The 54,942-nt window shown below is 69.4% G+C and carries 61 protein-coding genes and 1 pseudogene (2 of these 62 only partly in view); 12 read left to right on the plus strand and 50 right to left on the minus strand.

All coding sequences use genetic code 11. The features are described from left to right. The 31 genes from mscL to rfbB form a co-directional block, all read right to left on the minus strand. Positions 1-337: the 5' portion of a large conductance mechanosensitive channel protein MscL gene (gene mscL / locus ACZ3UD_RS03155; protein ID WP_465581646.1), read on the minus strand. It extends 89 nt beyond the left edge of the window; only the first 337 of its 426 coding nucleotides appear in the window; its start codon is at positions 335-337; its stop codon lies off the left edge, out of view. 142 nt (positions 338-479) lie between these two features. Next, the gene (gene map / locus ACZ3UD_RS03160; protein WP_465581648.1) at positions 480-1,319 is read right to left on the minus strand and encodes a type I methionyl aminopeptidase; all 840 of its coding nucleotides are present in this window, start codon (positions 1,317-1,319) and stop codon (positions 480-482) included. A gap of 116 nt (positions 1,320-1,435) precedes the next feature. Continuing rightward, on the minus strand, positions 1,436-2,089 hold the full coding sequence (locus ACZ3UD_RS03165; RefSeq protein WP_387616915.1) for an adenylate kinase: 654 nt from the start codon (positions 2,087-2,089) through the stop codon (positions 1,436-1,438). Next, positions 2,089-3,399, minus strand: a complete 1,311-nt coding sequence (secY, locus tag ACZ3UD_RS03170) for a preprotein translocase subunit SecY (protein ID WP_465581651.1) — start codon at positions 3,397-3,399, stop codon at positions 2,089-2,091. The genes ACZ3UD_RS03165 and secY overlap by 1 nt, the downstream gene beginning before the upstream one ends. Positions 3,400-3,723: 324 nt before the next feature. Beyond that, positions 3,724-4,176, minus strand: coding sequence for a 50S ribosomal protein L15 (gene rplO / locus ACZ3UD_RS03175; protein WP_255752515.1), 453 nt, complete (start codon positions 4,174-4,176; stop codon positions 3,724-3,726). 2 nt (positions 4,177-4,178) lie between these two features. After that, complete coding sequence (gene rpmD, locus ACZ3UD_RS03180; RefSeq protein ID WP_030055835.1) at positions 4,179-4,361, minus strand: 50S ribosomal protein L30; 183 nt, start codon at positions 4,359-4,361, stop codon at positions 4,179-4,181. Continuing rightward, complete coding sequence (gene rpsE / locus ACZ3UD_RS03185; RefSeq protein WP_207810342.1) at positions 4,361-4,981, minus strand: 30S ribosomal protein S5; 621 nt, start codon at positions 4,979-4,981, stop codon at positions 4,361-4,363. Before rpsE ends, rpmD begins: the two co-directional genes overlap by 1 nt. A gap of 48 nt (positions 4,982-5,029) precedes the next feature. Next, complete coding sequence (gene rplR / locus ACZ3UD_RS03190; protein WP_030280785.1) at positions 5,030-5,413, minus strand: 50S ribosomal protein L18; 384 nt, start codon at positions 5,411-5,413, stop codon at positions 5,030-5,032. A gap of 3 nt (positions 5,414-5,416) precedes the next feature. After that, positions 5,417-5,956: a 50S ribosomal protein L6 gene (gene rplF, locus ACZ3UD_RS03195; RefSeq protein WP_380418013.1), complete on the minus strand. Its 540-nt coding sequence runs from the start codon at positions 5,954-5,956 to the stop codon at positions 5,417-5,419. 22 nt (positions 5,957-5,978) lie between these two features. Then, complete coding sequence (gene rpsH / locus ACZ3UD_RS03200; RefSeq protein WP_207810340.1) at positions 5,979-6,386, minus strand: 30S ribosomal protein S8; 408 nt, start codon at positions 6,384-6,386, stop codon at positions 5,979-5,981. A 270-nt stretch (positions 6,387-6,656) separates the two neighbouring features. Further along, on the minus strand, positions 6,657-6,842 hold the full coding sequence (locus ACZ3UD_RS03205) for a type Z 30S ribosomal protein S14 (protein ID WP_030055830.1): 186 nt from the start codon (positions 6,840-6,842) through the stop codon (positions 6,657-6,659). A gap of 4 nt (positions 6,843-6,846) precedes the next feature. Next, on the minus strand, positions 6,847-7,416 hold the full coding sequence (gene rplE, locus ACZ3UD_RS03210) for a 50S ribosomal protein L5 (protein ID WP_030280779.1): 570 nt from the start codon (positions 7,414-7,416) through the stop codon (positions 6,847-6,849). After that, the gene (gene rplX / locus ACZ3UD_RS03215) at positions 7,416-7,727 is read right to left on the minus strand and encodes a 50S ribosomal protein L24 (RefSeq protein WP_270151185.1); all 312 of its coding nucleotides are present in this window, start codon (positions 7,725-7,727) and stop codon (positions 7,416-7,418) included. Before rplX ends, rplE begins: the two co-directional genes overlap by 1 nt. A 15-nt stretch (positions 7,728-7,742) precedes the next feature. Beyond that, positions 7,743-8,114, minus strand: a complete 372-nt coding sequence (gene rplN, locus ACZ3UD_RS03220; RefSeq protein WP_030232481.1) for a 50S ribosomal protein L14 — start codon at positions 8,112-8,114, stop codon at positions 7,743-7,745. A gap of 102 nt (positions 8,115-8,216) precedes the next feature. Then, a complete protein-coding gene (gene rpsQ / locus ACZ3UD_RS03225) occupies positions 8,217-8,489 on the minus strand; it encodes a 30S ribosomal protein S17 (protein ID WP_030280777.1) in 273 nt (90 codons plus the stop codon). Next, positions 8,489-8,713 (minus strand): 50S ribosomal protein L29, encoded by a 225-nt coding sequence (rpmC, locus tag ACZ3UD_RS03230; protein ID WP_030232478.1) that lies wholly within the window; start codon positions 8,711-8,713, stop codon positions 8,489-8,491. The genes rpsQ and rpmC overlap by 1 nt, the downstream gene beginning before the upstream one ends. Then, positions 8,713-9,132 (minus strand): 50S ribosomal protein L16, encoded by a 420-nt coding sequence (gene rplP / locus ACZ3UD_RS03235; protein WP_030232476.1) that lies wholly within the window; start codon positions 9,130-9,132, stop codon positions 8,713-8,715. Before rplP ends, rpmC begins: the two co-directional genes overlap by 1 nt. 5 nt (positions 9,133-9,137) lie before the next feature. Then, the gene (gene rpsC / locus ACZ3UD_RS03240) at positions 9,138-9,962 is read right to left on the minus strand and encodes a 30S ribosomal protein S3 (protein ID WP_030055823.1); all 825 of its coding nucleotides are present in this window, start codon (positions 9,960-9,962) and stop codon (positions 9,138-9,140) included. After that, positions 9,962-10,309: a 50S ribosomal protein L22 gene (gene rplV, locus ACZ3UD_RS03245; protein WP_030280773.1), complete on the minus strand. Its 348-nt coding sequence runs from the start codon at positions 10,307-10,309 to the stop codon at positions 9,962-9,964. The genes rpsC and rplV overlap by 1 nt, the downstream gene beginning before the upstream one ends. A 58-nt stretch (positions 10,310-10,367) precedes the next feature. After that, positions 10,368-10,649, minus strand: a complete 282-nt coding sequence (rpsS, locus tag ACZ3UD_RS03250; RefSeq protein WP_030280772.1) for a 30S ribosomal protein S19 — start codon at positions 10,647-10,649, stop codon at positions 10,368-10,370. An 11-nt stretch (positions 10,650-10,660) separates the two neighbouring features. Continuing rightward, positions 10,661-11,497, minus strand: a complete 837-nt coding sequence (rplB, locus tag ACZ3UD_RS03255) for a 50S ribosomal protein L2 (protein WP_207810337.1) — start codon at positions 11,495-11,497, stop codon at positions 10,661-10,663. Between the two features lie 46 nt (positions 11,498-11,543). Next, entirely contained in the window at positions 11,544-11,861 is a 318-nt protein-coding gene (gene rplW, locus ACZ3UD_RS03260) for a 50S ribosomal protein L23 (RefSeq protein WP_030280768.1), read from the minus strand. Then, complete coding sequence (gene rplD / locus ACZ3UD_RS03265) at positions 11,861-12,538, minus strand: 50S ribosomal protein L4 (protein ID WP_270146474.1); 678 nt, start codon at positions 12,536-12,538, stop codon at positions 11,861-11,863. The genes rplW and rplD overlap by 1 nt, the downstream gene beginning before the upstream one ends. A gap of 4 nt (positions 12,539-12,542) precedes the next feature. Further along, positions 12,543-13,190: a 50S ribosomal protein L3 gene (rplC, locus tag ACZ3UD_RS03270; RefSeq protein WP_153460994.1), complete on the minus strand. Its 648-nt coding sequence runs from the start codon at positions 13,188-13,190 to the stop codon at positions 12,543-12,545. A 14-nt stretch (positions 13,191-13,204) separates the two neighbouring features. Further along, the gene (gene rpsJ, locus ACZ3UD_RS03275) at positions 13,205-13,513 is read right to left on the minus strand and encodes a 30S ribosomal protein S10 (protein WP_012785157.1); all 309 of its coding nucleotides are present in this window, start codon (positions 13,511-13,513) and stop codon (positions 13,205-13,207) included. Positions 13,514-13,903: 390 nt separating this feature from the next. Further along, complete coding sequence (locus ACZ3UD_RS03280; protein ID WP_465581660.1) at positions 13,904-15,712, minus strand: hypothetical protein; 1,809 nt, start codon at positions 15,710-15,712, stop codon at positions 13,904-13,906. Between the two features lie 204 nt (positions 15,713-15,916). Continuing rightward, positions 15,917-17,407, minus strand: coding sequence for a hypothetical protein (locus tag ACZ3UD_RS03285; protein WP_465581662.1), 1,491 nt, complete (start codon positions 17,405-17,407; stop codon positions 15,917-15,919). A 168-nt stretch (positions 17,408-17,575) separates the two neighbouring features. Then, a complete protein-coding gene (locus ACZ3UD_RS03290; RefSeq protein ID WP_465581664.1) occupies positions 17,576-17,983 on the minus strand; it encodes a DUF2304 family protein in 408 nt (135 codons plus the stop codon). Beyond that, positions 17,980-18,669 (minus strand): glycosyltransferase family 2 protein, encoded by a 690-nt coding sequence (locus ACZ3UD_RS03295; protein WP_465581666.1) that lies wholly within the window; start codon positions 18,667-18,669, stop codon positions 17,980-17,982. Before ACZ3UD_RS03295 ends, ACZ3UD_RS03290 begins: the two co-directional genes overlap by 4 nt. Positions 18,670-18,745: 76 nt before the next feature. Then, positions 18,746-20,095, minus strand: a complete 1,350-nt coding sequence (locus ACZ3UD_RS03300; protein ID WP_465581668.1) for a lipopolysaccharide biosynthesis protein — start codon at positions 20,093-20,095, stop codon at positions 18,746-18,748. Further along, positions 20,092-21,069, minus strand: coding sequence for a dTDP-glucose 4,6-dehydratase (gene rfbB / locus ACZ3UD_RS03305; RefSeq protein WP_465581670.1), 978 nt, complete (start codon positions 21,067-21,069; stop codon positions 20,092-20,094). The genes ACZ3UD_RS03300 and rfbB overlap by 4 nt, the downstream gene beginning before the upstream one ends. Before the next feature lie 117 nt (positions 21,070-21,186). On the opposite strand from rfbB, the gene rfbA reads away from it, so the two are divergent. The 5 genes from rfbA to ACZ3UD_RS03330 all read left to right on the plus strand — a co-directional run bounded on the left by rfbA (position 21,187) and on the right by ACZ3UD_RS03330 (position 26,080). Then, on the plus strand, positions 21,187-22,062 hold the full coding sequence (gene rfbA / locus ACZ3UD_RS03310) for a glucose-1-phosphate thymidylyltransferase RfbA (RefSeq protein ID WP_465581672.1): 876 nt from the start codon (positions 21,187-21,189) through the stop codon (positions 22,060-22,062). Continuing rightward, positions 22,059-22,658 carry a dTDP-4-dehydrorhamnose 3,5-epimerase family protein gene (locus ACZ3UD_RS03315; protein WP_218198372.1) on the plus strand — a complete coding sequence of 200 codons (600 nt, stop codon included), beginning with the start codon at positions 22,059-22,061 and terminating at the stop codon, positions 22,656-22,658. Before rfbA ends, ACZ3UD_RS03315 begins: the two co-directional genes overlap by 4 nt. Positions 22,659-22,703: 45 nt before the next feature. Then, a complete protein-coding gene (locus ACZ3UD_RS03320) occupies positions 22,704-23,600 on the plus strand; it encodes a glycosyltransferase family 2 protein (RefSeq protein WP_465581675.1) in 897 nt (298 codons plus the stop codon). 72 nt (positions 23,601-23,672) lie between these two features. Beyond that, positions 23,673-24,626, plus strand: coding sequence for an NAD-dependent epimerase/dehydratase family protein (locus ACZ3UD_RS03325; RefSeq protein ID WP_465581677.1), 954 nt, complete (start codon positions 23,673-23,675; stop codon positions 24,624-24,626). 122 nt (positions 24,627-24,748) lie between these two features. After that, positions 24,749-26,080, plus strand: coding sequence for an acyltransferase family protein (locus ACZ3UD_RS03330; protein WP_465581679.1), 1,332 nt, complete (start codon positions 24,749-24,751; stop codon positions 26,078-26,080). A 65-nt stretch (positions 26,081-26,145) separates the two neighbouring features. Here the strand turns inward: ACZ3UD_RS03330 and ACZ3UD_RS03335 are convergent, their stop codons facing one another. From ACZ3UD_RS03335 to ACZ3UD_RS03345, 3 genes are all read right to left on the minus strand, one after another. After that, positions 26,146-26,583 carry a GtrA family protein gene (locus ACZ3UD_RS03335; RefSeq protein WP_465581681.1) on the minus strand — a complete coding sequence of 146 codons (438 nt, stop codon included), beginning with the start codon at positions 26,581-26,583 and terminating at the stop codon, positions 26,146-26,148. A gap of 29 nt (positions 26,584-26,612) precedes the next feature. Then, positions 26,613-26,831, minus strand: a complete 219-nt coding sequence (locus ACZ3UD_RS03340; protein ID WP_465581683.1) for a hypothetical protein — start codon at positions 26,829-26,831, stop codon at positions 26,613-26,615. 752 nt (positions 26,832-27,583) lie between these two features. After that, a complete protein-coding gene (locus tag ACZ3UD_RS03345) occupies positions 27,584-30,811 on the minus strand; it encodes a discoidin domain-containing protein (protein WP_465581685.1) in 3,228 nt (1,075 codons plus the stop codon). A gap of 653 nt (positions 30,812-31,464) precedes the next feature. Between ACZ3UD_RS03345 and ACZ3UD_RS03350 the strand changes: the two are divergent. After that, positions 31,465-32,089: pseudogene (locus tag ACZ3UD_RS03350) on the plus strand (IS5 family transposase); the annotation flags it as partial. 291 nt (positions 32,090-32,380) lie between these two features. Here ACZ3UD_RS03350 and ACZ3UD_RS03355 read toward each other — a convergent pair. The 7 genes from ACZ3UD_RS03355 to ACZ3UD_RS03385 form a co-directional block, all read right to left on the minus strand. Further along, on the minus strand, positions 32,381-32,518 hold the full coding sequence (locus ACZ3UD_RS03355; protein WP_465582080.1) for a hypothetical protein: 138 nt from the start codon (positions 32,516-32,518) through the stop codon (positions 32,381-32,383). Between the two features lie 179 nt (positions 32,519-32,697). Beyond that, entirely contained in the window at positions 32,698-33,678 is a 981-nt protein-coding gene (locus tag ACZ3UD_RS03360; RefSeq protein WP_465581687.1) for a glycosyltransferase family 2 protein, read from the minus strand. Positions 33,679-33,866: 188 nt separating this feature from the next. Continuing rightward, positions 33,867-35,060 carry an elongation factor Tu gene (gene tuf, locus ACZ3UD_RS03365; protein ID WP_030280743.1) on the minus strand — a complete coding sequence of 398 codons (1,194 nt, stop codon included), beginning with the start codon at positions 35,058-35,060 and terminating at the stop codon, positions 33,867-33,869. 220 nt (positions 35,061-35,280) lie between these two features. Next, positions 35,281-37,386 carry an elongation factor G gene (gene fusA, locus ACZ3UD_RS03370; protein WP_465581690.1) on the minus strand — a complete coding sequence of 702 codons (2,106 nt, stop codon included), beginning with the start codon at positions 37,384-37,386 and terminating at the stop codon, positions 35,281-35,283. Between the two features lie 39 nt (positions 37,387-37,425). Beyond that, positions 37,426-37,896: a 30S ribosomal protein S7 gene (gene rpsG / locus ACZ3UD_RS03375; RefSeq protein ID WP_030055803.1), complete on the minus strand. Its 471-nt coding sequence runs from the start codon at positions 37,894-37,896 to the stop codon at positions 37,426-37,428. 2 nt (positions 37,897-37,898) lie between these two features. After that, the gene (gene rpsL / locus ACZ3UD_RS03380) at positions 37,899-38,270 is read right to left on the minus strand and encodes a 30S ribosomal protein S12 (RefSeq protein ID WP_014144289.1); all 372 of its coding nucleotides are present in this window, start codon (positions 38,268-38,270) and stop codon (positions 37,899-37,901) included. A 431-nt stretch (positions 38,271-38,701) separates the two neighbouring features. Next, positions 38,702-39,256: a DUF1707 and DUF4190 domain-containing protein gene (locus tag ACZ3UD_RS03385; RefSeq protein ID WP_465581692.1), complete on the minus strand. Its 555-nt coding sequence runs from the start codon at positions 39,254-39,256 to the stop codon at positions 38,702-38,704. A 255-nt stretch (positions 39,257-39,511) separates the two neighbouring features. Between ACZ3UD_RS03385 and ACZ3UD_RS03390 the strand changes: the two genes are divergently transcribed. The 3 genes from ACZ3UD_RS03390 (at position 39,512) to ACZ3UD_RS03400 (ending at position 43,339) form a co-directional block, all read left to right on the plus strand. After that, a complete protein-coding gene (locus tag ACZ3UD_RS03390) occupies positions 39,512-40,363 on the plus strand; it encodes an ABC transporter ATP-binding protein (RefSeq protein ID WP_465581694.1) in 852 nt (283 codons plus the stop codon). Continuing rightward, positions 40,360-41,973: a transporter gene (locus ACZ3UD_RS03395; RefSeq protein ID WP_465581696.1), complete on the plus strand. Its 1,614-nt coding sequence runs from the start codon at positions 40,360-40,362 to the stop codon at positions 41,971-41,973. Before ACZ3UD_RS03390 ends, ACZ3UD_RS03395 begins: the two co-directional genes overlap by 4 nt. A gap of 94 nt (positions 41,974-42,067) precedes the next feature. Beyond that, entirely contained in the window at positions 42,068-43,339 is a 1,272-nt protein-coding gene (locus tag ACZ3UD_RS03400) for a DUF2786 domain-containing protein (RefSeq protein WP_465581698.1), read from the plus strand. Positions 43,340-43,430: 91 nt separating this feature from the next. On the opposite strand, the gene ACZ3UD_RS03405 is transcribed toward ACZ3UD_RS03400, so the two are convergent. Then, a complete protein-coding gene (locus tag ACZ3UD_RS03405; RefSeq protein WP_465581700.1) occupies positions 43,431-44,450 on the minus strand; it encodes an RNA-guided endonuclease InsQ/TnpB family protein in 1,020 nt (339 codons plus the stop codon). Between the two features lie 137 nt (positions 44,451-44,587). Between ACZ3UD_RS03405 and ACZ3UD_RS03410 the strand changes: the two genes are divergently transcribed. Continuing rightward, positions 44,588-45,700, plus strand: a complete 1,113-nt coding sequence (locus ACZ3UD_RS03410) for an ADP-ribosylglycohydrolase family protein (protein ID WP_465581702.1) — start codon at positions 44,588-44,590, stop codon at positions 45,698-45,700. Positions 45,701-45,703: 3 nt separating this feature from the next. On the opposite strand, the gene ACZ3UD_RS03415 is transcribed toward ACZ3UD_RS03410, so the two are convergent. The 8 genes from ACZ3UD_RS03415 to ACZ3UD_RS03450 all read right to left on the minus strand — a co-directional run bounded on the left by ACZ3UD_RS03415 (position 45,704) and on the right by ACZ3UD_RS03450 (position 53,569). Continuing rightward, the gene (locus tag ACZ3UD_RS03415; protein ID WP_465581704.1) at positions 45,704-47,026 is read right to left on the minus strand and encodes a serpin family protein; all 1,323 of its coding nucleotides are present in this window, start codon (positions 47,024-47,026) and stop codon (positions 45,704-45,706) included. Positions 47,027-47,074: 48 nt separating this feature from the next. After that, complete coding sequence (locus ACZ3UD_RS03420) at positions 47,075-48,073, minus strand: ADP-ribosylglycohydrolase family protein (protein ID WP_465581706.1); 999 nt, start codon at positions 48,071-48,073, stop codon at positions 47,075-47,077. A gap of 19 nt (positions 48,074-48,092) precedes the next feature. Next, on the minus strand, positions 48,093-49,307 hold the full coding sequence (locus tag ACZ3UD_RS03425; protein ID WP_465581708.1) for a cytochrome P450: 1,215 nt from the start codon (positions 49,305-49,307) through the stop codon (positions 48,093-48,095). A 92-nt stretch (positions 49,308-49,399) separates the two neighbouring features. Beyond that, positions 49,400-50,140 carry an SIR2 family NAD-dependent protein deacylase gene (locus ACZ3UD_RS03430; RefSeq protein WP_465581710.1) on the minus strand — a complete coding sequence of 247 codons (741 nt, stop codon included), beginning with the start codon at positions 50,138-50,140 and terminating at the stop codon, positions 49,400-49,402. 54 nt (positions 50,141-50,194) lie between these two features. Further along, positions 50,195-50,812, minus strand: coding sequence for a hypothetical protein (locus tag ACZ3UD_RS03435; RefSeq protein ID WP_465581712.1), 618 nt, complete (start codon positions 50,810-50,812; stop codon positions 50,195-50,197). 120 nt (positions 50,813-50,932) lie between these two features. Continuing rightward, positions 50,933-51,613 (minus strand): response regulator, encoded by a 681-nt coding sequence (locus tag ACZ3UD_RS03440; RefSeq protein WP_465581714.1) that lies wholly within the window; start codon positions 51,611-51,613, stop codon positions 50,933-50,935. Further along, on the minus strand, positions 51,610-52,797 hold the full coding sequence (locus ACZ3UD_RS03445; protein ID WP_465581716.1) for a sensor histidine kinase: 1,188 nt from the start codon (positions 52,795-52,797) through the stop codon (positions 51,610-51,612). The genes ACZ3UD_RS03440 and ACZ3UD_RS03445 overlap by 4 nt, the downstream gene beginning before the upstream one ends. A gap of 97 nt (positions 52,798-52,894) precedes the next feature. Further along, on the minus strand, positions 52,895-53,569 hold the full coding sequence (locus tag ACZ3UD_RS03450) for a DUF4097 family beta strand repeat-containing protein (protein WP_465581718.1): 675 nt from the start codon (positions 53,567-53,569) through the stop codon (positions 52,895-52,897). A 223-nt stretch (positions 53,570-53,792) separates the two neighbouring features. Between ACZ3UD_RS03450 and ACZ3UD_RS03455 the strand changes: the two genes are divergently transcribed. Then, complete coding sequence (locus ACZ3UD_RS03455; RefSeq protein ID WP_465581720.1) at positions 53,793-54,512, plus strand: Crp/Fnr family transcriptional regulator; 720 nt, start codon at positions 53,793-53,795, stop codon at positions 54,510-54,512. Between the two features lie 90 nt (positions 54,513-54,602). Continuing rightward, positions 54,603-54,942, plus strand: the start of a protein-coding gene (locus tag ACZ3UD_RS03460; protein ID WP_465581722.1) for a hypothetical protein. The gene runs 545 nt beyond the window's last position; 340 of the gene's 885 nt are visible here — the first part of the coding sequence; the start codon lies at positions 54,603-54,605; its stop codon lies off the right edge, out of view.

The raw sequence follows: 54,942 nt of genomic DNA on the forward strand, positions 1-54,942 counted from the left end.
CGGGGCAGGGGCGCTTCGGGGTCTTCGGCTTCTTCGGAAGGTAGCGCGCGGTGGCCTTGGTGACCGGCAGCACGATGCAGAAGTACAGCACCGCGGCGGTCATGAAGAACGCGATCAGCACGTTCAGGAACTGGCCGTACGGGAAGGTGACCCCGGCGACCGTCGCCTTGTACGAGCTGAAGTCGCCGGCCGCGCCGACCACCACACCGACCAGCGGGGTGAGGAAGGCCGACACGAAGCCGGTCACCACGGCGGTGAACGCGGCGCCGATGACCACACCGACCGCCATGTCGACGACGTTGCCGCGCATCATGAAGTCGCGGAATCCCTTGAGCACGTGCTCTCTCCTGCATCGATCGAAGGCCAGTCAAGCCGCAGATTGCCACTGCCAGCCGTTAAAAATAGGACGAAAGCCCTGGAGGTCCAAACCTCCAGGGCTCTGATCCCTTGTCAGCAACGCCAGTCGGGCGCCGTCGCGACTACGCCAGCGGGTCCGGAGCTGCGGTGATGCCCAGCTTGGCGAGTTCGGCCTTGCCGCCGTCGAAGGCGGTCAGCACCAGCGGACCCTGCTCCGTCACGGCCACCGAGTGCTCCCAGTGCGAGGCCCAGGTGCCGTCGTTGGTGACGACCGTCCACTCGTCGTCCAGCACGGTGGTGTGCGGGGTGCCCAGCGAGACCATCGGCTCGATCGCCAGCACGGTGCCGGGGACCAGCTTCGGGCCCTTGCCGCGGCCGCGCTCGACGTAGTTCAGCACGTGCGGCTCCATGTGCATCGCGGTGCCGATGCCGTGGCCGCCGTAGCCCTCGGTGATGCCCCACTTGCCCTTGGGCGGCAGCGGCTGGCGGCGGATGTAGCCCTCGATCGCCTTGGAGACGTCGACCAGGCGGTTGTTCTTCTTCATCTGGGCGATGCCGGCCCACATCGAGCCCTCGGTCACCCGGCTCAGCATCTCGACCTCGGGGCGGACCTCGCCGACCGCGACGGTGATCGCCGAGTCGCCGTGCCAGCCGTCCAGGATGGCGCCGCAGTCGATCGAGATGACGTCGCCCTCCTGCAGCACCCGGTCACCGGGGATGCCGTGCACGACCTCGTTGTTCACCGAGGCGCAGATCACACCGGGGAACCACAGGCCGCCGTGGTGGGCGCGGAAGTTCGAGGTGGCGCCGTGGCCGGTGATGACCTTGTCGGCGATGTCGTTGAGCTCCTGGGTGGTCACCCCGGGAGCGACCGCCTCGCGGCAGGCCTTGAGCGCCTCGGCGACGACCAGCCCGGCCGCTCGCATCTTCGCGATCTGCTCGGGGGTCTTGATCTCCACCATCAGGTCACGCCTTCCAAGTCCGGATTACCACTGCCTACCACCGTACGACGCCGAAACGGCCGGGCCGCCCGCTCCACGGGCGACCCGGCCGTACACGCGTACTTCGCTGAGGGAACTCAGCCGTTCTGCTTCAGCGCCTCGATCGCGCGCTGGGTGACCTCGTCCACCTTGCCGAGGGCCGAGATCGTCGCCACCAGGCCCTGCTGGACGTAGTAGTCGATGATCGGCTCGGTCTCCGTGTGGTAGACCTCCAGGCGCGTGCGCACCTTCTCCTCGGTGTCGTCCGAGCGCTGGTACAGCTCGCCGCCGCACTCGTCGCAGACGCCCTCGACCTTCGGCGGGTTGTAGTCCACGTGGAAGACGTGGCCGCCGTCGTTGCGGCACAGGCGGCGGCCGGCGATCCGGCGGACGACCTCGTCCTCGGGGACCTCCAGGTCCAGCACGCCGTCCAGCTTGATGCCCTGCTCGGCGAGGAACTCGTCCAGCGCCTTGGCCTGGCCCAGGTTGCGGGGGAAGCCGTCGAGCAGGAAGCCGTTGGCCGCGTCGGCCTGGAGCATGCGGTCCTTGGCCATCCCGATGGTGACCTCATCCGGCACCAGGCGACCCGCGTCCATGTAGCTCTTGGCCTCGAGCCCCAGTGGGGTGCCCTGGCCGATGTTGGCGCGGAACAGGTCGCCGGTGGAGATATGGGGGATGGACAGGGTCTTGGCGAGCAGGTGCGCCTGAGTACCCTTCCCGGCCCCGGGAGGACCAACGAGGACGATACGCATCAGCGGAGGAACCCTTCGTAATTGCGCTGCTGGAGCTGGCTCTCGATCTGCTTCACAGTTTCGAGTCCGACGCCGACGACGATGAGAACGCTGGTGCCGCCGAACGGGAAGTTGGTCTGCTGTCCGAAGGCGACCAGGGCGATCATCGGGATCAACGCGATCAGGCCCAGGTAGAGCGAACCCGGCCACGTGATTCGGGTCAGCACGTAGTTCAGGTACTCGGCCGTCGGCCGGCCGGCCCGGATGCCCGGGATGAAGCCACCATACTTCTTCATATTGTCGGCAACTTCTTCAGGGTTGAAGGAGATCGCGACGTAGAAGAAGGCGAAGAAGACGATCAGCAGGAAGTAGGTGGCCATGTAGATCGGGTGGTCACCCTTGACGAAGTTCTGCTTGATCCACACCGCCCAGCCGGCCTGGCTGTTGGTCAGCTGAACCACCAGAGCCGGGATGTACAGCAGCGATGAGGCGAAGATGACCGGGATGACACCGGCCTGGTTCACCTTGAGCGGGATGTAGGTCGACGTGCCGCCGAACGCCCGGCGGCCGATCATCCGCTTCGCGTACTGGACCGGGATCCGACGCTGGGCCTGCTCGACGAAGATGACCAGCATCACAACGATGACGCCGACCGCGATGACGGAGAGGAACTCGACCCAGCCGCCGCCGATGGTGCCGGACTGCTTGATGGCCCACATCGAGGTCGGGAACTGCGCGGCGATCGAGGTGAAGATCAGCAGCGACATGCCGTTGCCGATACCGCGGTCGGTGATCAGCTCGCCCAGCCACATGATGACGGTGGTGCCGGCGGTCATCGTGATGACCATGACGGCGATCCGGAACACCGAGGTGTCCGGCACGATCTGGTTGGCCAGCGGGCAGCCCGAGAACAGCGCGCCGCTGGAGGCCGTCGCCACGATGCCGGTGCCCTGGAGCACGGCGAGCGCGATGGTCAGGTAGCGGGTGTACTGGGTGATCTTCGCCTGGCCTGCCTGCCCCTCCTTCTTCAGCATCTCCAGTCGCGGGATCACGACGGTGAGGAGCTGGAGGATGATGCTCGCCGTGATGTACGGCATGATGCCGAGGGCGAAGATCGTCAGCTGGAGGAGCGCGCCACCGCTGAACAGGTTGACGAGCCCGAAGAGGCCGTTGTTCTTGGTCTCCTTCACACACTCGTGCACGGCCGTGAAACTCACGCCCGGGATGGGAATGTGCGAGCCCAGCCGGAACAGCACCATGATGCCCAGCGTGAACAGCAGCTTCTTGCGCAGGTCGGGCGTCTGGAACGCCCGCGCGAACGCACTGAGCACGGTGCCTCCTGCGCCTCCCGCGCGTCGTCGGCGGGAGGGTCGGTCCTGAATGGGGAGTTTGCGGTTCGGGCTCCCGTACAGACGGCACAGGCGAGCCTACGCGCAGCCTACAAGGGAACTCCACGGACTCTAACAGTGCGCGGCCACTCGAAAGAAGCGCGTACGGCCGCTCCCCCACTCACGGGGTACGGGATGCCCGGATTTGCCACACAAAAGAACGAGGGCCCTACCGGGCCGAAGCAGCCAATACGGAATGGCCCGAAAAAGCGCGAGCCCCGCACTTCCCGGAGGAAGTGCGGGGCTCGAAGCCGGTGGTCAGCGGGCTCAGACGAGCTCGGTGACCGTACCGCCGGCGGCGGTGATCTTCTCGGCGGCCGAGCCGGAGACGGCGTCGACCGTCACCTGCAGGGCGACCGAGATCTCGCCGGTGCCGAGCACCTTGACGAGGGAGTTCTTGCGAACCGCGCCCTTGGCGACCAGGTCCTCGACCGTGACCTCGCCACCCTGCGGGTAGAGCTCGGCCAGCTTGTCGAGGTTGACGACCTGGAACGTGATCTTGAACGGGTTCTTGAAGCCCTTCAGCTTCGGCAGACGCATGTGGAGCGGCATCTGGCCACCCTCGAAGCGCTGCGGAACCTGGTAGCGGGCCTTGGTGCCCTTGGTACCACGACCGGCGGTCTTACCCTTGGAGCCCTCACCACGACCCACGCGGATCTTGTCGGTCTTGGCACCCGGGGCGGGACGCAGGTTGTGGATCTTGATCGGGTTGTCGCCCATGATCAGTCCACCTCCTCAACCGTCACCAGGTGACGGACCGTGTGGGCCATCCCGCGGATCTCGGGACGGTCCTCCTTCACCACGACGTCGTGCATGCGCTTGAGACCAAGCGAACGCAGGGTGTCACGGTGGTTCTGCTTGCTGCCGATGTACGACTTGGTCTGCGTGATCTTCAGGCGAGCCATCAGGCGCTCACCCCAGCAGCACGCGCCCGCAGCAGAGCGGCGGGGGCCACGTCCTCCAGCGGCAGGCCACGACGGGCGGCGATCTCCTCGGGGCGCACGAGGCCCTTCAGAGCAGCCACGGTGGCGTGCACGATGTTGATCGCGTTGTCCGAGCCGAGCGACTTCGACAGGATGTCGTGGATGCCGGCGCACTCCAGGACCGCACGCACCGGACCACCGGCGATAACACCGGTACCGGGGGCGGCGGGCTTCAGCAGCACGACGCCGGCGGCCTTCTCACCCTGAACCGGGTGCGGGATGGTGCCCTGGATACGGGGGACGCGGAAGAAGTTCTTCTTGGCCTCCTCAACACCCTTGGCGATGGCGGCCGGAACCTCCTTCGCCTTGCCGTAACCGACACCCACGGTGCCCTCGCCATCGCCCACCACGACGAGCGCGGTGAAGCTGAAGCGACGGCCACCCTTGACAACCTTGGCGACACGGTTGATCGCGACGACGCGCTCGACGTAAGCGGTCTTCTCGACAGCCTGGGCGTTGCCCTGACCGTCACGCTTACGGTCGCGCCGCTCGCCACCCGTGCCGCGACCGGCGCCGCCTTCGCGGCGCTGGGGTCCAGCCATTGGAATTACCTCTCTCGTTTACGTCCGTCGACAGAGTCGACGAGCGGCTTAGAAGTCGAGCCCGGCCTCGCGAGCCGCGTCCGCCAGGGCGGCGATGCGGCCGGCGTACCGGTTGCCCGCGCGGTCGAAGACGACCGACTCGATGCCGGCGGCCTTGGCGCGCTCGGCGACCAGGCTCCCGACCTTCTTGGCCAGCTCGGTCTTGTCGCCCTCCGCGCCCTTGATGGACACGTCGAGGGTGGACGCCGACGCCAGGGTGTGGCCCTTGGCGTCGTCGATGACCTGGGCGACCATGTGACGGTTCGAGCGCGTCACGACGAGACGCGGACGCACCTCGGTGCCGACGACGCGCTTGCGAACGCGGATCGCGCGGCGCTTGCGAGCGGCGCTCTTGTAGGCGTTGCCCTTGCCGATCTTGACAGAGACACTCATCGCTTACTTACCACTCTTTCCGACCTTGCGGCGGATGACCTCGCCCGCGTACTTGACGCCCTTGGCCTTGTACGGGTCGGGCTTGCGCAGCTTGCGGATGTTCGCGGCGATCTCGCCGACCTTCTGCTTGTCGATGCCGTCCACGTGGAACTTGGTGGGCGACTCGACGACGAAGGAGATGCCCTCCGGCGCGGTGACCAGGATCGGGTGGCTGTAGCCCAGCGAGAACTCCATGTCGGAGCCCTTCGCGTTCACGCGGTAGCCGACACCGCTGATCTCCAGCGACTTGCGGTAGCCCGCGGTCACACCGGTGATCATGTTCGCCACCAGCGTGCGGGTCAGGCCGTGCAGGGCCTTCGAGCGACGCTCGTCGTTCGGGCGGGTGACCAGCACGGTGCCGTCCTCGCCCTTGCCGATCTCGATCGGCTCAGCGACGACGTGGGTGAGGGAACCCTTGGGGCCCTTCACCGAGACCGTCTGGCCATCGATGGTGACGTCCACGCCAGCGGGGACCTGGATGGGCAGCCGTCCAATACGCGACATTGCTGTACCTCCGTTTCCCGAATTACCAGACGTAGGCGAGAACTTCTCCGCCTACGCCCTTCTTGGCGGCCTGCTTGTCGGTCAGGAGGCCGGACGACGTGGAGATGATCGCCACGCCCAGGCCGCCGAGCACCTTCGGCAGGTTGGTGGACTTTGCGTAAACACGCAGACCCGGCTTGCTGATGCGCTTGATGCCGGCGATGGAGCGCTCACGGTTGGGACCGAACTTGAGCTCGATGGTCAGCTTCTTGCCGACCTCGCCCTCAGCGGGCTCCTCAACCTTGTAGGAGGAGATGTACCCCTCCTGCTGCAGGATCTCGGCGACGTGCGCCTTGATCTTGCTCGACGGCATCGCGACAGAGTCGTGGTACGCCGAGTTCGCGTTACGCAGACGCGTGAGCATGTCTGCGATGGGGTCGGTCATGGTCATGATGGCCTCAGGCCTCTCTCGCCGTGGTTTCTCCGCGCCAGGTCCCCCTGTCGCACTCTTCCGAGTGCGCCAAGGGCACAAGCGCAGGGGACCTGCGACGTAGTAAGACTGGGTGCGAGCCCTCCCAGAAGAGGACCACGGGCATCCATGGGGAAGCCGTGGCAGGGGGCCCGACCCCACTACCTTACGGGAATCCGTACGGCAGGCCCAAAACGGGCCGCTGTGGGATCGGGCACCTCTGCTTCGCTAGCAGTGCCTAGAGCTCTGGGATTACCAGGAGCTCTTGGTCACGCCCGGCAGCTCGCCGCGGTGCGCCATCTCACGGAGGCAGACACGGCAGAGGCCGAACTTGCGGTACACCGAGTGCGGACGGCCGCAGCGCTGGCACCGGGTGTAGGCCCGGACGCCGAACTTCGGCTTGCGCTCGGACTTCGCGATGAGGGACTTCTTCGCCATTGGCTCACGCCTCCTTGAACGGGAAGCCCAGAGCGCGCAGGAGCGCCCGGCCCTCGTCGTCGGTCTGAGCGGTGGTCACGACGGTGATGTCCATACCGCGCTGACGGTCGACCTTGTCCTGGTCGATCTCGTGGAACATAACCTGCTCGGTCAGACCGAAGGTGTAGTTGCCACGGCCGTCGAACTGCTTCGGGGAGAGACCACGGAAGTCACGGATACGCGGCAGAGCCAGCGACACCAGACGGTCCAGGAACTCCCACATGCGGTCACCACGGAGGGTGACGTGGGTGCCGATCGGCTGGCCCTCGCGCAGCTTGAACTGCGCGATGGACTTGCGAGCCTTGGTCACGGCCGGCTTCTGACCGGTGATCGCGGTCAGGTCGCGGATCGCGCCCTCGATCAGCTTGCTGTCACGGGCGGCCTCGCCGACACCCATGTTGACCACGACCTTGACCAGGCCGGGGATCAGCATGACGTTCTCGTACGAGAACTGCTCCTGCAGCTGGCCCTTGATCTCGGAGTTGTAACGCTCCTTGAGGCGGGGGGCCACCTTCTCAACAGTCGTCTCAGACATCAGATGTCCTCACCGGTCCGCTTGGCAACGCGGATCTTGTTGCCCTGGTCGTCGAAGCGGTAGCCGACGCGGGTGACGACCTTCTTGCCGTCCTTCTCCACGACCAGCTGGACGTTGGAGACGTGCACCGGGGCCTCGACGGTCACGATGCCACCCTGGGTACCCGGACCCGGCTTGGTGTGCTTCTTGACCCGGTTGACACCCTCGACCAGGACCTTGTTCTCAGCCGGCAGGGCCTGGATGACCTTGCCCTGCTTGCCCTTGTCCTTGCCGGTGATGACCTGGACCAGGTCACCCTTCTTGATCTTCATGCTGTTCGCCATGGGTTAGAGCACCTCCGGCGCCAGCGAGATGATCTTCATGAACTTCTTGTCGCGCAGCTCGCGGCCCACCGGGCCGAAGATGCGGGTACCACGGGGGTCACCCTCGGTGTTCTTCAGCACGACGGCAGCGTTCTCGTCGAAACGGATGTACGAGCCATCCGGACGACGACGCTCCTTGACGGTACGGACGACGACGCACTTGACGACGTCACCCTTCTTCACCGAGCCACCGGGGATCGCGTCCTTGACGGTCGCGACGATGACGTCCCCGATTCCGGCGTAGCGGCGACCGGAGCCACCGAGAACACGGATGCAAAGGATCTCCTTGGCACCAGTGTTGTCGGCAACACGCAGTCGCGACTCCTGCTGGATCACAGCTTTCTCCTGATCGTCAACGAGAGTCGACGGGCCGGCCGCTGCTCACATCGGCGTCCGCAAGGGACCCGCTGCACATACGGCCGTACCTCATCGGCTTCGTTACTTGGCCTTCTCGAGGATCTCGACGACGCGCCAGCGCTTCGTCGCGGACAGCGGGCGGGTCTCCGCGAGGAGGACCCGGTCGCCCACGCCGCACGCGTTCTGCTCGTCGTGCGCCTTCAGCTTGTTCGTACGGCGAATGACCTTGCCGTACAGAGCGTGCTTGACGCGGTCCTCGACGGCGACGACGACGGTCTTGTCCATCTTGTCGCTGACGACGAGACCCTCACGGGTCTTGCGGAAACCGCGCGTCTCGTTGGTGTTCTCAGTCATCAGGCGTTCTCCACCGTCTCGATGCCCAGCTCGCGCTCGCGCATCAGGGTGTAGATCCGCGCGATGTCCTTGCGGACGAGCTTGAGCCGTCCGTGGTTGTCGAGCTGCCCGGTCGCCGCCTGGAAGCGGAGGTTGAACAGCTCCTCCTTGGCCTCGCGCAGCTTGGCAACGAGACCCTCGTTGTCCAGCGAGCGAAGCTCAGCAGCCTTGGTAGCGGCCGACATCAGCTCTCACCGTCCTCGCGCCGGACGATCCGGCACTTCATCGGCAGCTTGTGCGCGGCGCGGGTGAGCGCCTCGCGAGCAACCTTCTCGTTCGGGTACGACAGCTCGAACATGACCCGACCCGGGTGCACGTTCGCGATCCACCACTCCGGCGAACCCTTACCGGAACCCATGCGGGTCTCGGCCGGCTTCTTGGTGAGCGGGCGGTCCGGGTAGATGTTGATCCAGACCTTGCCGCCACGACGGATGTGACGGGTGATCGCGATACGAGCGGACTCGATCTGACGGTTCGTCACGTAGGCCGGGGTCACGGCCTGGATGCCGAACTGGCCGAACGCCAGCTCGGTGCCACCCTTGGCAGCGCCGCGGCGCTTCGGGTGGTGCTGCTTGCGGTGCTTGACCCGACGGGGGATCAGCATTGGGGTCAGGCCTCCGTTCCGGTGTTCTCAGCAGCCGGAGCCTCGGCGACCGGGGCCGCGGGGGCCTCGGCGGCGGCGGGACGACGGCCACGGCCACCGCGCTCGCCACCACGGCGCTCGCCACCGCGGGCGGGACGACCACCCTCGGGACGGGCCGGGCGGTTGCCCGAGCGGGCAGCGGCGTTCTCAGCGCGGACCTCGGCGATGTTCTTGACGTCGCCCTTGTAGATCCAGACCTTCACGCCGATGCGGCCGAAGGTGGTCTTGGCCTCGAAGAAGCCGTAGTCGACGTTCGCACGCAGGGTGTGCAGCGGCACGCGACCCTCGCGGTAGAACTCCGAACGGCTCATCTCGGCGCCGCCGAGACGACCGGAGCACTGGACCTTGATGCCCTTGGCGCCGGACTTCATGGTGCCCTGCATCGACTTGCGCATGGCACGACGGAAGGAGACGCGGGAGGACAGCTGCTCCGCGACGCCCTGAGCCACGAGCTGGGCGTCCAGCTCGGGGTTCTTGACCTCGAGGATGTTCAGCTGGACCTGCTTGCCGGTCAGCTTCTCGAGGTCGCCGCGGATGCGGTCGGCCTCGGTGCCACGGCGACCGATGACGATGCCGGGGCGAGCGGTGTGGATGTCGACGCGGACGCGGTCGCGGGTGCGCTCGATCTCGACCTTGGAGATGCCGGCGCGCTCCATGCCCTTCGTCATCATGCGACGAATGGCAACGTCTTCCTTGACGTAGTCCTTGTACAGCTTGTCGGCGTACCAGCGGGACTTGAAGTCCGTGCTGATGCCGAGGCGGAACCCGTGCGGGTTAACCTTCTGGCCCATTACCGGGTCCCTTCCTTGCTGCTGACGACCACGGTGATGTGGCTGGTCCGCTTGCGGATCCGGTAGGCGCGGCCCTGGGCACGCGGACGGAACCGCTTCAGGGTCGGGCCCTCGTCAACGTACGCCTCGGAGATGTAGAGGTCGTCCACGTTGGAGTGGTTGTAGTTGTGCGCGGCGTTGGCAATGGCGCTGTCGAGCACCTTGCCGACCGGCACGGTGGCGGCCTGCGGAGCGAAACGCAGGACGGCCTGGGCCTCCGTGGCATTCATGCCACGGATGAGGTCCACCACGCGGCGGGCCTTCATGGGCGTCACGCGGATGTACCGCGCCTGTGCCCTGGCTTCCATGGTTGTCCCCTTAATGGAGTAAGTCATTGAGTCGTTCTGGCGCTTGAAGCTCAGGCGCTTAGCGACGCTTCGACTTCCGGTCTTCCTTCACGTGGCCACGGAAGGTACGGGTCGGAGCGAACTCGCCGAGCTTGTGGCCGACCATCGACTCGGTGACGAACACCGGGACGTGCTTACGGCCATCGTGGACCGCGATCGTGTGACCGAGCATGCTCGGGGAGATCACGGAACGACGGGACCAGGTCTTGATGACGTTCTGAGTACCCGCCTCGTTCTGAGCGTCCACCTTCTTGATGAGGTGGCCGTCGATGAAGGGGCCCTTCTTAAGACTGCGCGGCATCTGACCTGCTCCTAGCGCTTCTTGTTGGTCTTGCGGCGGCGCACGATGAGCTTGTCCGACGCCTTGTTCGGGCGACGGGTGCGGCCCTCGGGCTTACCCCACGGCGAGACCGGGTGGCGACCACCGGAGGTCTTACCCTCACCACCACCGTGCGGGTGGTCGATCGGGTTCATGGCGACACCACGCACGGTCGGGCGGACGCCCTTCCAGCGCATGCGGCCGGCCTTGCCCCAGTTGATGTTCGACTGCTCGGCGTTGCCGACCTCGCCGACGGTCGCGCGGCAGCGCGCGTCCACCAGGCGGATCTCACCGGAGGGCATGCGCAGGTGCGCCATCTTGCCCTCACGCGCCAGCAGCTGGATGCCGGAGCCGGCCGAGCGGGCCAGCTTGGCACCGCCGCCGGGACGCAGCTCCACCGCGTGGATGGTGGTACCGACCGGGATGTTGCGCAGCGGCAGGTTGTTGCCCGGCTTGATGTCGGCGCCAGCGCCGTTCTCGATCCGGTCACCCTGCGTGATGCCGCGCGGCGCGATGATGTAGCGCTTCTCGCCGTCCGCGTAGTGCAGGAGCGCGATGCGCGCGGTGCGGTTCGGGTCGTACTCGATGTGCGCGACCTTGGCCGGCACGCCGTCCTTGTCGTGACGACGGAAGTCGATCACGCGGTAGGCGCGCTTGTGACCGCCACCCTGGTGGCGAGCGGTGACACGACCGGCGTTGTTACGGCCGCCCTTGCTGTGCAGGGGGCGAACCAGCGACTTCTCCGGCGTGGACCGCGTGATTTCTACGAAGTCGGCCACGCTGGAGCCACGACGGCCCGGCGTAGTCGGCTTGTACTTGCGGATGCCCATTTGGCTCTCTCGTCCTCGTCCTAATCGACGATCACGATCTCCTGAGTCAGGAGACCGGACCACCGAAGATGTCGATGCGGTTGCCCTCGGCCAGCGTCACGATGGCGCGCTTGGTGTCCTTGCGCTTGCCAAAGCCCGTCTTGGACCGCTTGCGCTTGCCCTGACGGTTGATCGTGTTGACAGCCTCGACCTTGACCGAGAAGACCGCCTCGACGGCCTGCTTGATCTGGGTCTTGTTGGCGCCCGGCGACACGATGAACGTGTACTTGTTCTCGTCGAGAAGGCTGTAGCTCTTCTCGGAGATGACCGGCTTCACCAGGACGTCACGGGGGTCCGTGAACGTCTTGCTCGTAACGTCGCTCATCAGGCGGCGCTCCCTTCGAGCTCGCCCTCAGCGGCAACGGCCTTGGCGGACGCGGCCGGACCGGCCACGAAACGCTCGAAGGCGGCCTGGGTGAAGACCACATCGTCGGAGACGAGCACGTCGTAGGTGTTCAGCTGACCGGCGTCCAGGATGTGGACGTTCGGCAGGTTGCGAGCGGACTTGAGGCCCAGCTCGTCCGAACGCTCGACGACCAGGAGGACGTTCTTGCGGTCGGTGATCTTGCCGAACAGGCCCTTGGCGGCCTTGGTCGACGGCGCCTCGGTCGCGGTCACGCCGGTGACGACGTGAATGCGGTTGTGGCGGGCCCGGTCGGTGAGCGCACCGCGCAGGGCGGCGGCGATCATCTTCTTCGGGGTCCGCTGCGAGTAGTCGCGCGGCACGGGACCGTGCACGACGCCACCGCCGGCGAACTGCGGCGCACGGGTCGAGCCCTGACGGGCGCGGCCGGTGCCCTTCTGGCGGTACGGCTTCTTGCCGCCACCGCGGACCTCGCCACGAGTCTTGGTCTTGTGGGTGCCCTGACGGGCCGCAGCGAGCTGCGCCACGACGACCTGGTGCATCAGCGGAACGCTGACCTTCGCGTCGAAGATCTCGGCCGGCAGCTCGATGCTGCCGGTCTTGTCGCCAGCCGGCGACAGGATGTCAATGGTGCTCATTTCCTCACAGCCCCTTCGCCGCGGTGCGGACGAGGACGAGGCCGCCGTTCGGGCCCGGGACGGCGCCCTTGATGAGCAGCAGACCCTTCTCCGCGTCGACCGCGTGCACGGTCAGGTTCTGGGTGGTCACACGCTCGTGGCCCATCCGACCAGCCATGCGCAGGCCCTTGAACACACGGCCCGGGGTGGCGCAGCCACCGATGGAACCGGGCGAGCGGTGCTTGCGCTGGGTGCCGTGACCGGCGCCGAGACCACGGAAGTTGTGGCGCTTCATGACACCGGCGAAGCCCTTGCCCTTGGAGGTGCCGGTCACGTCGACCTTGACACCCGCCTCGAACAGCTCGGCGGTGATCTCCTGGCCCAGGGTGTACTCGGAGGCGTCCGAGGTACGGAGCTCGACCAGGTGGCGGCGCGGGGTGACACCGGCCTTGGCGAAGTGGCCCGCGAGGGGCTTGTTCACCTTGCGGGGGTCGATCTCGCCGAAGCCGATCTGGACGGCGTCGTAGCCGGCCGGGCTGTCGGCGGTGTGGACCTGGGTCACGACATTGGGCCCAGCCTTGACGACGGTCACCGGCACGACCCGGTTGTTCTCGTCCCAGACCTGGGTCATGCCGAGCTTCTCGCCCAGGATGCCCTTAATCTGCTTAGCCATCTTCGGTGCGCCTCTCAGAGCTTGATCTCGATGTCGACGCCCGCCGGCAGGTCGAGACGCATCAGCGAGTCAACCGTCTTCGGCGTGGGGTCGAGGATGTCGATCAGACGCTTGTGAGTACGCATCTCGAAGTGCTCGCGCGAGTCCTTGTACTTGTGCGGCGAGCGGATGACGCAGTACACGTTCTTCTCAGTGGGCAGCGGCACCGGGCCCGCGACCTGCGCACCAGTACGGATCACCGTCTCGACGATCTTCTTCGCCGAGGAGTCGATGACCTCGTGGTCGTAGGCCTTGAGCCGGATGCGGATCTTCTGTCCCGCCATGGCTACTCAGTAGTCCTTCTGTCTTAGTCACTTCACGATCCCCCTCCGACCCCCGCGCTCGGGCGTGTCGCACTCGCGCTTGCAAAAAACCGGCGAAGAACTCGTCGGTTTCGAACTTTCAGGGTGGGGGGAGCCGGGCCGAGGCCCCGCGTACGCTTCCCGGAAGATTCCCGTACGTCCGCCCCGCAGCTGCCGTGGCGTAGAACTCACGCTTGACGGCCATCACGGGAACGACGAGTACATGGGACTCGCTTCCAGTCCTCCCGGCGGGAGGCGCGCAGCATCGGCACTCAACCGAGCAACTTGGACATACTGCCACATGGAGCAGCCCGGATGCCAATCGGGGCCGGTGAGGTGCACCTCACCGGCCCCGATCGGGTGGCCTCGCGGTCAGCCCTTCCGCCAGAGCACCCAGCCGTGGTCCTTGCTGTACTTCGCGACGTGCCAGCCCGGGAGCGGCTTGTCCCAGCTGGACTCCGGCTTCGCGTCCTTCGGGACGGTCAGCAGCATCGCGTTCGCCTGCTCCGGCGGGGTGTTGCCGTGCTTGACGTTGCTGGTCCAGACCCGGCCCCAGTAGACCTCGTAGGACAGTGCCATGCGGGCGCCCCAGTCGAGGTCCCAGTCCAGTACCAGGTTGTCGCCCTTGCCCACGCCCGCCTCCTTGAGCAGGCCGACGGCCTCGTACTTGCGGGACTTCGAGTGCGGCTCGGAGACGTTGTCGGTGATGGTGACCGTCGCGTAGGCCGTGAAGATCGTCACGCAGCCCACCACTGCCGCAACCACCTTGCGTCCGCCGGCCACCCGCAGCAGCAGACAGGCGCCCAGCACCGCGAGCGCCCCCATCGTGGTGCGGGCCATATGCAGACCCTCCCAGGTCGACGCCAGGAACTGCGCGTCCGGCACCGTCCACGGTATGGCCCAGCCCTTGAGCTCGGCGCCCGCGTACCAGCCGACCGACAGCTGGATGACCACGATGACCAGGGCGCCTGCCAGTGCGAGCTTCAGCAGCGGGCGGGTGCCCGCCCGGAACAGAGCGACCAGGCCGACTACGAGGAACAGCGGCACGAGCACCGCGCAGTACCGGGCGTACACCCAGTTGTCCAGCCGGTCGGTGTCCGCCAGGCCGGCCGCGGAGGCCAGCGCGGTGCCGAACACCATGGCGACCATGCAGAAGGCCACCGCCCGCTCCGCCACCGAGAAGCTGCGGCGGAAGAAGACCACCACGCACAGCACGAAGGCGATCGCCCCGAAGCCGTATGTGGAGGTCATGAAGTACCAGAGCTGGCCGAAGGTGCGGCCGATGATGGTACCGATGTACTTGCTGTCGCCGAGGTTCTCGAAGACCTTGTTGCCGACCTCGCTCGGCGGGGCGTCCTTGAACTGGTTCTGCAGGAAGCCGGCCAGCAGCTTGGCGCCCAGGAAGGTCACGCCGAGCGCGCCTAGGCCGACGAGCGAGGAGAGCCGGGGCGCCCAGCCGAAGGCCAGCACCACCACCAGGACCAACGCGGTCAGCGCCACGACCACGCCGCCGCGGTCGTGGGTGGCCATCGCGTAGCCGGCCGCCAGGCCCATCGCGGCCGCATAGAGCGCGCGGCGGCGCAGGGAGCCGGACGACAGCCAGCCGTGCATGGCGATGAGCCAGGCCAGCAGGAGCACCGGGAGGACGGTGTCCGACATGACGAACTGGGAGTAGAAGATCACCGGCGGCGCCAGGGCCACGGCCGTCGCGGTCAGATAGGCGTGCCGTCGGGCGAGGCCCAGGCGGCGCGCGGCCACGAAGACCAACGGGAAGACCAGCGCGTTGAGCACCGCGTTGATGCCCATGATCAGGTGGTACGCGGTCGCCGGGTTGTCGGCGATCCGCAGCGCCGGCGAGATCAGCAGTGGGTACCCGCCGGGGATGACCACGCCGACGGGCATCTCGGTGGTCGGCCGACCGGCCAGCACCCTCGCTATCACGAGGTACGAGTCCTCGTCCGCGTGCACCGACGGGTAGTAGTTGTGGATCGACAGGGAGAGCCGGAACAGGGTCTGTCCGACGTAGCCGACCAGCAGGGCCACCGGCCAGAACCAACGGCCGATCGTCAGGGCCCGCAGGCGTTCGGCACCGCGGGAGGCAGCGCTGCCGGACTCCCCACCAGCCGATCGTTCACTACTGGCCGACTCCGGCTGGGCGTCGACGGCTGTGCTCAGGTCCACGGGTTGTCTCCCCCTGGGATATCAACAGGTTGCCGACCGGGTCCGCCTCGTGCGGCCTGACGGTCGGGTGGTCAACGGGAGGGTTCGGTGGAATGCGGCCGAATGGGGCCTCGTCTCCGCAACCAACCTACCTGCCGGAACCGGGTGTCAGGGTGCTATCACGGCGCGCCACATTCACGCGACCTTCACAAAAGCTGACGAAATCTACCGAACCACCGGCTTGCGGGCCTCGCACTTGCCTTCCGGCGCGAACTTCGGGCACTCACCGTTCGGCAGCTTGGTGGTCTGCGCCGTCCAGGCGAGCCAACCGTGGGAGTTGTGGTCGGAGGACGGCATGAACCGATCCACCGTGGACGATCCGGCCATGGAGGTGAAGAAGGCCAGGGCGCACAGCACGGCGCCGCTGGCCCGCAGCGCGGGCACCGCGAACGACGGACGGCGATTCGGCGCCTCGGGGTCGACCGCCTTGCGACCGGCGAACCGCTGGTGGACCAGGTAGCCGGCCATCCCGCACAACACAATGCTGCAGTAAAGCAGTTCGGCCGAGGTCCGCGGGTAGAGCTGGACGAGCTTGTCACGCTCCATGTGCGAGGCGAACCAGTACCGCAGGAGGAACGCGCCGAGCATGCTGAACCCGGCCACCTGGACGACCGCGAGCCGCGGGCCGAGCCAGAGCGCGACCCCGATGCCGACCACCAGCAGCAGCGCGAACACACCGACACCGCCCAGCTCGCCCGGCAGCGGCCAGACGCTGTGCTCGATGGCACCCGGCTGGTCCCCCTGCCACATCACGAAGTAGGCCGGATCCGTGTAGGTGTCGAAGTACATGTAGGCGTCCGGCTCACCGGCACCGGTGGCGAGCCGGAACACGTAGGAGCCACTGATCGCCAGAAAAGCAACCATGGTCGCGCCCACCAGGGTCAGTGCTCGCAGCAGGGCGGTGCGTCCCCCCTCGCGGGAAACTCTGGCGACGGCGACGGCCAGCACCACCAGCGCACCGGGGGCGGACCAGACGAACCAGCCCGAGTACCAGAGGAAGAGCACGGAGAAAGCCGTGCCGAAGGCCAGACCGCTCAGCAGTGCGGCCTTCGTGGTGAGCCCGGCGGACCTCAGGATCGAGTCCATGAACTTGGCCAGCACCGGGATCAGGATCAGAAGTATGACGTCCACGTACGGCTTGGCCGGGTGCACCGTCGGGAATATCGACACCACGCTGAGCCCGAGCGCCCAGAGCGGCGGAAGGAGGAGCCGCCAGGCCAGATAGACCGCGGGGCCGGTGAGCGCGACCAGCACCAGGCCGAGAATCTTGAGCGCGGCACCGGGGTGTCCGGGGTTGAACAGCTCGGTCCACCAGGTGAGCACATGGGGGAAGAGCGGGGGGTAGATGCCGGGCAGCGGGCGGCCCTCCTTGATGTCGCCCACCCACAGCTGCAACTGCCCGGAGTCCCCCTGGACTCCGTTCAGCGGCCACGAGGTCCCACGAAGGATCACCGCCACCCCGCCGGCGTAGAGGCCGGTGGCCAGACCCGCCAGCGAAGCGCAGGCGATATGCAGGGCCACCGGCCTGGATATCCGTCGGCTGAGCGCCCACCACGCCAGCGCGAGGACGACGAACACCAGGATGAAGCGGAGCTGCATGGCAGCCAGCCCGCTCACCTGGCCGATCCGCTCCATCGGGTTGACGTCTATCGACATGCACAGCTGGGTGAACCCGAGGGCCACCGCCGCACCAACGGCCGCCTCCAGAGCAGCCAGGCCAATGACGTGGGAAAAACGTGCTCTCGGCCTGGCGGCCCGCGCAGACATGATTGTGGTTTCTCCGAAGGTGCAACGTGCCGGACCGCCGTACCGGCGGGCCGGTTCTCAGCCCTGGGTGATCTTCTCGGACGCCTGGCGACCTTCGACTTGCGGCTCGTCCACGAAGCGTTCGTTGTTGACCCGCTGGCCATCGTTCACCGCGACGGCACGAGCGAGGTCGGTGAGCTTCTTCTCCAGCGACCGGAAACGCATGAAGGTGTTGAGCGTCATGAAGGCCATGCCGACCACGAGCAGGTAGAGCACCAGGTCGGTGCCGCGACCCACGCCGAGCTGGTTGGCGATCCAGGTCACGTCCTGCGGCCGGAACACGGCGTAGACGTTGGCGATCACGAAGGCGAAGAACGCCATGCGCTTCCAGGCGCGGGTGTGCGCGCGGTCCCAGTTGCGCACGAAGGCCAGCGAGAGCGTGCCGGTGCCGATCAGCAGCAAAAGCTGGATCCAGATGTACTTCACTTGCGGCCACGCTCCCGGAGCGAGATGTCGAAGAGGATGTTGACGCCGTTGATCAGCGACTGGCCCTTGGAGCGGGAGTACTCGGTGTACAGGATGTCGACCGGTACCTCGATGACCCGCAGGTCCGAGGCGGCCAGGAAGGCCACGATCTCGGAGGCGTGAGCCATGCCGTTCATGGTGATGCGGAGCTTGGAAGCCGCCTCGCGGTTGATCACGCGGAGGCCGTTGTGCGAGTCGGTGAGGTTGAGCTTGCGCGCGGTCGGGCTGATCGTCGCGGCGGTCCGCAGGACCACTCGCTTGATCCACGGCACCTCGCCGGTCTGCTCGATGAAGCGCGAGCCGAGGACCACGTCAGCCTCGTCCTGGCGGAGCAGGGCGACCATCTTCTCGACGTCCGGGGTCTGGTGCTGACCGTCCGCGTCGAAGGTCGCGAAGTACTTAGCCCCGGGCTGCTTGAGTGCGTAGGACAGACCTGTCTGCAGCGCTGCGCCCTGGCCGAGGTTGACCGGGTGCTGGATCAGGTGCGCACCCGTGGTCATGATGTGCTCGACGGAGTCGTCGGTACTGCCGTCATCGACCACGACAATGTTCGGGAAGGTCTTCCGAGCGCCCTCGATCACATCGGCGATGACGGTTCCCTCGTTGTAGGCCGGGATGACCAGCCATACATCGTCATAGTCGGACATCAATGACTCCATGCCGCGTCGTGCGGCCGCGGGGTGCGCGGCGGTTCGATTGGGGTAACAGGCCGGACCGGACCGGTCATATCGAGTCCACCAGTGAGGGGTGGGTGGACCCTCCGACCTCCGCCGTGGCGGTCGGCGGCTTCCGCAGGAAGGTCAGCCAGAGCGCCGCAGACATACTGACGACAGCGGCCAGCGAACCCATAGTGTAGGCGAGGCAGACTCGCGTAGCGATCGGCCCAGGTACCAGGGTGGTTACGATCAGTGCAACAGTTCCCAACGCCCAGCCGAGCAACTGGAGCCGGTGCCGGTGCAGGACCAGCAGCGCCTGTCCGAGGACCATCGCGAGCATGTAGCAGAGCGTTCCGACGGACATCCACAGGAAGTCCAGCGAGCCCAGGACGTCGTCCGCCTTGAAGAGTACCTGGATCAGCCACGGGCCCAGGATGGTGGCGGGGATCCCGCCAGCCACGCCGAGCACCGTGACCACGGCCGAGGTCCGGACCAGCAGCTTGGAGAAGCCCGCCCGGTCGCCGGCGGCGGCCGAGCTCGACAGGCCCGCCAGCAGCGAGGCCTGGAGCGAGCCGAACACGAACAGTGGAACGCGCGCCAGGACGACCGCGTTCAGCAGGCCGGCCACCAGCGCGGCGTTGTTCGGGGCCAGCAGCTGAGTACTGACCACCGCGGCGTTCACCACGACCTGCGAGAGCAGGGTCGAGCAGATCAGCGGCGCCAGGCCGGAGGCGACCGAGGGCCACGTAATCGATGGGCCGGAGCGCACCCCCTCCCGCAGCGGCCCGGCGGTGACCACTACCGAGATCAGCGGCGCCACCGTCAGAATCAGCGCGAAGACCAGCGGCGAGTGCACGTGCGCCAGCGCGCAGCCGATCGCAATCGCGATCCGCAGCGCGCCGTCCACCGCCAGCTGGGTGCCGTACGCGCCGAAGCGGCCGAGGCCGGCCAGCACGCCACGGGTGACGTTGCCGGCAGCCATGGCGACGAAGGCCGCGGCCAGCGCCAGGACCATGTCCGTGCGGCCGTCGAAGAAGGTGTCCGCCAGCGGGCGGACCGCCACCGCCATGCCGACGGTCAGCGCGGCCAGGATCGCACCGGTGATCACCAGGACCCGGCGCAGCACGGGCGCCACGCCCTGCCCGCCGACCATCCGAGCAGCCACGATCCTGGTGAGCTCCTGCTCGACCGGGAAGAAGAGCCCCAGGCCGACGGACATCAGGATTGTCCAGAGCAGGGAGACCGCCGCCATCTGCGGCTTGCCCAGGCTGTACCCGGCCGCCATCAGGTGGATGTAGGAGGCGGCGCCGAGCAGCACGGTCCCCCCGATCACCAGCTGGGTGCCCGGGGGAAGCGCGCTGAGCACCTTGGCCAACGGTGAACGGCGTCCGGTCGCCGTGCTGCCCTCGTCGTTCACGACTGCTGCACGGCCCTCACCTTGAGCGGCTCCCACCAGGCGCGGTTGTCGCGGTACCAGGCGATGGTCGAGGCGAGGCCCTCCTCGAAGGTGACCTGCGGCTCGTAGCCGAGCTCCTCGCGGATCTTGGTGATGTCCAGCGAGTAGCGCAGGTCGTGGCCCTTGCGGTCCTCGACCCGGTCGACCATGTCCCACCCCTGGCCGGTGGCCTCCAGCAGCAGACCGGTGAGCTCCTTGTTGGTGAGCTCGACGCCGCCGCCGATGTTGTAGACCTGGCCGGCCCGACCCTTGCGCAGCGCGAGGTCGATGCCGCGGCAGTGGTCGGAGACGTGCAGCCAGTCGCGGATGTTGCCGCCGTCGCCGTACAGGCCGACACGCTTGCCGTCGATCAGGTTGGTGGTGAAGAGCGGGATGACCTTCTCGGGGAACTGGTACGGCCCGTAGTTGTTGGAGCACCGGGTGACCACGACGTCCATGCCGTGGGTGCGGTGGTAGGCCAGCGCCAGCAGGTCCGAGCCGGCCTTGGAGGCGGAGTACGGGGAGTTCGGCGCGAGCGGCCAGTCCTCGGTCCAGGAGCCCTCGGTGATCGAGCCGTAGACCTCGTCGGTGGAGACGTGGACGAAGCGGCCGACGCCGTGCTTGCGGGCGGCGTCGAGCAGCACCTGGGTGCCCACCACGTTGGTCATCACGAACGGGCCGGCGCCGGCGATGGAGCGGTCGACGTGCGATTCGGCGGCGAAGTGCACCACCGCGTCATGGCCGGGCATGGCCTGGTCGACGGCGTCGACATCGCAGATGTCACCGCGGACGAAGGTGTAGCCGGGGTGGTCGGCCACCGGCGCGAGGTTCTCCTCAACGCCCGAGTAGGTCAGCTTGTCGAATACGGTGACGCGGGCCGCGGGGTCCCCCGACAGCAGCGCGCGCACGAACTGGGAACCGATGAATCCGGCGCCGCCGGTGACGAGGATGCGCATAGTGCGGCTGAGTATAGTGCGCGCGCGCAGGGCCGATCGCCCCAGGTACCCGGGGGGCCTCAAGGGCCGCGACGCCTGGTTGCTGCCCGGTTCCCCGAGCCACGTAAGGTGTCCGCCATGCGCGGCATTCTTCTTGCGGGCGGCACCGGTTCCCGCCTCTGGCCCCTGACCCGGGCCGTTTCCAAGCAGCTTCTCCCGGTCTTCGACAAGCCGATGATCTACTACCCGCTTTCCACGCTCATCATGGCGGGGATCCGCGAGATTCTGATCATCACCACTCCGCAGGACCGGGACCAGTTCGAGCGACTCCTCGGCGACGGCTCGCAGTTCGGCCTCGAGCTGCAGTACGCCGTGCAGGAGCGTCCGGAGGGCATCGCCCAGGCCTTCGTTCTCGGCGCCGACTTCATCGGCGACCAGCCCGTCGCACTGATCCTGGGCGACAACATCTTCCACGGCAGCGGCCTGGGCACCCGGCTCGCCCAGCGGACTGACCCGCAGGGCGGCATGGTGTTCGCCTACCCCGTCGCCGACCCGACCGCCTACGGCGTGGTCGAGTTCGACGAGGACGGCCAGGTCATCTCCATCGAGGAGAAGCCGCAGAAGCCGAAGTCCCGCTACGCGGTGCCGGGCCTGTACTTCTACGACAACCGCGTGGTGGAGATCGCCCGCACCATCACCCCGAGCGCCCGCGGCGAGCTGGAGATCACCGCCGTCAACGAGGCGTACCTGAAGGACGGCGAGCTGCAGGTCACCGTCCTGGACCGCGGCACCGCCTGGCTGGACACCGGGACGTTCGTCTCCATGGTGCAGGCCTCGGAGTTCGTCCGGGTCATCGAGGAGCGCCAGGGCTTCAAGATCGGCTGCGTCGAGGAGGCCGCCTGGCGGGCCGGGTTCCTCACCTCCGAGCAGCTGCGCGAGCTCGCCGAGCCGCTGCTGAAGAGCGGCTACGGCCAGTACCTGGTGAACCTGCTCGACGAGGAGGCCGCGCGATGAAGTTCCGCGAGCTGTCCATCGAGGGCGCCTGGGAGGTCACCCCCCAGCAACACGGCGACCCGCGCGGCCTGTTCATGGAGTGGTACCGCTTCGACCGGCTCTCCGAGGTCGTCGGACACCCGCTGCGGATGGCCCAGGGCAACCTCTCGGTGTCCGCCAAGGACGTCGTGCGCGGCATCCACTTCGCCGACGTCCCGCCGGGGCAGGCCAAGTACGTCAGCTGCGTGCGCGGCGCGGTGCTCGACGTGATCGTCGACCTCCGGGTGGGCTCCCCCACCTTCGGCCGCTGGGAGTTCGTCCGGCTCGACGACGTGGACCGCCGCTCGGTCTACATCTCCGAGGGCCTGGGCCACGGCTTCTGCGCGCTGAGCGACGACGCCACGCTCTCCTACGTCTGCTCGGAGACGTACAACCCGACCGGCGAGCACGCCGTGCACCCGCTGGACCCGGACCTCGCGATCGACTGGCCGGCCGAGGTCCCGCAGCTGTCCGCCCGTGACGCGGCCGCTCCGACCCTGGCGCAGGCCCTGGAGACCGGCCTGCTGCCGGACTACGAGGAGTGCCTGCGGTTCCGCCGGTCGCTCAGCGGTCAGTAGCCTTCCCGCCGTCCCCACTTACCCGGAAAACCTGGTGCGCCGCCCATGACAACTCTTGACATCATGCTGCCCTACTACGGCAACGTCGCGCTGATGCAGGCCGCCGTGCGCAGCATCCTGGCCCAGAGCGACCCCAACTGGCGGCTCACCGTGGTGGACGACGGCAAGGAGCCGGACGTCCCCGGCTGGTTCGCCGAGCTCGGGGACGACCGGGTCTCCTACCAGCGCAACGAGCAGAACCTCGGTGTGACCGGCAACTACCGCAAGTGCCTCGGCCTGGTACGCGAGCAGCACTTCGTCATGATGGGCACCGACGACATCATGCTGCCGAACTACGTCGCCACCGTCCGGGGCGTGCTCAAGGACAACCCGGACATCGGCATGATCCAGCCGGGCGTCCAGGTCATCGACGGCAACGGCAAGCCCACCGAGGGCCTGGCCGACCAGGCCAAGAAGCGCATCTACTCGCCCAAGGTCAACGGCCGCAAGCTGATGGGCGGGGAGGAGCTGGCCACCAGCCTGCTGCGCGGCAACTGGCTGTTCTTCCCCTCCATCTGCTGGCGTACCGAGGCCGTTCGAGCCGCTGGTTTCCGGGACAACCTGGAGGTCACCCAGGACCTCGCGCTGGTCATCGACCTGCTGCAGGCCGGCGAGCAGATGATGATCACCGACCAGGTCTGCTTCCAGTACCGCCGGCACGCGGTGAGCATCTCCTCGGCGCAGGCCTTCACCGGCGTGCGCTTCGAGGAGGCCAACCGCTTCTTCCGCGACGTCGCCGACCGGCTGGACGCGCACGGCTGGCCGAAGGCCGCCAAGGCCTCCCGGCTGCACCTGTCGTCCCGGATCCACGCGCTGACCATGGTCCCCGGCGCGGTCAAGAGCCGGAACGGCGGCGGCGCCAAGACCCTGCTGCGGCACGTCGCCGGCAGCGACCACTACTGAGGCAGCGCCCCCCACCACCCGACCGACCACCCGACCGACCATCCGACCGAACCGGAACCAGAGGCCATGGCCGTGAGCAGCTCAGACCTTCCCCGCATCGCCGTCCTCGGCGGCACCGGCTTCATCGGGCGCACCATCCTCGCCGCCCTGGACGAGCGGGGCCACCACCTGCTCACCATCGCCCGCAAGGAGCCGGCCGAGCCGCTGCCCGGCGAGTTCGCCCGGCTGGACCTCACCCTCGACCCGCCCGCCGAGCTGGCCGCGCTGCTGACCGATCACCGGATCGACGTGGTGATCAACGCGGCCGGCGGGATGTGGGGCCTGACCGACGAGCAGATGGTCGGCGCCAACGTCGGCATGGTCAGCCGGCTGCTGGACGCACTTCGGAGCATGCCCGCAGCCCCCCGCCTGGTCCACCTCGGTACCGTCCACGAGTACGGCCTCTGCCCGATCGGCGTCAGCCTGACCGAGGACTCCGAGCCGAATCCGTCCATGGTGTACGGGCAGCTCAAGTTGCAGGCGACCGAGCTGATCAAGGACGCCGTCCGCACCGAGGGCCTGGACGCCGTGGTGCTGCGCCTGGGCAACGTGGTCGGCGCCGGGCAGCCCGGGCACAGCCTGCTCGGCGTGATGGCCGGCAAGCTCGCCGCCGCACAGGCCGCCGACGCCACCGCCGAGCTGGCGCTCCAGCCGCTCACCGCCCAGCGCGACTTCGTCGACCTGCAGGACACCGTGGACGCGATCATCGCCGCGATCCCGAGCAACCCGGCCTCCCCCGCGGTGCTCAACGTCGGCCTGGGCAAGGCGAGTTCGGCGCGCGAGCTGGTCGACCTGCTGATCGAGGTCAGCGGTGTCCCGGTGAACGTCACCGAGGTCCCGGCGCCGGACGGCAGCGGCCCGGAGACCGAGTGGCAGCAGCTCGACATCTCCGCCGCCGGCAACGCCCTCGGCTGGCAGCCCGAGCGCAGCCTGCGCTCGGCCGTCGCCGCGCTCTGGTCCGCTGCCTCGGCCGGGTCCGCACGCTAACGATTCGATCAGCACCCGTGATGATCCTCGACGGGCATCGGTAGGATCCGACGAGGACCCGATCGGGCCTGTGCACCGGGCCTCCGCCTGGGCACCCCTTCCAGGAAAGCATGATCTTTTCCATGTCTCGCAGGCTCTCCTCGCCGGGCAGGCCCCAGTCCCGCGGCAACCGACCCGGCGGGTGGCTGTCCGCACTGCCCGGTCGGCGCGGGACCCTCGCCGAGTTGTACTCGGGCCGGGCCAACAGCTTCGGCCTGCTGCGACTGCTGCTTGCCTCGGCGGTCGTCCTCTCGCACATGTACCCCCTCGCGTGGGGGCACCTGGATCCGCTGTGGATCAAGAGCGGCCAGCAGACCGACATCGGCAAGATGGCCGTCATCGGGTTCTTCGTGCTCTCCGGGTTCATGATCAGCGCCAGCGGTGCCCGGACGCCCATCGGGCGGTACGCCTGGCACCGCGCGCTGCGCATCCTGCCCGGCCTCTGGGGATCGCTGCTGGTCTCGGCGCTGGTGATCATCCCGCTGCTGTGGCACTGGCAGCACGGCACGTTCAGCGGCTACTGGCACCACCCGGCCGGCCCGGTGAACTACCTGAAGGGCACTTGGAACACCTCGATCAGCACCGGCTGGGACATCTCCGGCGTCATCGAGGGGGGCATCAAGCGGGGCACCAACTACGACGTCGGCGTCAACGGCGCCCTCTGGTCGTTGAAGTACGAGATCCTTTGCTACGTCATCGTCGGCCTGATGGCCGCGGGTGGCGTCTTGCAGCGGGCCCGCAAGTTCGTGCCGCTGCTGGCGCTGGGTCTGTGGATCCTCATCCTGCGCGACTGGGTGAACATGCCCACCCTGCGCGGCATCCCGGGCGACATGAACTCCGCCGTCTACGTGCCGTTCCTCGGCGCGATGTCGGTGCACTTCCTCATCCACCTGGTCTTCATCTTCATGATCGGCGCGACCTTCCAGCTCTACCGCGAGCGGCTGGTCATCCACGACGGTCTGGCGCTGATCTGCGCCGCCGTGTTCGGCGTGAGCCTGTGGACCGGCGGCCTGTTCGTCTTCGGCTACCCGGCCTTCGCCTACCTGCTGCTCTGGCTGGCCATACGGCTGCCAGGCCCGTTCCAGAAGGTCGGCCGCAAGCGCGACTACTCGTACGGCATCTACATCTACGGCTTCACCGTCGAGCAGGCGCTGGCCATGCTCGGCTACGCCAAGTACGGCAAGCCGGTCTACCTGGCCCTAGCCATGGCAGGCACCGTGGTGCTGGCCGCGCTCTCCTGGCACCTACTGGAGTCGCCGCTGATGAAGGCCAAGAACTGGACGCCGTGGCCGGTGCGCAAGCTCAAGGAGCGCAGCGCCGCCCGGGTCGAGGCCGCAGCCGCGGCCGCGGCCGATCCGCTCACCGCGCCGCAGCCGGCGCCGGCGGCCGAGGAGCCGCCCAAGGTGTCCGCCTGACACCCGCCCCGCACAGCGAAGCGCCCGCCCGGACGGACCGGGCGGGCGCTTTCCGCTGTCGGAGCTCAGCGGCCGCGGAAGACCCACACCTTCATCAGCAGGAACCGGACCACGGTGGCCAGGCCGTTCGCCACGATCAGCCCGGCCACCTCCGCCACCCGCGAGGCGTCCGGCACCGCGATGTCGAGCAGGGCCAGCACGCCGGCACTCAGCCCCAGGCCGATCAGGAACGCCACCGCGCCCTGGAGCTGGTGGCGCACCGCGCCCTCGGAGCCGGTGATCCCGAAGGTGAAGCGGCGGTTGGCCGCGGTGTTGGCGACCGCGCTGACCGCCAGCGCGATCAGGTTGGCCGCCTGCGGGTCGGTGAACCGGCGCGCGACCACGAACAGCCCCAGGTAGAAGAGGGTGCTGAGCACACCGATCAGCAGGAAGGAAGGCAGCTGGCGGCGCGCCGGCCGCCCGTCGGTCTGCGGCTGCCCGCTCTTGTCGTCCGTGGAAAGCATCGCGGAGTACCCGTCGTCCGTTCGTCCGGTCAGGGCAGCCGGTACCCGGCGACCCGTCCATTGTCGAAGACCGGCTCGGCGAACTCCCGCAGCCGGGGCGATTCGGCGCCCGCCTTCCGGTCGACCACCAGGAACCGCACCCGGTGCTCACGCCGCAACCGCTCGATCAGCTCTGCGGTAGGACGGTACACCGCGTCCTCGTTGAGCCTGAACAGCTCCTGGTCCCAGAAGGGCTCGCGGATTGCCACCCTGCCCGCAGCGCGGGTTTCTATCCACGGCGCGCAGGGGTCCCAGTAGCACTCGCGGAAACCAACAGGGTAGGCCCTGATCGGAAACCAGGGGGTTGGCCGGGCAGCGCGAGGTAGCCCGTCGGCGGTCGGTGCAGGCGGGCTGTGGCTGGGGCGGTCAGCTGGTCGCGGGGGGGTGAGAGTGCTGGCCCCGCCGGCCCGAGCCGTCGTCGTGCGGGTCCTGTACGCACCGCCCCCGCACCAGACTGACCTACGGGCTCAAGATCCCAAGAGACGACCGGAGTCCACCGGGCGAGGCACCAGCCCACATGTTTTCACGCCGCAAGGCGTCCCTGCCCGGGACCAAGATGACTGACCTGCACCGCTTCGGGGAGAGCATGGCGGATCGCCTCGCCGTAGGAGCCGGAGCCGTCGCGGCAGACGTACTCGGGCCCCAGAGTGCTCGCGCAGCTCCGCGACCAGGGTCTGGGTGGTGCGGTCAGGCAGGATGTTGATCCGCTCGCCGGTCCCGGCGTCGGTGATCGCAGCGGCGTAGCGGTGCTGGGTCCTGAGGACGAAGTCGTCGATGCCGAGCACAAGCGGGACGCTCAGCGGCGGAACAGCCCTGCGCATGAGTATGCGCAGGGCTGTCGGCTCCGGCAGGCAGGACCTGATCGCCAGATCCATAGGGATTCTGCGCCGCCGGCGCGCTGCGGCGCTCGCTGGCCGCCGCGGCCGCCGCGGCGGGCGCGGCGGCCTTCGGAGGGGCAGAATCAGCTGATGCCGATCTGAGCGAGTTGGAGGTAGTAGTCACCGAACTGGTCGGGGCTCAGGCGGGTGCCGGTGATCCTCACATAGCGGGCGGTGGTGGGGGTGAAGGGGTGGAGGAGCGGGGCGGCACCGGGGCGGGGGGTGTTGGTGCGGGTGGCGACGGTGGTCCAGGTGGTGCCGTCGGGGGAGACCTGGACGGTGTAGTCGACCGGGAAGCCCAGGCCGGTGTTGGCGCCGTCGGTGCGCGGGGTCAGGGCGACCTGGCTGATCAGGCTGGGGCCCTGGAGGTCCACGGTGATCCACTCATTGCCAGCGGAGCCGGACGACCTGGCGCTGCTCCAGCCCATCGTGTACTCGAGGGTGGAGTTGGTGATGCCGTTGGTGGTCGCGGCCGGACGCCAGGCGTATGCGCTCACCGAAGTCGACGCCGTCACCGGCCGGTTGACGGCCAGCTCGCCGCCGGTCGCCTCGATCTCGGCGAACTGCATCCGGTAGTCGCCGTTCGGATCGGTGCCCAGCCGGGTGCCGTTGACCCGGATGTAGCGGGCGCCGGTGGGGACGAACGGGAAGGCCTGGACGGAGCCGTCCGTCGGCTTCGGGTAGTTCGTGCGGTCGGTGACGGTGGTCCAGTTGCTGCCGTCCGTGGAGACCTGGATGCTGAAGTCCACCGGGAAGCCCCAACCCGCGGCGGCCCCGTCGGCCCGCGGGTAGAGGTCCACCCGGCTGATCCGCCGGGTCGAGCCGAGGTCCAGCTTCACCCACTCGGGGTGGTCGGCGCCCGGGGTGAGGTTGCTGCTCCAGCCGTTGCTGCCGGTCGCCAGGCCGCGCCGTCCGTCGGTCAGCGCGCCGGTGCTCCAGCCGTCGCCCTCGTACGTGCTGGACGCGACGACGGCGGCGTTCTCCGCGACGTCGCCGCCCGGGTTGAGCCGGACGTGCTCGAAGCGGGCGGAGGCCCCGCCGGTGGCGAGCCCGAAGCCGCCGACCGGGTAGCCCTGGTCGGTCACGGTGAGCAGCTGGATGGTACCGGCGTAGACCCGGAGCGTGCCGCCCCGGGCGGACACCCGCAGACTGACGGTCTGGCCTGGGGTGTAGCCGGGCACCTTCGCCGAGCCGAGCGTGGTGCCGCTGCGGTTCACGAACACCTCGCCGGTGTTGCGCAGCGCGACCAGGTATCCGGTCTGCGACTCGGTCGGGTTCTGGTTGCGGACCACCATGCCCGCCCAGTTGGTGTCGCCACCGTTGGCCTGGACGCCGGTGATCCGTAGGTCGACGGAGGCCTCAACGTCCCGGTACGCGCGGCCGGTCAGGCCGGCGACCACGTCCCAGCCGGCGTTGGGGTCACTCTGCACGTACCCGCCGTCGCCGCTCGCCGTCCAGGTGCCGCGGACGGTGCGCCAGGAGGCGTTCCGGTCGGGGCCGAAGTCGTCGGTGAACGGGAAGGCCGCGTCCGGGCCGGGGGTGGTCAGCGCGTCCAGGATCTGCTTGTGCCGCTGGTCGGTGGCCGTGCCGGACTTGGAGAAGGACGTCGTGCCGCTGATCAGCGAGTTGATCAGGGCACGGGCGAGCACCGGCTTGGTGGCGGAGAGCTGGTTCAGCAGCTCGTAGTCCTGGATGCCGGCCAGCAGGGCCTCGCTGCGGACGCTGTCGTAGACGCCGTAGGTCTTCTTGTTGGGGCGGACCAGGAAGTCATCGCCGGACATCGGGTCGTTGAAGGTGTCGACGGCGGGGAAGCCGGTGACGGGCTTGGTCCAGATGTTCCAGCCCCAGTGCAGGAAGCCGTTCCCGCCAACGGCCGCCACCATCCACGGCGTGAGCCGGGAGTCGGACAGCGGGTAGCTGATCCAGCGGTTGAGGTGGTTGTCGGTGGGGTTGTTGCAGTAGTACAGCCAGAAATCCTTACCGGACAGGCGAAGGTTCTGGTAGTACGCCGTGTTGTTGTCGTACTGCGGCCCGCCGACGGAGGTCACCGTGCTCAGCGAGCTGTCAATGCCCGGCTCCGGGTTCTGGCGGGACTCGTTGCTCAGACCATTGGGGAACTGGTCCTTGCCCTTGTAGTGCTGATAGAGCCACACCGCGTTCGCGGTCTGGGTGGCATCCGTCGGGTCGGGCTCGTCGACGGCACTCATGTAGAACACGTCGCTCCAGCGCCGGCCCGGGGTGCAACTCGGGCCCGGATCCAGACACTTGGCGTCGAGGTGCTTCTTCAGCTCGGCGAAGACCTTGTCCAGGTAGACCCCGGCCGCGTCCGAACCGGCCTGCTGGTAGGCCATCTTGACGCCACCCTGGCCGTCCGGAACGAGGGTTTCCAGGTCCTTGCCGTGTTCGTGTTCGAGCAGGGTGGGCGTGTAGATGTACTGCAGAGCGCCAGCATCCTGGAAGGTCTGCACGAAACGATCGAAGGCCTGCCAGGTGAAGGTCAGATTCCCGGCGGAGTCCGACTTGGTGTCCGGGATGGCGAGGGCCTGGAAGTCCGCGTAGACCACGTTGTTGCGGTGCCTGGCGTGGTCGGCGGCGAAGCTGGTGATGACGTCCCACCACTCCGGGTCGAACGCCTTGATCGGCTGGCCCGACCCGTCCCGCTTGGTGTACTGGGAAGAGATGGAGGACTCGGTCCAGTTGTAGTCCCAGCCGACCGAGGTGAACCAGTTGTTCATCCGGAAGGTCGACCGGTTGGCCGGCGGCAGCGCCGCGTCGTACACCGTCACCGACACCGGGATGTCCACCGCCCCGGCCGAACTCTGCACGGTGGCCTGGCCGGTGTACACCCCGGGAGCCTGGGTGTCCGGCACCGCGACACTGTAGTAGTACGGCTGGGTGGTGCCGGCGGCGAGGCCGGACGGAACGTTCTCGACCAGCGCGTCGTAGTAGGCCGTCCCGCCGTCCGGCGGCTCCTGGTGCCCGTCGCTGCCCGGAGTCGCCACCTTCCACACCTGCTGGTGGTTGTACTCCCGGTTCACGGTGATCCGCGAGGCCGGGATGACGGCCCCGTTCGGACCGGTCAGGTCGCCGGGTAGCAGTTGCAGGCCGTTCAGCTGCGTGCCGGAGCGCACCGCGATCTGGGCGGCCTGGGTCTCGTTGCGGGCGGCGAACAGGTCGACCCCCTGGGCGGGGCGGTAGGGGGCGGGCGTGGACGAGAAGACGTGGTCGTAGCCGCTCTCCACCCAGACGGACGGCTGGGCGGCCGCGGACGCGGACCCCGGTGACAGCGAGGTGAGCAGCAGTCCGATCAACGATGGTATGAGTACCCTCGCGGTCTTTTTCCTCACAATGTCTCTTTCTTTACATCGAGCAACATGAAAAACATGAGACAATTATGATGAATAGTCAGCTCACGGGCCGTCCGGGTAGTCAGGTCGTGGATGTCCGATGGCCGTTTCCGGACACAACGAAGGAGCCCCCGTACCGCCGCGGGCGGCGGTACGGGGGCTCCTGAGGGTGCGGGTGTGTCCAGCCAACGGCTCTGTCCCGTAATCGCGGTAGCGCTGTGTGGTGATCACTGGAGAAGGATCCGGTGGCGGGGCAGGGCGAATCCAGCTCGGCCGTGCATCTGCCGCGTGATTCGCTTGGTACGGGTGTTCACACTTTCGATGCGGCCGTTGTGGTGGGGCAGGGTGAGGCTGGCGTCAACGGCGGTGCGGCCGAGCCTTCTTGAAGCTCTGATTGGGCGTCTTAGTAGCCCTGCTCCTGTATGCGGCTTTAATCCCTGTTCGCTTTCGTAACCTTAAGCCCGATAGGAGAAGATTGCTCCAGTCACGGCTGCTGGCTGGGCCGTCCGTCTCATCCGTTTCTGGGCTCTGAAATCCGTCTGGCTTGAAGATGTCATAGAAACGCCCACCCAGCAGCGGAACGCGATCCTCCGCCCCATCCGTGCTGACGCTGTGCCATGAGCCAGCGGAAGCCGCACCCCAGCGACCTGTCCGACGCCCGATGGGCCTTGATCGAGCCGAAACTGACGGCACGGAGAAAAGCTCGGCTCGACCGTCGGCCAACCGGCCAGCCAGCGAAGGTCGACCTGCGCGACGTCTTCAACGCGATCCTCTACGTCAACCGCACGGGAATCCCCTGGAAGTACCTTCCAGGGGATTCCCCAACCACGGCACCGTCTACGCCTACTATGCCGCGTGGCGCGACGAGGGAATCTTCGTCCAACTCAACTACGACCTGACCGGCCTGGCCCGCGTGAAGGAAGGCCGCAACCCCGAGCCGACAGCCTCGGTGATCGACACCCAGAGCGTGAAGACCTCCACCAATGTGCCCCTGACCAGCCAGGGAACCGACGCCGCGAAGAAGATCGTCGGCCGGAAGCGGGGCATCCTCACCGACACCATCGGGCTGATCCTCGCCGTCACCGTCACCGCCGCGAGCCTGTCCGAGAATGACCTGGGAATACGGCTCCTCAGCCAGGCCAAGAAGACCTACCGAGCATCTCCAAAAGCTGGGCCGACACCGGCTTCAAGAACGCAGTGATCGAGCACGGCGCGGGCCTGGGCATCGACGTCGAGGTCGTGACACCCCGTAGCCGCGCAGGACCTCGGTCCAGCCAGTGCGGCGCCGAGCAGGAACCACTGAGCCGACCCCGCGGCAGGGCAGTGAGACGATGCCCGCCACAACCAGGACCAGCCAGCCAGCTGGCAGCCACGCGTACCTTCGGGGCCGCCAGTGCCGACGGAACGCGGGCACCACCTCGCACGAGACCACCACGGCGAGCGGCCAGAGCACGGCGAGCGCCTGCAGACCGAGACCGACGGCTACGGCCCAGGCCGCCAGTTCGAGCACCAGGCCGGTCACCGCGCCGAGCATCAGGTCCTCGTGTACGGGTGGCTCCGCAGGACGCGGAACACCAGCGTTCCCGGGAGCAGGACGCCCCAGAGCACGTAGACCAGATAGCGGGCGACGTCCACCACTGGGGTGCCCGAGGCCCACAGCGTCCCGACCACGGCGACATCGGCCGCCGGGGTGGGCGAGGAAGCGCGCTGCGGGACGGTCGGTGCGCGCGAGCGCCGTGGCCGTGGACGGAGCCACCGGCCGGCGAGCCCGACGTCGGGAGCGGCCTGCCTCGGACCTGTCCGATGTTCCTGTCCCGCGCGAGTGCCGCGCCAGGTCCCCGTCGCGCTAGCTAGCTCGTCCGATCGGAGAGTTCCGTCACGGCAGCCTCGGCCGGCTCATCGGCCGAGTCATACCCGACGAAGTAGGCCGGCCGCGCCTGCACGGCCGAGTAGATCCGGCCGACGTACTCGCCGAGCAGGCCGACGCAGATCAGCTGGACCGCCCCGATGAAGAGCATCGCGATGAACAGCGAGGACCAGCCGGGCACGGCGGAGCCGAGCGCGTACGAGACCGTCGTGTAGACGCCCAGGACGATGCAGATCAGGAAGCTGAACAGGCCGAGCCAGGTGGCGAGTCGCAGCGGGCTCGCGGAGAAGTTGGTAACGCTGTCGAGGGCGAGGCTGACCATCTTGGACAGCGGGTAGTGGGTGCTGCCGGCCACCCGTTCCTCTCGCACGTAAACGACCTCGCCGCTGGGGAAGCCCAGCCACGGCACGAGCAGCCGGTAGACCGGCTGGTGCTCGGGCATCGCCTTGAGCGCGTCGACCGCGGCCCGGCTGAGCAGCCGGAAGTCGCCCGCCTGATTGGGCATCCGCTTGCCGACCAGCTTGCGCATCAGCCAGTAGTACGCCCCGGCGGTCTGCCGCTTGAAGAACGTGTCGGTGCCGCGGTCGCCACGGACGCCGTAGACGATGTCGAGGTTCTGCTCGCGGGCGAGCGCCAGCATCTCGGGGATCTTCTCCGGCGGATCCTGCAGATCGGCGTCGATGGAGACGACGTAGTCGCCGAAGGCGCGGTGGATGCCGGCGGTGAGCGCGGCCTGGTGCCCGGAGTTGCGGGCGAAGCGGACGATCCGGAACTCCGGCCAGTCCTGGCGGATCTTCTGCATCAGCACGGGTGTGGCGTCCCTGCTGCCGTCGTCCACGCCGACGACCTCGTAGTCGACGCCCAGCCCGTCCAGGATGGGACGCAGCCGCTCGACGGTCAGCGGGAGCGCCTCCTGCTCGTTGTAGATCGGCATCACGACCGACAACAGCGGTGCCGTAGACATGCGTTGGATCCCACTTTCCGCGACGGCGGGGCTGGATGGTGAGCCGACCATAACAGTCGGCCATGAGCTGCCTGTGAGAGGAAGTGCGCCAGGTGAGCGCGGGGTGAGACGCCGAAGGGCCCCACGCACCCGCGGGTGCGTGGGGCCCTTCGGACTGGCCTGACCAGGCAGGCAGGTCAGAGCGTCAATTACTTGACGATCTTGGTGACCTGGCCGGCGCCGACGGTGCGGCCACCCTCACGGATGGCGAACTTCAGGCCCTCCTCCATGGCGACGGGCTGGATCAGCGCGACGGTCATGGCGGTGTTGTCGCCCGGCATGACCATCTCGGTGCCCTCGGGGAGGGTCACGACGCCGGTCACGTCCGTGGTACGGAAGTAGAACTGCGGGCGGTAGTTGTTGAAGAACGGGGTGTGACGGCCACCCTCGTCCTTCGACAGGATGTAGGCCTGGGCCTCGAAGTCGGTGTGCGGGGTAACCGAACCCGGCTTGATGATGACCTGGCCGCGCTCGACGTCCTCGCGCTTGATGCCACGGAGCAGCAGACCGACGTTCTCACCGGCCTGGCCCTCGTCGAGCAGCTTGCGGAACATCTCGATGCCGGTGACCGTGGTGGTGGTCTTCTCGGTCTTGATGCCGATGATGTCGACGGTCTCGTTGACCTTGAGGATGCCGCGCTCGATACGACCGGTGACGACGGTGCCACGACCGGTGATCGTGAAGACGTCCTCGATCGGCATCAGGAACGGCTGGTCCACGGCGCGGGCCGGGGTGGGGATGTTCTCGTCGACCGCGTGCATGAGGCCGAGGAGCTTCTCGCCCCACTCCTTGTCGCCCTCGAGGGCCTTCAGGGCGGAGACGCGGACGACCGGCAGGTCGTCGCCCGGGAACTCGTACTCGGAGAGCAGCTCACGGACCTCGAGCTCGACGAGCTCCAGGATCTCCTCGTCGTCCACCATGTCGGCCTTGTTCAGGGCGACGACGATGTAGGGGACGCCGACCTGGCGGGCCAGGAGGACGTGCTCCTTGGTCTGCGGCATCGGGCCGTCGGTGGCGGCGACGACGAGGATCGCACCGTCCATCTGGGCCGCACCGGTGATCATGTTCTTGATGTAGTCCGCGTGACCCGGGCAGTCGACGTGGGCGTAGTGACGCGCCTCGGTCTGGTACTCGACGTGCGCGATCGAGATGGTGATACCGCGCTGCCGCTCCTCCGGCGCCTTGTCGATCTGGTCGAACGGCGTGAAGGGGTTGATCTCCGGGTACGCGTCGTGCAGCACCTTGGTGATGGCCGCGGTAAGGGTCGTCTTACCGTGGTCGATGTGACCGATGGTGCCGATGTTGACGTGGGGCTTCGTCCGCTCGAACTTCGCCTTCGCCACTGCAGTCCTCCTGAGGACAGTTCCTGTACGCCGTGCTGACGTCAGTTGGTCTTGATCGGGCTTGGTCCGTGGTGCCGGAAGCACCTCGTACCGTCCCGCGGGTAGGGGCCGGAGGCCCCGGGAGGATCCGTCCGGATCCTCCCGGGTCGCCTCCTAATAGCCTAAGGGGTCGGAATCATCCCGAATGTCGGACTGATTCTGAAGCCGGCAGAGCCGGACCTCACTCGCCCTTGGACTTGGCGATGATCTCCTCAGCCACGGCCTTGGGGACCTCGGCGTACGAGTCGAACTGCATCGAGTAGCTGGCGCGACCAGAGGTCTTGCTGCGCAGGTCACCGACGTAGCCGAACATCTCGGAGAGGGGCACCAGCGCCGTGACGACGCGGGCACCGTGACGCTCGTCCATGGACCGGATCTGGCCACGGCGAGAGTTGATGTCACCGATCACGTCGCCCATGTAGTCCTCGGGCGTGGTGACCTCGACGGCCATCATCGGCTCAAGAAGGACCGGCTTGGCCTTCTTGGCGCCTTCCTTGAAGGCCATCGAACCGGCGATCTTGAACGCGAGCTCGGAGGAGTCGACGTCGTGCGACTGGCCGTCGAGCAGCTTCACGCGGACACCCTGCAGCGGGTAGCCGGCGAGAACACCGAACTCCATGGCCTCCTGGCAACCGGCGTCGACCGACGGGATGTACTCGCGCGGCACGCGGCCACCGGTGACCAGGTTGACGAACTCGTAGCCCTCGGCCTGCTCGAGCGGCTCGATCGCGATCTGCACCTTGGCGAACTGACCGGAACCACCGGTCTGCTTCTTGTGGGTGTAGTCGATGCGCTCGACGGCCTGACGGATCGTCTCGCGGTACGCGACCTGCGGCTTGCCGACGTTGGCCTCGACCTTGAACTCACGGCGCATACGGTCGACGAGCACCTCAAGGTGCAGCTCGCCCATACCCGCGATGATGGTCTGGCCGGTCTCCTCGTCCGTGTTGACCTGGAAGGACGGGTCCTCCTCGGCGAGACGCTGGATGGCGACACCCAGCTTCTCCTGGTCACCCTTGGACTTGGGCTCGATGGCGACGCGGATGACCGGGGCCGGGAAGTCCATGGACTCCAGGATGACCGGGTTCTTCTCGTCGGCCAGCGTCTCACCGGTGGTGGTCTGCTTCAGGCCCATGACGGCGACGATGTCGCCGGCGCCCACCGACTCGATCTCCTCACGCTTGTTCGCGTGCATACGGTAGATCTTGCCGATGCGCTCCTTCTTGCCCTTCACGGCGTTCAGCACGGAGGTGCCGGACTCCAGGCGACCGGAGTAGATCCGGACGAAGGTGAGCTTGCCCAGGTGCGGGTCGGACATGATCTTGAACGCCAGCGCGGCCAGCGGCTCGTCGTCCGAGGCCTTGCGGGAGATCTTGGTGTCCGGGTCGTTGGGCTTGGTGCCCTCGATGGACTCGATGTCCAGCGGCGACGGCAGGTACTTGACGACCGCGTCGAGCAGGGGCTGAACGCCCTTGTTCTTGAAGGCGGTACCGCAGAAGATCGGGGTGAAGTCCGAGTTCAGGGTGCCCTTGCGGATCGCGTCCTGCAGCAGCTCGACCGGGATCTCCTCGCCCTCGAGGGCGAGCTCCATGATCTCGTCGCTGACGTTCGAGACGGTGTCGATCAGCTGCTCGCGGTACTCCGCGGCCTGCTCCTGCAGCTCGGCCGGGATGTCGACGATGTCGTACATCTCGCCCTTGGCGGCCTCGGCGGACCAGACCAGAGCCTTCATGCGGACCAGGTCGACAACGCCCTGGAAGTCCGCCTCGGCACCGATCGGGAGCTGCATCACCAGCGGGGTGGCGCCGAGGCGCTCCACGATGGTGTCGACGCAGAAGAAGAAGTTCGCGCCCGTGCGGTCCAGCTTGTTGATGAAGCAGATGCGCGGGACGCCGTAGCGGTCAGCCTGCCGCCACACGGTCTCGGACTGGGGCTCGACACCGGCGACACCGTCGAACACCGTCACGGCACCGTCGAGGACGCGCAGCGAGCGCTCCACCTCGACGGTGAAGTCGACGTGCCCCGGGGTGTCGATGATGTTGATGGTGTTGTCGACGCCGTCGACCGTCCAGTGGCAGGTCGTCGCGGCCGACGTGATCGTGATGCCGCGCTCCTGCTCCTGCTCCATCCAGTCCATGGTGGCAGCGCCATCGTGGACCTCACCGATCTTGTACGAGACACCGGTGTAGAACAGGATCCGCTCGGTGGTGGTGGTCTTGCCCGCGTCGATGTGCGCCATGATCCCGATGTTGCGGACCCTGGCGAGGTCAAGGGAGGTTGCAGCCATGGTGGCTCGTTCTCTCTCTGTCTAGTGACGTGGTACGGACTACCAGCGGTAGTGCGCGAAGGCCTTGTTGGACTCGGCCATCTTGTGGGTGTCCTCGCGACGCTTCACGGAAGCGCCCAGGCCGTTGCTGGCGTCGAGGATCTCGTTCATCAGGCGCTCGGTCATGGTCTTCTCGCGACGGGCGCGGGAGTAACCGACCATCCAGCGCAGCGCCAGGGTGCTGGCGCGGCCCGGACGGACCTCGACCGGAACCTGGTAGGTCGCGCCACCGACACGGCGGGACTTGACCTCGAGGGCCGGCTTCACGTTCTCCAGCGCGCGCTTCAGCGTGACGACCGGGTCCGAGCCGGTCTTCTCGCGGACGCCCTCGAGGGCGCCGTACACGATCCGCTCGGCGGTGGAGCGCTTGCCGTGCAGCAGGATCTTGTTGACCAGCTGGGTGACGACCGGGGAGCCGTAGACCGGGTCGATGATGACCGGGCGCTTCGGGGCGGGGCCCTTACGAGGCATTCTTACTTCTCCTTCTTGGCGCCGTAGCGGCTGCGGGCCTGCTTGCGGTTCTTGACACCCTGGGTGTCGAGCGAACCGCGGATGATCTTGTAGCGGACACCAGGAAGGTCCTTCACACGACCACCGCGCACCAGCACGATGGAGTGCTCCTGCAGGTTGTGGCCCTCGCCCGGGATGTAAGCGGTGACCTCGATCCCGCTGGTGAGGCGCACACGGGCGACCTTGCGAAGCGCCGAGTTCGGCTTCTTCGGGGTGGTCGTGTACACACGCGTGCAGACCCCACGGCGCTGCGGGGAGCCCTTCAGCGCGGGAGTCTTGTTCTTCTCGACCTTGTCCTGCCGGCCCTTTCGGACCAGCTGCTGGATCGTAGGCACCGTTTCTCCGTTTTCTGTGTGCCAAGGCTTGGTGGAACTAACCTGCGGTGTTCCCTCGCACACGACCCCGTGGTCGACCCACGCGGTCGGGTGTGTTGGGCTATTCCGACACGGAATCCCATGAGCTGATGTACAGCGACGGCGCTCTACGCGCGGCGCGCTGGGAGGCGCTCCGGCTCGGCGCGGCGACCGGTGTGCATGCACGCACAAGGACCCGGGGACACCCCAGGCACAAGGTCAGAGCGTACCTAGCGCATGGGGCTCGGTCAAAACAAATGCAACGCCGCAGGTCGCGGCCTTCGGCCGGGTGTCGCCACGGTGTCCCGTGCGCGACCGGTCGGTGTCGGGCCGTCTCCACCCGCTCTACCACAGTCGACGGCCACCTGCCAGCGGAGCGTCCGGCGGAGCCGCGGACGGGGAGGGCGGACGGGCTACGCGATGCCCAGCAGGATCGTCAGGGCCCAGAAGGCCGTGCCCAGGTAGCCGAGGACCAGCCCGAGGACGGCCGCCCCGTCCCCGTTCATGTTGCGCTCGCGGATCTGCGCCCGGGCGATGTGGCCGGTGATCACCGCCGGCAGCACCGGCAGCGCCAGGAAGCCGGTCAGGCCGCACACCAGGGAGACCACCGCCAGCACGTTGGTGGGGCGGACCTGCGGCGCGGGGGGCGGCAGGAAGGTCGCCGGGACCGGCTGCGCGGCCTGGAGCGGCGGCGCCACCATCGGCCCGGCCGGCAGGTCGGCCACCAGTGCGGCCAGCTCGCCGTAGGTGCGCGCCAGGGCGGCCGCCTCGTGGCGCTGCTCGTACTCCTCGGCGGAGAGCCTGCCCTCGGCGAAGCCGGCCTTCAGCACGTCCACCGTCCGGTCCCGGTCCGCGTGGCTCGCCCGCATCGCCGCCTGCGGGGAGGGCGCGGCCTGCCAGCCCGGCACCGCGGCCCGATGGCCGTGCGGATGCCCGGGACGGGACTCGCCCCACGGTCGAACGGACATCCGCCACCTCCCGGCAACGCGGCGCCCCCGCGCGCGCTCACTGTTCCTCATAGTGCAGGACGAACAGCGGAGCTGAGTAGTTGCCGAATCGGCCCGCCTGCCGAGGCGGCGCGGTTTCCGGGCGGCGTTCACACCCGTTCGGCGGACACGCTCAGGGGATGCTCAAAGCCGGCGACAGTCCGTTCGGGCAGTGACAGGCTGGGGCCCCGGACAACCGTTCAGCCACCCGCACACGAGTAGAGACAGAAGGCCGCCATGCAGGCGTCAGTACCGTCGCCCTCCGGGCACCCCGGACCGGGCACCCCGTCCGCCGTCAGCATCCAGGGACTGTGGAAGCACTTCGGCAGCCAGGCCGCCGTGGCCGGGCTCAGCCTCGAACTGCCCGCCGGGGCCTTCATCGGCCTGGTCGGGCCGAACGGCGCGGGCAAGACCACCACGCTGTCCATGGTCACCGGCCTGCTCCGGCCCGACCACGGCACCGTGCTGGTGCACGGCGCCGACGTGTGGGCCGACCCGGTCACGGTCAAGGCCCGGATCGGCATCCTGCCCGAGGGCCTGCGGATGTTCGAGCGGCTCAGCGGGCGCGAACTGCTGCAGTACACCGGCCGGCTGCGCGGCCTGCCCGGCGCCGAGGTGGACCACCGCGCCGAGGAGCTGCTGACCGTCCTGGACCTCGGCCGGGACGCCGACAAGCTGGTCGCCGACTACTCCACCGGCATGCGCAAGAAGATCGGGCTGGCCGCCGCGCTGCTGCACAACCCCGACGTGCTGTTCCTCGACGAGCCCTTCGAGGGCGTCGACCCGGTCTCCGCCCAGACCATCCGCGGCGTGCTCAAGCGGTACGCGGCGGCGGGCTCCACGGTGGTCTTCTCCAGCCATGTGATGGAGCTGGTCGAGCAGCTCTGCGACTGGGTCGCGGTGGTCAACGCCGGCCGGGTGATCGCCCACGGCCCGCTGGACGCCGTCCGCGGCGAGCGCAGCCTGCACGCGGCCTTCCTCGACCTGATCGGCGTCCGCGAGGACGACGGCCAGGCGCTCGGCTGGCTCGGCGGCGGACACGCCGGGAGCGAGCGGCTCGGCGGCGGGCAGCTCGGCGGCGGGCAGTGACCGGGGCCTCGGTGCCCGACGGGCGGACGGTGGTTCGCGCCCTGGTGGCGCTCAAGCTGCGGCTGCTGCGCAACGGGTTGCGCCGCAGCCCCGGCCGTACCGCCGTGTACCTGATCGGCGGCGTCGTCGGCCTGGCCTTCGCAGGCGGTGTCGCCTTCGCGCTGGCGATGCTCAACGGGCGCTACGCCGGCTCCGCGAACGCCGGCGTGGTGCTGCTCGGCGTGCTCACCCTGGGCTGGGCCGCGCTGCCGCTGTTCCTGTTCTCCAGCGACGAGAGCGCCGACCCGACCCGGCTCACCATGCTGCCGCTGCGGCCCGGGCCGCTGCTGCGCGGCTCGCTGCTGGCCGCGCTGATCGGGCCCGGTCCGCTGATCAGCCTGGTGCTGGTGACCGGCGCGGCGCTGTCCGGCGCCGCGGGGGGTGCCTCGGCCGCGGCTGCGGTGGTCGGGGTGCCGCTCGCGGTGCTCTGCCTGGTCACGCTCTCCCGGGCGGTCGCGGCCGGCAACGCCCGGATGCTCTCCAGCCGGCGCGGCAAGGACTTCGCCATCTTCGGCGGGCTGGCCTTCGCGCTGCTGGTCCAGGCCGCCAACGTCGGCTCGCAGAGCATCTTCGGCCGCCGGGGCGGGCCGATCGACCTCAGCCCGCTGAAGCCGATCGCCTCGGTGCTGCGCTGGATCCCGCCGATCAGCGCGGCCGACGCCACCCACACCGCCGGCCAGGGCCGGTACGCGCTGGCGCTGCTGCAGCTGGCCGCGGCCGGGGCGCTGCTGGTCCTGCTGCTGCGCTGGTGGCGGAGCAGCCTGCAGGAGCTGATGGTCACCGCCGACTCCTCCACCCTGGAGGTGGCCCGCGGGGTGCAGGCGTCGCGCGGCTGGCGCTTCCTGCCCCAGGGCCGGACCGGCGCGGTGATGCAGCGCCACCTGCGGTACGCCTGGCGCGAGCCGCGGGCCAAGGCGGCGCTGTTCACCAGCATCGGGATGACGCTGGTGATCTGCGTGCTGTCGGTGGTCCAGGGCTGGTCGAGCGTCTACCTGCTGGCGATGACCGGGACCTTCCTCGGGCTGCAGATGCTCAACCTGTTCGGCATGGACGGCTCGGCGTTCTGGATGGTCGCCGCCACCCTGCGCACCCCGGCCGACGCCCGGGACGAGCTGCGCGGCCGGGCGTACGCGGTGCTGTCGTACGCCGTGCCGGTCGCGACGGTGCTCGGGCTGGTGCTGGCCACCGTCACCGGTGACTGGGCCGGGCTGCCCTCCGCGCTCGGCCTCGCGCTGGCGATGCTCGGCTGCGGCGTCGCGCTCGGCTCGGTGTTCAGCGTGCTCGCGCCGTACACCATGCCGGCCGACAGCAACCCGATGCGCAACGCGGCCCCCGGGCAGGGCGGGCTGATCCTGCTCAACCAGTTCGGCTCGATGTTCGGCGTCGCGCTGCTCGCCCTGCCGGTCGGCGGCTACCTGCTCTGGGCGCTGACCTCGGACGGGCCGACCTGGCCGGTGCTGCTGGTCGGCCCGCTCTACGGCGGCCTGATCGCCACCCTGGGCACCCGGCTGGCGGCCGCCCGGCTGCTGGAGCGCACCCCGGAGATCCTGGCCAAGGCGATCGAGCGCTAGAGGCCCGGGACCCCGTCGGCCTCGTCGGTCGGCCCGGCCGCTCCGGCATCATGGGCCGGAGAGGCCGGGCCGTCGAGGAGAGCAGGGACACACCGTGGGCAAGCGCGCGCAGCAGGGCGGGAACGCCGGGCCGCTGCTGGAGCAGGCGGTGCGGTCGGTGCTCACCGCCCCGAACGAGGGGCTGGACCTCGCGCTGGACACCGGGGCCTCGCTGCTGGCCGCCTCGGCCGGGCAGTGGCCGGCGGTCAGCCGGGCGCTGCTGGGGTACGTGGACACCGCCGTGGGCCGCTGCTGGTCGGCGGGCTGGCGCCCGGCCGACCTGGTGCGGGTGGTGCGGCGCCAGCTGAAGCCCGTCCACCTGGCGCTCGCGGTGGACCTGATCGCCGCCGAGGGCCGCCGCCGCCCCGCCGCGAGCCTGGACCGGCGCTGGCAGGAGCAGCTTCGCGAACTGGAGACCGAGGTCTGGTGGCCGGCCGACGAGCAGTACCTCGGCGCCTTCGCCCACCGGCACCGGCTGGACCGCTTCGCGCTCGCCACCGCCGTCCTGGAGCTGCTGCGCAGCTGGGGCCGGCTGCCCCCGATCGCCCCGGTCGGCCCGGCACCCGGACAGTCCGTACGGGCGCAGCACGCCACCGGTCCGGTGACCGGGGAGCCTCGGATGCTGGCGCGGATCCGGGCGCTGCTGGCCAAGGCCGAGTCCACCGAGTACCCGGAGGAGGCCGAGGCGCTGACCGCCAAGGCCCAGCAGCTGATGGCCCAGCACAGCATCGACGAGGCCCTGCTGGCCGCCGCCGGTGCCGACCGGGACACCCCGGCGGCGCTGCGGATCGGCGTGGACAACCCGTACGAGGGCCCCAAGACGATGCTGCTGGACGCGGTCGCGGCGGCGAACCGGTGCCGGGTGGTGTGGGCGAAGGAGTACGGCTTCTGCACCGTGATCGGCTTCGACGGCGACCTGGACGGCGTCGAGCTGCTCTACACCTCACTGCTGGTGCAGGCCACCCACGCGCTCAACAAGGCCGGTTCCGGCAAGGACTCCCGCAGCAAGGCGTTCCGGCAGTCCTTCCTGGTCGCGTACGCGGCGCGGATCCGCGAGCGGCTGACCGCCGCCACCGAGCGGACCACCAGCGCCGCCGCGGCCGGCCGCCACCTGCGCGAGGACGGCACCGAGGAGCAGCTGCTGCCGGACGAGCGGCTGCTGCCCGCGCTGGCCGCCCGCTCGGCGAAGGTGGACGAGGAGGTGGGCCGGCTGTTCCCGAAGCTGGTCTCGCAGCGGGTCCGGGTCAGCGACGGCGAGGGCTGGGTCGCCGGGCGGGCCGCGGCGGACCGCGCCGCGCTGCACGGGCGGGGCGAGATCCACAACTGACGGCCCGCCTGATAGAACGGTCCCCGCCACGAACGAACGAAGGGGGATTCGACTTGACTCCTCCCTCGCTTGGGGGCGGGGGATTCCTGGCTCACGCTGCCGCGACGTCCGGCGGACGCTGCGGTCTTCCGCGATCGACACCAGCCGGGTTGAGACCAGCCCGGACGAGCATCACGCGCGCGGAGTTCTTGTCCCTGGAGGACGAGGCCCCGCAGACGGTGCACGTATAGATCCGTTCGGAGAGGGGGAGGCGGTGCTTGGCTCTCGCACCGCAGTGCGCGCAGTCCATGGTGGTGTGCGCGGCGATCTTCCGGTGCTGTTTCGCGGCCTGCCGCCGGGCCTTGCGGTAGCCCTTGGTCTGCGCCTTTCCCTTCGGCTGGAGCCGTCGGGCCATCTGCCGCTGGTAGTGGGCGAGTTTCCGCGCGGCGCTCTTCCCATGCTGAGGGTGGGGGAGGTCGTGGTCGTCGCTGGTCGTTGTGGCGATCTCCTTGACGCCCCAGTCGATCCCGATGACGCGGCCCGTGGCGGGCAGCGGCTCGACAGCCGCAGGAACCACGAAGCTCGCATACCAGTGCCCGATCGCGTCCTGGTACACCCGGACCGAGGACGGTGCGCCCGGAAGTTCCCGCGACCACACCAACGTCACCACGATGCCGCCCGCGAGGTGCAGACGACCGTCCTTGATCCGGAAACCACGCCGCGTGTAGTACAGCGACGCCCGCGCCTCGCGCTTCCTCTTCGACTTCGGCATCCCGGTACGCCGATTCACCGGAAGCCTGGCCTTGATGTCCTTGAGCGCCTTGGCACGGGACTTCTCGAAGTCCCGAACGGTCTGCTGCTGCGGGACCGACGCACCCTCGCACAGCCACGCCATCGCCCCGCGCGCCTGCGTCAGGAGCTTGTCCAAATCGGCCGGTCCGCAGCTGCGCTTCGCCTCTGGATCGGCCCGGTTGTGCAGATGGACCTTGCGCGACATGTGGACGCATTCATTCCACACCCACCGGCACCTGCCCCACTCCTCGCCCAGAAGCACGGACGCGGTCGACGACACACGCAGGCGGTAGGTGTACCGGGTGTACCCGGCCTCCTCCGCACCCTGCCGCATCGTCATGACCCACAAGCTAGCCGACCCCACTGACAACGAGAGATGCCAGTACAGATGCGTAGAGAACTCCACCGCTTCGCGGCTCCGCTCCAAGCACCCATTCCCCTCCCAACTGAAGCCGGGAGCACCCTGGGAGAAATCCGGTGACGGAGTCGGCGGCGGAGTCAGGATACCGGGACCGGGTGCGCGGCGCGCTGCTCGGCGGCGCGATCGGCGACGCGCTGGGCTGGCCGGTGGAGTTCCAGCAACTGCACCAGATCCAGGACAGGTTCGGACCGCGCGGCGTGACCGCGCTGCCGGCCGGGAGCGACCTGGCCGAGGTCACCGACGACACCCAGATGACGCTGTTCACCGCCGAGGGCTTGATCCGCGGCTTCGTCCGCGGCTGGACGGGCGGCGGCGGCTCGGTGCCGGAGGCGATGCACGGCGCCTACCGGCGCTGGCTGCGGACCCAGTACCAGTCCAAGCCGGACACCGAACCGCAGCCCCGCCCGTACGACGGCTGGCTGCTGGCTCAGCCGTTCCTGTACGCGCGGCGGGCGCCGGGCAACGCGTGCCTGAGCGGGGTGTCCGAGCACCCGGTGTTCGAGGCGCCGTCCGCGATCGGGCGTCCGGGGCCGATCAACCCCGGGTCCAAGGGCTGCGGCACGGTGATGCGCTCGGCGCCGTTCGGGCTGGCCCGCCTGGGCGTCGAGCAGTCCTTCGGGCTAGCCGTGCAGTGCGCCCAGCTCACCCACGGGCACCCGACCGGATACCTCGCGGCGGGCGCCTTCGCGGCGCTGGTCGAGCGGCTGGCGGCCGGGACGGAGCCGTGGGCGGCGGTCGGCGAGACGGTGGAGCAGATCCGCGAGCTGCCGAAGTCCGAGGAGACCGTCCAGGCGCTGGCCCGGGCGGTGCGGCTCGCCCAGGAGGCCGAGCCCTCGGCGGACACGGTGGAGCGGGTCGGGCTGGGCTGGATCGCCGAGGAGTGCCTGGCCATCGCGGTGTACTCGCTGCTGGCGGCCACCCTCGACCCCGACCCGGTGCGCACCGCGCTGCTGCTGTCGGTGAACCACTCCGGGGACAGCGACTCCGCCGGCGCGGTCTGCGGCAACCTGGTCGGGGCCGCGTACGGTGCCTCGGCGCTGCCCGCCGAGTGGGCCGGGGCGGTCGAGGGGCGGGCCGAGCTGCTGACCGTCGCGGACGACCTGCTGGTGCTGTTCGCCAGCCGCGACCCCGGCCATCCGGCGCTCGGCGGGCGATACCCGGCCTGGTAGGTCCTACTTGGCCTGGGGATCGGTGACCTGCCCCAGGAACAGCGGCCGCCCGTTCGAAGTGTCCCGGATCAGGAACAGGAACGGCCGGTCGATGTGCAGCTGGACGGGCTGGCGCGGGGCCGGCGCCGCAGCGGCACCCACCCCGACCCCGCTGCCGGCCGCCGCGACCGTGCCCTCCTCGTCGACCTGGACGGTGGCCTTCTGCACCACCGTGCTGACGACGAGCGGCTCCTTGGCGATGCCGCTGAGGTCGGCGTCGTCGAAGGCCGAGTGGACGCCCAGCGAGCGCAGCGCGGGGGTGAGCTCGTTGGACGTGTCGAAGTGGAAGCGCGGCAGCTGCAGGTCGACGGGCTGCGCGCTGAGCGCGCCGAGGATCCGGTCCAGCTGCGGCTGGTCCAGGCCCTTGGTGAAGGCGGCGAAGCCGCCCTGGGCGGGGACGATCAGGTCCATCGCCAGGTTGCCGTCCTTGTAGGGAAGTTCGACGGCCTGCCAGGGCTCGCCGACGATCCCGCCGGAGCCGTCGGCGTACTTGAACTCGCCGGTCTGGCTCATGCTGGGCACGGACGGGGTGGAGGCGTCGAGCTTGTGGAACGGGCGGTCGGCGGTGTACGCGGGCTTGAACTCGGAGGCCCACTTCGCCTTGAGGTAGAGCGCGTCGGTGAGGACCAGCCGGGTGCCCCCGTTGATCGCGTTCGGCGCGAAGAGGTCCTTGATCCGCCCCTCGGTGGCCTTCTCCACGGCCGCGTTGACGGCCTTGCGGGAGCCGCTCGGGTCCTTCTTGAAGTCGGTGGTGTGCACTCCGGCGTCGAAGGCGGTGGCGAGGGTGGCCAGGTAGTCGGGCTCCACCGGGAAGCCCTGCTGCGTCCACACCTCGTCGGCCTGGTGCAGGGTGACCTGGTCGCCGTTCCTGGTCCGCTGGTCGAGCGTGCCGACGGCGAGCGCGTACTGCTTCGGGGCGAGGTCGGTGTGCAGAGCCTTGGCGAGTTCCTCGGCGGTCGCGCCGCGGGCGCCGGGCATCAGCATGGCGAGCACCGTGGACAGCCCGGACGGCGAGACCACCAGGTTGTGCCCGGCGCCGTCCGGCGTCGCGGTGAGGGCGTGCAGGAGGTCCAGGCCGAAGGCGTCGGTGGCCTTCGCGGTGGCAGCCAGCTGGGCCGGGTCCACCGCGGGCCGACTGGCCGGTGCGGAGGCCCTCAACTCCGTGCCGGTGGCGGCCCCGGTGCTGCCGCAGCCGGCGACCAGCGGCGCGGCGAGCGCGGCGGCGAGGAGCAGCGCCGCAGGGCGGCGGACGGCGCGACGACGGGTTCCGGTGCTGCGGTTCGTCATGGCTCTTCGACGCGGCACCCCGCCGACCGGTTCCGTCGTGGGCGTGCCCTAGTCCCAGAGCGCCCCGAGCGCCAGCAGTTCGTCCCGGTACTCGATCCGCTCGACCCACTCCCCGGGCCAGACCGCCTCGCCGTGGTGGGCGCCCGCGAAAGCGCCGGTCAGGCAGGCGAGGGAGTCGGAGTCGCCGCTGGAGTAGGCGGCCCGGCGCACGGCGGCCACCGGGTCGTCCGGCAGCAGCAGGAAGCAGAGCAGGCCGGTGCCGAAGGCCTCCTCGGCGACCCAGCCCTCACCGGTGGCCAGGCACGGGTCGGCCTCCGGGTCGGGGGCGGCGAGCGCGGCCTCCAGCTGGTCGAGGACCTTGAGGCAGTCGTCCCAGCCGCGGGCGATGACGGCCTGCGGGGAGCTGCCGTACCAGCGGTCGGCGAGGTCGCCGAGCCAGAACTCGTCGTACCGCTCGCGGCTCGCCAGCGCGTACGCCCGCAGCACCGCGGGCAGTCCGGCGGGCGGGACGCCCTCGGCCAGCTGGCGGACGGCGTAGGCGGCGAGGTCGCTGGCGGCGAGCGCGGTCGGGTGGCCGTGGGTGAGCGCGGACTGCAGCTGGGCGGCGCCAGAGAGCTGCCGGGCGTCCAGGTCGCGGATCAGCCCGATCGGAGCGACCCGCATGTTGGCGCCGCAGCCCTTGGAGCCGACGTCGCTCGCCTGCTGCCAGCGGTACTCGGGGTGGCTGAGCCGCTGGCAGGCGCGCAGGCAGGTCATGCCGGGGGCACGGTTGTTCTCCGGGGAGCGCCACCAGTCGACGAACTCCGCGCGCACCGGCCGCTCCAGCCGCAGGGGCGTCAGCGGCCCGCGCGCCAGGGCGGTGCGCAGGCCGCGGCCGAGGGCGAGGGTCATCTGGGTGTCGTCGGTGACCAGCGCCCGCTGCGGCAGCGGGAGTTGCCGCCAGTGCGGGTGGTCAGCGGCGATCGCCTCGACGCTCTTGAACTCGGTCACCCGGCCGATCGCGTCCCCGATCGCCAGCCCCAGCAGTGCCCCCGTCGCCTTGCCCACGGCAGCTCCCCCCTCTTCGTCACAACTCGACCAGCAGTTCCTTGAGCCCTCGGATCACATAGCCCGGGTTCCACTCGGGCTCGCGGACCAGCCGCAGGCCCGGGGCCCGGCGCAGCAGGGTGCCGTAGGACTCGGTGAGCTCCAGTCTGGCAAGCGGGGCGCCGAGACAGAAGTGGATTCCAGCGCCGAAGGTGATGTGCGGGTTGTCGGCGCGGGCGAGGTCGAGCCGGTCGGGGTCGGCGAAGCGCTCGGGGTCGCGGTTGGCGGAGCCGAAGAGGAGCGCGATCTCGGCGCCGCGCGGGATGGTGACGCCGCGGACCTCGATGTCCTCCAGCACCCAGCGCTCGAACATCTGCAGCGGGGTGTCCCAGCGCATCAGTTCCTCGACGGCGGTGGGCAGCAGTTCGTCCACCGAGCCGCGCAGCCGGGCGAGTTCCCCGGGGTTGCGGAACAGCGCCCACCAACCGTTGCCGGTGGTGTTGACGGTCGCCTCGTGGCCGGCGTTGAGCAGCAGCACGCAGGTGGAGACCATCTCCTGCTCGCTGAGCGCGTCGGAGCCCTCCTGCGCCTGGATCAGGGCGCTGATCAGGTCGGTGCCGGGGGTGGTGCGGCGCTCGCGGATCAGGGTGCGCAGGTAGTCGGAGAACTCGATGCTCGCGGTGACGGCCCGGCGGGCGGTCTCCTCGCTCGGGTTGAGCTCGAACATCCCGGTGATGTCGGCGGACCAGGGGCGCAGCAGGGGCCGGTCGCCCTCCGGGACGCCGAGCATCTCGGCGATCACGGCGACCGGCAGCGGCTCGGCGACGGTGGCGATCAGGTCGCCGCCGCCGGCCGCGAGCAGCCCGTCGACCAGTTCGCCCGCGAGGCGCTGGACGGTCGGCCGCAGCCCCTCGACCATGCGCGGGGTGAACGCCTTGGAGACCAGGCGACGGATCCGGGTGTGGTCGGGCGCCTCCAGGTCGAGCAGCCCGTGGTCGTTGAGGGTGTGGAAGGGCTCGTGCGCCGGGTCGGGCTCGGGGCGGCCGAACTCCCGGTGGCTGAAGCGGTGGGTGTAGGTGCGGCCGAGCCGGCGGTCGCGCAGCAGGGCGCTGACGTCCTCGTGACGGGAGACGAGCCACTGGTTCGTCGGCTCGAAGTACGTCACCGGCGAGTGCTCGCGCAGCTCGGCGTACGTGTCGTACGGGTGGGCCACGAAAGCCGCCGACCAGGGGTCGAACTTCGCCGTCGTCGTCATCGGTCGTTCACTCCAGGCCGTGAGGGGAAGCCGGAAGGATCATCGTACGCACGCGGTACGTCCGTCACGAGACCCTTCACGGCCTCCTGCCCTCACGCCCGTTCCGCGACCAGCCGCCGCACCAGCTCGGGCAGCGCCTGGGAGATCGGCTCCCGGATCACCTCGGCCGCGGCCTCGTCGTACGGCGTCGGCTCGGCGTTCAGGATGATCAGCTTCGCCCCGGTCTCCACCGCGTTGTACGGCAGCGCCGCCACCGGGAACACCTGCAGGCTGGTGCCGACCGCGATGAACAGGTCGCAGGCCCGGGCGATCGCATCGGCCTTCCCCAGCACCTCCGGGTCCAGGTTCTCGCCGAACATCACCGTGCGCGGCTTGAGGATCCCCCCGCAGGCCCGGCACGCCGGGTCCGGCTCGCCCGCCTCGACCCGCGCCAGCGCCTCCGCCATCGGCCCGGCCACCCGGCAGCGCAGGCACTGCACCTCCCGTGCGGTGCCGTGCAGTTCGAGCACCTTGCGGGCGGGCAGCCCGGCCGCCTGGTGCAGCCCGTCCACGTTCTGGGTGAGCACCCGCAGCGGCAGCCCGGAACGCTCCAGCTCGACCAGCGCCCGGTGCCCGGCGTTCGGCTCGGCGACCAGCGCACCCGTCTCCAGCCGCATCCGCCAGGCCCGCCGCCGCACCTCCGGGTCGCCCCGGTACGGCCCGATGGTGACCAGCTCCTGCGCCGACGGGTCCTTCTGCCACAACCCCTGCGGGCCGCGGTAGTCGGGGATGCCGGAGTCGGTCGAGATGCCCGCGCCGGTCAGCACGGCGATCAGAGGACGCTTGGCGTTCATACCCGGGACGGTACGGCCGCCGCACCGCCCTCGGCCACCGATATAGACGTCCCGTCAGGCCAGCGCCGCGCGGGGCGCGGGGCGCGGGGCCGGGCGGGTGAGCGGGGAGAGCGCGCCGAGGTAGCAGGCGGCGGCGAGCGGGATGAAGGCCAGGTCGGCGGCCGAGGCGACGGTGCCGAGCAGCATCAGCACCGGGCTCCACCAGCGCAGCGTCCGGGCCGCGCCCACCGAGGCGGCGACCAGCAGGGCCAGCAGGCCGACGTAGAAGAGCAGCGGGCCGACCTCGTAGACGGCGGGCAGCACCCCGGGGACGTCCTGGATCCGCTCGAACAGGCGCGCCTGCTCGTCCTTGGTGGCCGAGACCAGGCCGACGTAGAGGTCGATCCCGATCTGCGTCAGCGCGGCCGCCAGGCCGGTGAACGCCGTTCCCAGCGCGGTGTTCGCGGCCAGCCGCCCGACCGTGGTGGCGCGCGGGGCGAGCAGCCGGCGCAGGGCGAGGAGGACCGGGGCGAACAGCAGCAGGCCCGCGAACATCGCGGTGTGCCCGGCGGTCCAGCCGAGGCCCGGGGCGCGGGAGCCGGGCACCAGGCGGATGCCGCCGTAGAGGGCCATCAGCGCGGGGGCGCCGACGGCGGCGTAGCAGGTGAGGCGGCTGTTCCGGAGGGCGTTCATGCGAGGTTCTCCCGTGGTGTCCGTGATCCGTTGCGACACCCCAGAGCCTCCCGGCCGGGGCCCTCGTCGCGGATCGCCCGCACCGGCGAACTCCCGGCCTCCCCCGCTGGAGGGAGCCGGTCAGGCCTCCCCCGCCACCACCGCCCCGGCCTCGTACGCGAACACCACCGCGTGCACCCGGTCGCGCAGCCCGAGCTTGCTCAGCACATTGCTGACGTGCGTCTTCACGGTGTGCTCGCTGACCACCAGTTCGGCCGCGATCTCCGCGTTGGACAGCCCGCGCGCGATCAGCCGCAGCGTCTCCTGCTCGCGCAGGGTCAGCTGCTCCAGCAGCTTGGACGGCGGCCGCACCGCCCGGTCCGGCGCCCCCGGACGGCGGGCGGCGAACTCGCCGATCAGCCGCTTGGTCACCGAGGGCGCGAGCAGCGCCTCCCCCGAGGCGACCATCCGCACCCCGTGCACCAGGTCGTCCCGGCGGACGTCCTTAAGCAGGAAGCCGCTGGCGCCCGCGTACAGCGCGTCGAAGACGTAGTCGTCGATGTCGAAGGTGGTCAGCATGATCACCTTGGTGGACGGGAACTCGGCGCACACCCGGCGGGCCGCCTCCAGCCCGTCCATCACCGGCATCCGGACGTCCAGCAGCAGCACGTCCGGGTTGTGGGTGCGCACCGCCTCGACCGCCTCGGCGCCGTCGCACGCCTCGGCCACCACCTCGATGTCCGGCTGCGCGTCCAGGATCATCCCGAACCCGGCCCGCACCAGCTCCTGGTCGTCCGCGACCACCACCCGTATCGACGTCATCCGCCCACCCTCTCCACCACGCCCGCCGGCCCCAGCGGCAGTCGGACACTCACCAGGAACCCCTTGCCCTCCGGCCCCGGACCGGCCTCGGCCCGGCCGCCGCAGGCCGCCGCCCGCTCGCGGATGCCGACCAGCCCGCGCCCGCCGGACCAGCCGGCTGCCGTACGGTCGACCCTCAGCGGCACGCCGCGCCCGTTGTCGGACACCACGACCTCCAGCACGTCACCGGTGCGCCGCACCCGGATCGCGGCCCGGTCGGCCCCGGAGTGCTTGACCGTGTTGGTCAGCGCCTCCTGCACGATCCGGTACGCCGCCGCCTGCACGTCGGCGGTCACCGCGTCCAGCCCGTCGGCGAGTTCGAACTCCACCTCCAGGCCGGCCCGGCGCACCCGCTCCGCCACCTCGGCGAGCTCGGTCAGCCTGGGCTGCGGCGCCAGCTCCTGCCCCGCCTCCGAGTCCTTCAACACCCCGAGCACCCGCCGCAGTTGGACCATCGCGTCGCGGCCGGCGTCGGCGATGGTGTCGAAGGCGCGGATCGCCCGGTCCGGGGTGTCGCGCACCACCAGCGGCCCGGCCTCGGCCTGGATGACCATCAGCGACACGGCGTGCGCCAGGATGTCGTGCATCTCCCGGGCGATCCGGGCCCGCTCCTCCGCGACCGCCCGCGCCGACTCGCTCGCCGCCCGCTCACCGGCCTCCCGCGCCCGCTCCGCCTGCACCCGGGCCAACTGCCGCTGGGCGCGCACCAGGGAGCCGAAGACGAAGCCGCCGGCCGAGGTGAGCACGCTGAACAGCGCGCCGTTCGGCGAGTGGGTGCCGATCACGTTGGCGACCACCACCACCGCCAGCACCGACCAGCGCTGCCGGTCGGAGAATCGCTCCGCCACCGTGTACATCCCGATCACGGCGTACAGCGGCACCTGCGGGTTCGCCGAGTGCGCGGCGATCGACAGCGCCAGCGAGGGCAGGCTGCCCACGATCAGGAGGAGCAGCGAGGCCCGGCGCCGCCAGGGCAGGTACAGCGCGGTGGACACCGCCAGCAGGTAGACCCACCAGGGCCAGTCCGTGTCGTCGTTGTAGACCGCCCAGACCGACACCGCGGCCGAGCAGACCGCCAGGAAGGTGTCCAGCACGTACGGGCTCAGCCCGGTCGTCCATGTCCGCCAGCGCGCTACGCGCTCCACCGTCGTACCTCCCCCGTACCCGGGGACCCCGCCCCCGCGGAGAAGATCATGCCCTACCGGCAGAACCTCCGGCACCGCCCGGTCAGGCACCGCCCGATCAGGCACCGCTCACCGTCACACCGCCGGTCTCCGCCACCGCGGTGATGCGGTGCGCCGCGCTCGGCTGCGAGGGGATGCTCACGTCCGACCCGCCGTCCTTCGCCCGGGCGTCCACCGTGTACGCCTCGCCGCCCGGCACCGTCAGCCGCACCCCGCCGTTGCCGACCTTGGCGTCCAGCGTGGTCGGCGCCGCCGCGAAGTCGGCCCGCACCCCGCCGTTGGTCGCGTTCAGGTGCGCCGTCGGGGAGGTCAGCCCGGTGGCCTCGACCCCGCCGTTCTCCACCGTGGCGTCCACCTCCGCGGACAGCCCGGACAACCGCACCCCGCCGTTCTCCTCCTTCACCCGCACCTTCGTCCCGGCCGGCACCCGCACGGTGTACCCGATCCCGCAGGACTCGCACGAGTACCCCAGCGTCAGCACGCCGTCCTTCACCTCGTGCGTGCTCTTCGGCGCGTCCCCCCGGTAGCTCTGCTTCTCGACGACCTCCACCGAGTCACCGGCGCCGGTCACCACCACCCCGCCGTTCTCCGCGTCGACCACCAGCTCCTTGACCGACTCGGCCACCCCGTAGCTGACCGTCCGGTGCTGGTCCGACTCCCAGAACGGCATGCCCCCCTGCATCCCCAGCACCACCGCCGCCGTGATCGCCATCGCGCCCAGCACCCGCTTCATTTCCGGCCCCCTTCACAAGCCCCGTCATCCCGACACCGAGAAGCCTCCCGCAGCGGCCCCTCCGCCACCTCCCCCGCCGGAGCGGTTCCCGCGGCTCCCCCGCGAGGGGGAGGAATTCGCGGAATCGCCGACGGCGCGGCCGGTTCGCGAGTAGCTTGTTTGCCCGCGCTCAACCACCCGCGCCCACCTCTGCCGAGGCGAACACAACGAGGGCTGATCAGGCATGGCCAACACGCCTTCCGGCGGACCCGGTCCCGCGACCGGCCACGGCCTCGACGACCGCGTGCCCTTCCTGGCCAGGCTGGACCACGCCGACCGCAGCGCACTGCTCGCCCTCGGCCGCCGGCTCAGCTATCCCGCGCGGTCCACCGCGCTGCGCGAGGGCGAACCCTCCGACCACGTGCTGCTCGTCCTGCACGGCTGGCTGAAGGTGACCGCCGCCGCCGAGAACGGGTACGAGGCACTGCTCGCGCTGCGCGGACCGGGCGACATCGTCGGCGAGTCCGCCGCCCTCAGCGGACGGCCCCGGGCGGCCACCGTCACCGCGCTGGAGCAGGTCGAGGCCGCCGCCGTCGACCGGGCCACCTTCACCGGCTACCTGCAACGCACCCCCGCGGCCTCGATGCAGCTGCTGGCGCTCTCCACCGACCGGCTGCGCGCGGCCGACCACCACCGGCTGAAGTTCGCCTCGCTCAGCGTCAGCGAGCGCCTCGCCGACCTCCTGCTGGAACTGGCCCGCACCCACGGGCGCCGGACGGACGCGGGCATCGTCATCTCGGTCCCGCTCAGCCAGCAGGAGCTGGCCGGCTCGGTCGGCGCCTCCCGGGAGGCCGTCGCCCGGCTGCTCAAGTCCCTGCGGGACCGCGGCATCGTCGCCACCAGCCGCCGCTCGCTGGTCATCGCACGCCCCGACCTGCTCCGGAGGCCCGGTCAACTCCGTTGATCCGTAAAGAGGTTCTGTGCACACCGTCACAGAACGAATGCCTCACCCGCGCTCACGCCACCGTGCCCGCACCGGGCAGGCTGAGGCCCGATGACGAACCGAGAGGTGACCATGACCGAGCCGGTGAACCACACCATCCTGCTGTTGGACATCGAGCAGTTCGGCCGACGGGACGACGTCGAGCAGGCCTTCATGCGCCGGATGCTCTACTCCGTCCTGCACGAGACGCTGCGCAGCGCCGGCATCGAACCCGCCGAACAGCGGTTGGAGGACCGCGGTGACTCGGTGATGGCCCTGATCAGCCCCACCGTCCCCAAACCCAAACTGCTGCACGCCCTGATCAACGAGACCCCCACCCTGCTGCACGCCAACAACCGCCTCGCCGCCGACAGCGCCCGGGTACGGCTGCGGATCGTGCTCGCCGCGGGCG

Source organism: Kitasatospora sp. NPDC023118 (assembly GCF_055560875.1).

What these genes read in the sequence shown, in the direction of transcription:
- ACZ3UD_RS03435 (WP_465581712.1), bottom strand. Translation starts at nt 50,812, where the DNA reads ATGAACGCCCTCCGGAACAGCCGCCTCACCTGCTACGCCGCCGTCGGC.
- rpmC (WP_030232478.1), bottom strand. Translation starts at nt 8,713, where the DNA reads ATGTCGGCCGCTACCAAGGCTGCTGAGCTTCGCTCGCTGGACAACGAG.
- ACZ3UD_RS03385 (WP_465581692.1), bottom strand. Translation starts at nt 39,256, where the DNA reads ATGTCCGTTCGACCGTGGGGCGAGTCCCGTCCCGGGCATCCGCACGGC.
- rfbA (WP_465581672.1), top strand. Translation starts at nt 21,187, where the DNA reads ATGCGCGGCATTCTTCTTGCGGGCGGCACCGGTTCCCGCCTCTGGCCC.
- ACZ3UD_RS03440 (WP_465581714.1), bottom strand. Translation starts at nt 51,613, where the DNA reads ATGACGTCGATACGGGTGGTGGTCGCGGACGACCAGGAGCTGGTGCGG.
- rplO (WP_255752515.1), bottom strand. Translation starts at nt 4,176, where the DNA reads ATGGGCGACAACCCGATCAAGATCCACAACCTGCGTCCCGCCCCGGGT.
- ACZ3UD_RS03430 (WP_465581710.1), bottom strand. Translation starts at nt 50,140, where the DNA reads ATGAACGCCAAGCGTCCTCTGATCGCCGTGCTGACCGGCGCGGGCATC.
- rplW (WP_030280768.1), bottom strand. Translation starts at nt 11,861, where the DNA reads ATGAGCGACGTTACGAGCAAGACGTTCACGGACCCCCGTGACGTCCTG.
- ACZ3UD_RS03330 (WP_465581679.1), top strand. Translation starts at nt 24,749, where the DNA reads ATGTCTCGCAGGCTCTCCTCGCCGGGCAGGCCCCAGTCCCGCGGCAAC.
- rplE (WP_030280779.1), bottom strand. Translation starts at nt 7,416, where the DNA reads ATGTCTGAGACGACTGTTGAGAAGGTGGCCCCCCGCCTCAAGGAGCGT.
- rplV (WP_030280773.1), bottom strand. Translation starts at nt 10,309, where the DNA reads ATGGAAGCCAGGGCACAGGCGCGGTACATCCGCGTGACGCCCATGAAG.
- rplR (WP_030280785.1), bottom strand. Translation starts at nt 5,413, where the DNA reads ATGAGTGTCTCTGTCAAGATCGGCAAGGGCAACGCCTACAAGAGCGCC.
- rpsJ (WP_012785157.1), bottom strand. Translation starts at nt 13,513, where the DNA reads ATGGCGGGACAGAAGATCCGCATCCGGCTCAAGGCCTACGACCACGAG.
- ACZ3UD_RS03295 (WP_465581666.1), bottom strand. Translation starts at nt 18,669, where the DNA reads ATGTCCGACTATGACGATGTATGGCTGGTCATCCCGGCCTACAACGAG.
- rpsC (WP_030055823.1), bottom strand. Translation starts at nt 9,962, where the DNA reads ATGGGCCAGAAGGTTAACCCGCACGGGTTCCGCCTCGGCATCAGCACG.
- rpsS (WP_030280772.1), bottom strand. Translation starts at nt 10,649, where the DNA reads ATGCCGCGCAGTCTTAAGAAGGGCCCCTTCATCGACGGCCACCTCATC.
- map (WP_465581648.1), bottom strand. Translation starts at nt 1,319, where the DNA reads ATGGTGGAGATCAAGACCCCCGAGCAGATCGCGAAGATGCGAGCGGCC.
- ACZ3UD_RS03320 (WP_465581675.1), top strand. Translation starts at nt 22,704, where the DNA reads ATGACAACTCTTGACATCATGCTGCCCTACTACGGCAACGTCGCGCTG.
- ACZ3UD_RS03390 (WP_465581694.1), top strand. Translation starts at nt 39,512, where the DNA reads ATGCAGGCGTCAGTACCGTCGCCCTCCGGGCACCCCGGACCGGGCACC.
- rplX (WP_270151185.1), bottom strand. Translation starts at nt 7,727, where the DNA reads ATGAAGATCAAGAAGGGTGACCTGGTCCAGGTCATCACCGGCAAGGAC.
- ACZ3UD_RS03165 (WP_387616915.1), bottom strand. Translation starts at nt 2,089, where the DNA reads ATGCGTATCGTCCTCGTTGGTCCTCCCGGGGCCGGGAAGGGTACTCAG.
- ACZ3UD_RS03335 (WP_465581681.1), bottom strand. Translation starts at nt 26,583, where the DNA reads ATGCTTTCCACGGACGACAAGAGCGGGCAGCCGCAGACCGACGGGCGG.
- ACZ3UD_RS03360 (WP_465581687.1), bottom strand. Translation starts at nt 33,678, where the DNA reads ATGTCTACGGCACCGCTGTTGTCGGTCGTGATGCCGATCTACAACGAG.
- rplP (WP_030232476.1), bottom strand. Translation starts at nt 9,132, where the DNA reads ATGCTGATCCCCCGTCGGGTCAAGCACCGCAAGCAGCACCACCCGAAG.
- fusA (WP_465581690.1), bottom strand. Translation starts at nt 37,386, where the DNA reads ATGGCTGCAACCTCCCTTGACCTCGCCAGGGTCCGCAACATCGGGATC.
- ACZ3UD_RS03285 (WP_465581662.1), bottom strand. Translation starts at nt 17,407, where the DNA reads ATGTCGATAGACGTCAACCCGATGGAGCGGATCGGCCAGGTGAGCGGG.
- rpmD (WP_030055835.1), bottom strand. Translation starts at nt 4,361, where the DNA reads ATGGCTCGCCTGAAGATCACGCAGACCAAGTCGTACATCGGCAGCAAG.
- rfbB (WP_465581670.1), bottom strand. Translation starts at nt 21,069, where the DNA reads ATGCGCATCCTCGTCACCGGCGGCGCCGGATTCATCGGTTCCCAGTTC.
- ACZ3UD_RS03415 (WP_465581704.1), bottom strand. Translation starts at nt 47,026, where the DNA reads ATGACGAACCGCAGCACCGGAACCCGTCGTCGCGCCGTCCGCCGCCCT.
- rplC (WP_153460994.1), bottom strand. Translation starts at nt 13,190, where the DNA reads ATGGCTAAGCAGATTAAGGGCATCCTGGGCGAGAAGCTCGGCATGACC.
- ACZ3UD_RS03425 (WP_465581708.1), bottom strand. Translation starts at nt 49,307, where the DNA reads ATGACGACGACGGCGAAGTTCGACCCCTGGTCGGCGGCTTTCGTGGCC.
- rpsH (WP_207810340.1), bottom strand. Translation starts at nt 6,386, where the DNA reads ATGACCATGACCGACCCCATCGCAGACATGCTCACGCGTCTGCGTAAC.
- rplD (WP_270146474.1), bottom strand. Translation starts at nt 12,538, where the DNA reads ATGAGCACCATTGACATCCTGTCGCCGGCTGGCGACAAGACCGGCAGC.
- rpsQ (WP_030280777.1), bottom strand. Translation starts at nt 8,489, where the DNA reads ATGACTGAGAACACCAACGAGACGCGCGGTTTCCGCAAGACCCGTGAG.
- ACZ3UD_RS03450 (WP_465581718.1), bottom strand. Translation starts at nt 53,569, where the DNA reads ATGAAGCGGGTGCTGGGCGCGATGGCGATCACGGCGGCGGTGGTGCTG.
- rplB (WP_207810337.1), bottom strand. Translation starts at nt 11,497, where the DNA reads ATGGGCATCCGCAAGTACAAGCCGACTACGCCGGGCCGTCGTGGCTCC.
- rplF (WP_380418013.1), bottom strand. Translation starts at nt 5,956, where the DNA reads ATGTCGCGTATTGGACGGCTGCCCATCCAGGTCCCCGCTGGCGTGGAC.
- ACZ3UD_RS03205 (WP_030055830.1), bottom strand. Translation starts at nt 6,842, where the DNA reads ATGGCGAAGAAGTCCCTCATCGCGAAGTCCGAGCGCAAGCCGAAGTTC.
- rpsG (WP_030055803.1), bottom strand. Translation starts at nt 37,896, where the DNA reads ATGCCTCGTAAGGGCCCCGCCCCGAAGCGCCCGGTCATCATCGACCCG.
- ACZ3UD_RS03405 (WP_465581700.1), bottom strand. Translation starts at nt 44,450, where the DNA reads ATGACGATGCGGCAGGGTGCGGAGGAGGCCGGGTACACCCGGTACACC.
- rpsE (WP_207810342.1), bottom strand. Translation starts at nt 4,981, where the DNA reads ATGGCTGGACCCCAGCGCCGCGAAGGCGGCGCCGGTCGCGGCACGGGT.
- ACZ3UD_RS03455 (WP_465581720.1), top strand. Translation starts at nt 53,793, where the DNA reads ATGGCCAACACGCCTTCCGGCGGACCCGGTCCCGCGACCGGCCACGGC.
- ACZ3UD_RS03315 (WP_218198372.1), top strand. Translation starts at nt 22,059, where the DNA reads ATGAAGTTCCGCGAGCTGTCCATCGAGGGCGCCTGGGAGGTCACCCCC.